Raw genomic sequence first — 56858 nt, forward strand, 5'->3', positions numbered from 1 at the left:
GGTCACCTACCCCGAGGTGAAAATGGTATATGTGGCGGGCGGTAACACCTTCCACCAGCATCAGGACACCAATAACCTGGTCAAAGCCTGGCAGCGGCCGGACACCATCGTGGTCAACGAGCCTTACTGGACCGCCACCGCCAAGCATGCCGACATCGTGCTGCCGGCCACCACCAGCTACGAGCGCAACGATCTGGAAATGGGCGGCGACTATTCGCAGCTCTACGTGTTCCCGATGCATCAATGCGTGCCGCCGCAGCACGAGTCGCGCAGCGACTTCGACATCTTCTCGGCGATGGCGGCCAGGCTGGGTGTGCTGGAGGCCTTTACCGAGGGCAAAGACGAAACCCAGTGGCTGAAAGGCATGTACGACGACATGAAGAACCAGGCGCGCGCCGCCCGGGTGGCGCTGCCGCCGTTCGACATGTTCTGGCAATCCAACAACTACGTGCGCTTCCCGGTGCCGGAGGCCAACAAGCAGTGGGTGCGCTTTGCCGATTATCGCGACAACCCGCTGCTGAACCCGCTGGGCACGCCGTCGGGCAAGATCGAGATCTACTCCGACGCCATCGCCAAAATGCATTACGAGGATTGCCCCGGCATCCCGACCTGGATGCCGCCGCACGAGTGGTATCGCGGGCCGGAAGCGGCCAAGTATCCGCTGTCGCTCAATACCGCGCACCCGACCAACCGGCTGCACTCTCAGCTCGACAACACGCCGCTGCGCGAGAAATACGCGGTAGCGGATCGTGAAGCGATCCTGATCCACCCGCAGGACGCGCAGCCGCGCGGCATCAGCGGCGGCGATCTGGTGCGGGCGTTCAACGATCGCGGCCAGATCCTGGTGGGGGCGGTGGTCAGCGAAGACGTGCGACCGGGCGTGGTGCGCATCAGCGAAGGCGCCTGGTTCGATCCGGCCGATCCGGCGCAGCCCGGCTCGCTGTGCAAGAACGGCAACGTCAACTGCCTGACCTTCGACATCGGCTCTTCCAGCCTGGCGCAGGGCAACTGCGGGCAGATGGCGCAGCTGCAGATCGAGAAGTATCGGGGGCCGGTATTGAAAAATACCGCGCACGCGGTGCCGCAAGGCGCCTGATCCCGCGATAACCCGCGATAAACTGGGGCGCGCAACGCGCCCCTTTTTTCTCGTCGCCGCGCGACATATCCGCTTACCCTTCGCCGCAAGGGAGCGGTTTGCGTTTCATTTCAACGGGCGTATGATGCGCGCGACCTCCCTTTTTCGACGAATTATCAACCGCCATGCCGACTTCATCCGCAGTAACGCGACGCGCGCCCGATCTCACTTCGCTGGCCTTTTTGGCGGTGGCGTTTCTGACCGGCATCGCCGGCGCGTTGCAAACCCCGACGCTGAGCCTGTTTCTGGAAACCGAGGTCAAGGTACGGCCGGCGCTGGTCGGGCTGTTCTTTACCGGCAGCGCGGTGATCGGCATTCTGGTCAGCCAGTTTCTCGCCGGCCGTTCGGATAAACAAGGCGACCGCAAATCACTGATCTTCCTCTGCTGCATGCTGGGTGCGCTGGGGTTCACGCTGTTCGCCTGGAGCCGCAACTATTACCTGCTGCTGCTCGTCGGCGTGCTGCTCACCAGCTTCGGCTCCACCGCCAATCCGCAGATGTTTGCGCTGGCGCGCGAGCATGCCGATCGCACCGGACGCGAGGCGGTGATGTTCACCTCCATCATGCGCGCCCAGGTTTCCCTTGCCTGGGTCATTGGCCCGCCGATCGCCTTCGCGCTGGCGCTGGGCTTCGGCTTTAAGGTCATGTATCTGGCGGGCGCGGCGGCCTTTGTGCTGTGCGGCCTGCTGGTGTGGAAGCGGCTGCCTTCGATGCCGAAAACCGCGGCGACGAACGCGCCCCTGACCGCACCGCGGCAGCATCGCCGCGATTCGCTGCTGCTGTTCGTCGCCTGCACCCTGATGTGGACCGCCAACAGCATGTACCTGATCAACATGCCGCTGTATGTGGTGCACGAGCTGCGGCTGCCGGAGCGGCTGGCCGGGATATTGATGGGCGCCGCCGCCGGGCTGGAGATCCCAATCATGCTGATCGCCGGCATGGTGGCGAAACGCTGCGGCAAGCGTTGTTTGATGCGCGGGGCGGTGGTCGCCGGCGTGCTGTTCTATTGCGGCCTGCTGTTTATCACCGGCAGTTGGCCGCTGATTGCCCTGCAGCTGCTGAATGCGGCGTTTATCGGCGTGCTGGCTGGCATCGGCATGCTCTACTTTCAGGATTTGATGCCCGGTCAGGCCGGCACGGCCACCACGCTGTTCACCAACACCATTCGGGTAGGCTGGGTCATCGCCGGCGCCATCGCCGGTGCAGTGACGGAAATCTGGAATTACCATGCGGTGTTTTACGCCGCGCTGGCGATGGCGGCAGGCGCGACGCTGTGTCTGTGGACGTTGAGGGAAGCTTAAGGCGCGGTGTCCGCTTCCAGCCTGGCGAGATAAATCAGCGCCTGATCGCGGTGATCGTGGCACATGTCGCGGCTCGGCTGCAGGCTGCCGCACACCTTCGGCCGCAGCGGCGAATGAAACAGGCCACAGCGCAGCCGTTCATCCAGATGAATGCAGCGGGTATTGGCGGGCTTGCCGTTCGGCATGCCGGGGATCGGGCTGGATATTGACGGCGCGATACAGCAGGCGCCGCAGTCGCTGCGACAGTCCATCAGCGCTACTCCTGGTGGGCTGGGGAAAAGAAGCGCGACAATAGCAGCCGCGCGCGGCCGCCGCCAGCAGAATCCCTGCGCCCCGGCGATCTTTACACTCATCGCCCTGCGCCGGCCGGCTGCATCCTATGGCGAAAAAACGCCCAACAAACCTTGATTTAAAGACAAAAACGCGTGAAGCGTGCAATTACCACGCTTTACATGCGCCATGCGCCCCTGTACCATTGAGCTAGTACAAAAGAACCCATCCCCCAGGAGCACGCATGTCTACGGACACCATCCAGAAGCTGGCCCGCCCTTCCGTCCTCGGCGGCGCGATGATCATTGCCGGAACCGCCGTTGGCGCCGGCATGTTTTCCATTCCGATCGTCACTTCCGGTGTCTGGTTCAGCGGCTCCGTCGCGCTGCTGGTGTATACCTGGGCCTGCATGTTGCTTTCCGGCCTGATGATCCTCGAAGCCACGCTGCACTACCCGAGCGGCGCCAGCTTCAATACCATGGTCAAGGATCTGCTGGGCAAAGGCTGGAACGCCGTGAACGGCCTGTCGGTGGCGTTCGTGCTGTACATCCTGACCTACGCCTATATCTCCGCCGGCGGCTCGATCATCGCCCACACGCTGGAGGGCATCGTCGGCGTCGGCCAGACCACCGCCGGCCTGGTGTTCGCGCTGGTCGTGGCGTTTATCGTCTGGCTCTCCACCCGCGCGGTCGACCGCCTGAGCACCATTTTGATCGGCGGTATGGTGATCACCTTCGTGATGTCGGTGGGCGACATGTTCACCCACGTGCAGCCCGCAGTGCTGTTCAACACCGGCGATGACCAGGCCAGCTATCTGCCTTACGCCCTGGCGGCGCTGCCTTACCTGCTGACCTCGTTCGGCTACCACGGCAACATTCCCGGGCTGGTGAAGTATTACCACAAGGACAGCGGCTCCGTGGTGCGCAGCCTGGTGTACGGCACCCTGCTGGCATTGGCTATCTACATCCTGTGGCAGTACGTGATCCAGGGCAATATCGCACGCGACGCCTTTAAGCAAGTGATCGCCGAGGGCGGTAACATCGGCAGCCTGCTCAAGCAAATGGGCAACGTCTCCAGCAGCCAAACCGTCAGCCAACTGCTGAACGCCTTCTCCTATATGGCGCTGGCCAGCTCGTTCCTCGGCGTGTCGCTAGGCCTGTTCGACTACCTGGCAGACTTCTGCAAGTTCAAGGACGACGCCGTCGGACGCAGCAAGACCGCGCTGGTGACCTTTGTGCCGCCGACCCTGGCCGCGCTGCTGTTCCCGAACGGTTTCCTGTACGCCATCGGTTTCGCCGGGCTGGCGGCCACCGTCTGGGCGGTGATCGTGCCGGCGCTGATGGCGCGCGCCAGCCGCCGCCGCCACCCGCAGGCCGGTTACCGTGCACCGGGCGGCAACGGCGTGATCCTGTTCGTTATCCTGTTCGGCCTGATCAACGCCGCCGCGCATATTCTTTCGCTGTTCGGCCTGCTGCCGGTCTTCCGCTAATCCCCGGCGGGAGGGCGATCGCCCTCCCTTTCCCGCACTGTTTTTACGCCGGGCTATTGCCTGAAATCGGCGGCACGAGTACCTTGTCGCAACTTCTCTAATACTCTTCATTGCGGATGAATTGAAATGGCAAGAGCTAACGAAATTAAGCGCGGCATGGCGATCAGCTACAACGGCAAGCTGCTGCTGGTAAAAGATATCGACGTACAGAGCCCAAGCGCCCGCGGCGCCAGCACCCTGTACAAAATGCGCTTCTCCGACGTGCGCACCGGCCTGAAAGTGGAAGAACGCTTCAAGGGCGACGATATCCTGGACACCATTTCCCTGTCGCGCCGCAAGGTGAACTTCTCCTATATCGACGGCGAAGAATACGTGTTCATGGATGACGAAGACTACACCCCGTACATCTTCAAGAAAGACCAGATCGAAGACGAGCTGCTGTTCATTCCGGAAGGCGGCCTGCCGGGCATGCAGGTGCTGACGCTGGACGGCCAGGTGCTGGCGCTGGAGCTGCCGCAGACCGTGGATATGGAAATCGTCGAGACCGCGCCGGGCATCAAAGGCGCTTCCGCCAGCGCCCGCAACAAACCGGCCACCATGGCGACCGGCCTGGTGATCCACGTGCCGGAATACCTCAGCGCCGGCGACAAAATTCGCATTCATATCGCCGAACGCCGCTACATGAGCCGCGCCGACTAGTCGACGCCAGCGGGGCCGAGTCTCGGCCCCGTTTCCTTTTCCGCTACGGCAACTCCGGGAAAAAACGCCGCTTGAGCGCCAGCTCGACGCCGCGCAGCTCCGCCAGCCCTTTCAACCGCCCGATGGCCGAATAGCCCGGATTGGTTTTCTTTTTCAAGTCGTCCAGCATCTGATGCCCATGATCGGGGCGCATCGGGATCGGCCGCCGATCGCCCGCCCGCTGCCGACGCAGCTCTTCGGTCAGGATCGCTTCGATCACCGCCACCATGTCCACATCGCCCTGCAGGTGCGCCCCTTCGTGGAAGCTTTTCGGGTTCTCCTCGCGGCAGGTGGCGCGCAGGTGGGTAAAGTGAATGCGATCGCCAAAGGTTTCAATCATCCGCACCAGATCGTTGTCGGCGCGCACGCCGTAGGAACCGGTGCATAGGGTGAAGCCGTTATAGATGCTGTCGACGGTCTGCTTCAGCCACTGCATGTCTTCAATCGTGGAGACGATGCGCGGCAGGCCGAGGATCGGCCGCGGCGGATCGTCGGGGTGCACCGCCAGCCTGATGCCGACCTCTTCCGCCACCGGTACGATGGCGCGCAGAAAGACCGCCATGTTCTCGCGCAGCCGCGCCTTGTCGATGCCGTCGTACTCCGCCAACCGGCGGCGGAACTGTTCCAGCGTGTAGCCCTCTTCCGCCCCCGGCAGCCCGGCGATGATGTTGCCGGTCAGCCGGTTTTTTTCCTCCTCGCTCATGGCGGCGAAATAGGCCGCCGCCTGACTGCGCTCTTGCGGCGTATAGTCGGCCTCGGCGCCGGCGCGCTGCAGGATATGCAGCTCGAACGCGGCGAAGGCGATCTGATCGAAGCGCAGCGCTTTGGAACCGTCCGGCAGCGGATAGGCCAGATCGGTGCGCGTCCAGTCGAGGATCGGCATGAAGTTGTAGCAGACGGTGTCGATGCCGCAGGCCGCCAGGTTACGCAGCGACTGTTGATAATTGGCGATGTACCGCCGCCAGTCGCCGCTGTGGGTTTTGATCTCCTCATGCACCGGCACGCTCTCCACCACCGACCACACCAGCCCCTTTTCCGCCAACAGCGCCTGTCGCGCGCGGATCTCATCGATCGGCCAGACGTCGCCGTTCGCGATATGATGCAGCGCCGTCACCACCCCGGTCGCCCCGGCCTGACGCACGTCATCCAAAGAGACCGGATCGTTCGGGCCATACCAACGCCATGTTTGTTCCATGTTTTGTCCTTATGCCTGTCTCGCACCGCGATGCTATTATACCAGTTTAATTTAGATGTCAGTTACCTTTAACTTACTCTTTCGCCCTGCGCTGTCAAAACCGAACCCCTCATTGGTTGATCCACTTCACGATTCTGGCTTATTTTGGACTGACCAATTCCTTTGGCTGGCCGACATCCTTACACTGGTCGCAGTTTTTTATCGCCGGCGCCACCCTGCCGATGTGGCAGAAAACTGGTCTGCTAACTTGGCGCAACTGGCCCGCCAGCTGTCTTACACGCTTTGGAGATGAGATGAAAACGATCGCCAACACCCCATTGCCGGGCGCCGTGCGGCAGCCGGGCTATGACCGCCGGGCTCTGCGCAGCCGCATCGTGCACCTTGGCTTCGGCGCGTTCCACCGCGCGCATCAGGCGCTGCTGACCGATCGGGTGCTGAACGCCCACGGCGGCGACTGGGGCATCTGCGAGATCAGCCTGTCCGGCGGCGTGCCGCTGTTTGAGGCGCTGCGGCAACAGGATCATCTGTACAGCGTGCTGGAGAAAGGCGCGGACGGCCATCAGGCCATCGTGATCGGCGCGGTACATGAGAGCCTGCACCGCAAGCTGGAAGGCATCGCCGCAGTGCTGGAGAAACTGGCCGAGCCGCAGGTGGCGATCGTCTCGATGACCATCACCGAAAAAGGCTACTGCATCGAGCCCGGCAGCGGGCGATTGGATCGGCAGCATCCGGGGATCGTCGCCGATCTGGCGACGCCGCATCAGCCGCAGACCGTGCCCGGCATTTTGGTGGAGGCGCTGCGGCTGCGGCGCGAACGCGGCCTGCCCGCCTTCTCCCTGCTCTCCTGCGACAATATTCCGGAGAACGGCCACGTGCTGCGCCGGGCGGTGCTCGATCTGGCGCAGGCGCGGGATCCGTCGCTCGCCGATTGGATCGCCACCGCCGCCACCTTCCCCTGCACCATGGTGGATCGCATCGTGCCGGCCGCCACGCCGGCCACGCTGGATGAGATTGCCGCCGCGCTGGGCGGCGTGCGCGACGACTGCGCCATCGCCTGCGAGCCCTTTATTCAATGGGTGGTGGAAGACAACTTCGCCGCCGGACGCCCGGCGTGGGAGCTGGCCGGCGCCCAGCTGGTCAGCGATGTGCTGCCGTTTGAGCACATGAAACTGCGCATGCTGAACGGCAGCCACTCGTTCCTGGCTTACCTCGGCTACCTGGGTGGCTACCGCTATATCAACGAGTGCATGGCGGATGAACACTACCGTCGCGCCGCCCTGCGGTTGATGCTGGACGAACAGGCGCCCACCCTGAGCGTTACCGGCATCAGTCTGACCGACTACGCCGCACAGCTTATCGCGCGCTTCAGCAACCCGGCGCTGCAACACCTCACCTGGCAGATCGCCATGGACGGTTCGCAGAAGCTGCCGCAGCGCATGCTGGACGCGGTGCGCTGGCATCTGCGGCACGGCGGCGACTATAGCGGGCTGGCGCTGGGCGTGGCGGGCTGGATGCGTTACGTCGGCGGCGTCGATGACGCCGGTCAGCCGATCGACATTCGCGATCCGCTGGCAGACGTGCTGCAACAGACTATTGCCGCTACGCCGGACGATCGGCGGCGCGTAACGGCGCTGCTGGCGCTGAAATCGGTGTTCGGCGAGACGCTGGCAACGCATGCGGCGTTTGCCGACGCGGTGACGCAAGCCTATTTGTCGCTGCGCGATCGCGGTGCGCGTGAAACGGTGAAGGAGTGGGTGCTGCGGTGAGAAGCCTGCAGGGCCGAGAATAACCATGCCGGCGTAACGTTACGCCGGCATGGCGGAACGACTTAACGATAAACGACCGTCATCACAGCGAGTTTCTTCTGTTGGTCTACCCACTTCATTTCGGTTGTGCCTAGATTTAGCGGAAGTTCTTTGCGTGTAGTATCAAAACCTGACAACGCTTGCTGGGCCTGATAACGCTGGCCGTTGCGGTAACATTGCGTATTCGCCTTAGAATCTGCAATATTGACCGTGCAAGGACTTTCAACGATAGAACCGACGAAGCGAATTACCCCGCCGGCCACTCCTGCATGACTCACTGCCGTCCATGAAAACAACATTCCTACGATCAAAAATAACCGAAAGGTATTCATGGCAACCTCATTTTTAGTTAAGCCAATTTAACCATAGAGGATCTTGTTAGGAATAATCGCAAGGAAAGGGACGAGATTTGATCGTTAATCGCGTCATTAACAATGTAAAAACAAGCTACTAACAAAAGTTAACCGCATCTAATACAGGGTTTTATCTAAGAATTTTCTTGTTATGAACGGTGGATTTTGTCGGTTGAAAAGCGCATGGTGACGTGCAAAATTTGCGAGATAGAGCACAAATTAAATCGCGGCGGTTTCACCGATAAGGCTGCGTAACTCATTTATTAAGCAGGTTAATTTTTGCTCCAGGAATTATTAATGACCAAAACCAATTTGATTACCGGTTTCCTCGGCAGCGGTAAAACCACCACTATCCGCCATTTGCTGGCTCATAAGCCCGAACATGAGCGCTGGGCGGTATTGGTCAATGAATTCGGCGAGATCGGCATCGACGGCGCGCTGCTGGCAGACAGCGGCGCGGTGCTCAAAGAGATCCCCGGTGGCTGCATGTGCTGCGTCAACGGCCTGCCGATGCAGGTGGGCTTGAATATGCTGTTACAGCAGGCCAAACCGGATCGGCTGCTGATCGAGCCGACCGGGCTCGGGCATCCGAAACAAATTCTGTCGCTGCTGACCCAGGAGAGCTATGCCGGCTGGATCGATCTGCAGGCCACCCTGTGCCTGCTGGATGCCCGCCAGCTCAGCCAGCCCCGCTACCGCGACAACGAAAACTTCCGCGATCAGCTGGCCGCGGCCGACGTTATTTTGGCCAGCAAAAGCGATACCTATCAGCCGGAAGACAGGCGGGCGCTGGAAGCCTGGAGGGCGCAAGATCCGCTGCGGCGGCCCTGTTATGCCATCGCTCAAGGCGAAGCGGATGTCGCGCTGTTGTCACTTCCGCGCACGAATCGTACAGAATTGCCGGACGCGCAGCATCATCATGGTCAGGCGAAAACGCAGGGGCTGGCGGCACTGCGGCTGCCGGAGCACGCCCGCTGGCGGCGAGCGTTGAACGAGGGGCAAGGCTTCACCAGCTGCGGCTGGATTTTTGACGGCGACACCCAATTCGACACCGTCGGCTTTATGGAATGGGTGCGACTCGCGCCGGTAGAACGCGCCAAAGGCGCGGTGCGCATCCCCGAAGGCACATTGCTGATCAATCGTCAGGGACAGGATCTCAACATCGAAACCCGCCCGGTCGCGCCGCTCGACAGCCGAATTGAGCTTATCCACAGCGAAAATGCCGATTGGAACGCCCTGCAATCCGCCTTGTTTAAGATTCGTTTAAGTTAGACCCCGTACCGTTGCCCCCCGGTTGCCGCAGGGCGGCCGGGTTTTATTTCGTTTTCATTTTGCCAACAGGTTATGTCATGACACGCCGCAATTTACCCCTCATTCTCCTCTTCAACTTACTGGGCGTTGCGCTGTTCCTGTCCTGGTTCCTGCCGGCCAATCACGGCGGCTGGTTTACCCTGGACTCGGCGATCTTTTTCTTCTTTAACCGCCATCTGGCCACCGACCCGGCGTTTTTGCACCTGGTCGCCATCACCAACAACCGCGCGTTTGACGTGATTTCGCTGCTCGCCATGGGCCTGCTGTATTTGTACTTCTACCTGAAGCAGGACGCCGCCGGCCGCCGCCGCCTGGTGATCACCGGCGTGGTGATGCTGCTGACCGCCGTGGTGCTGAACCAGCTTGGCCACCTGCTGCCGGTGAAGCATCCGAGCCCCACCCTGACCTTCGACAATATCTATCGCGTCAGCGAGCTGACCGGCATCCCCACCAAGGACGCTTCCAGCGACAGCTTCCCCGGCGACCACGGCATGATGCTGATTATTTTTTCCTGCTTTATGCTGCGCTATTTCGGCCGCCGCGCCTTCGCCGTCGCCCTGCTGATTACGCTGCTCTTCTCATTGCCACGCGTGATGATTGGCGCCCACTGGTTTACCGATATTGCCGTCGGCTCGCTGTCCGTGGTGCTGGTTGGCGCCAGCTGGGTGCTGATGACGCCTTGCAGCGACTGGATCGTCGATCGGTTGAATCGCCTGTTGCCCGGCAAGCATCGCCCCGGCCAACCATAACTTGCGTCTATGACTCATGCCGGGAGGCGCTCGCCTACCGGCCTTAATCCCTTCGCTGAGCGCAAAATATCGTCACCGCCCGTTAACGCTTTTGCAACCTGATTTCACGCCAGATTCATACATCGGACAATTGGCGTTTTTTATATGAAGATTTACATTATGTTACATCACAAATTCATATAAAAAAGACGGGAAAAAGGCTCGCAATCCCCTATTTGTTCCGGTAATCTCAGATGCGTTTGTGCCTGGTTTAAGTCGAATCAGTATGGAATCCGATAAAAATGTGCGTTCTCGCACGTTTTCAACGGTAACTGGTTGTCGATGCAACAGGTGCGGACTAGGCTCGTTTCGTTTGGCATTTTTCAGGTAGCGACTTTCGTCGTTAAGGACTTCAAGGGAAAACAACAACAATGGTCAAATCTCAACCGTTTCTGAGATATTTTTTGCGGGTAGTCCCTGCAATTGCCGCTGCGGTTATGCTCTCCGCATGCAGCTCGACTCACACTTCGAACTTGAATAACGCACAAACTGAGATGCGTGCAGTTAATGACAAAGACGGTCTTTTACTGCAAGCCTCTCAGGATGAATTCGAAGCGATGGTCCGCAACGTTGACGTCAAGTCAAAGATTATGGATCAGTACGCGGACTGGAAAGGCGTTCGCTACCGTTTAGGCGGTGACAGCAAGCGCGGCATCGATTGCTCGGCGTTTGTTCAACGCACCTTCCGCGAACAGTTCGGCATGGATTTACCGCGTTCTACCTATGAACAGGAAGATCTCGGCAAGAAAATCCAGCGCACCAAGCTGCGCGTCGGCGATTTGGTGCTGTTCCGCGCAGGTTCCACCGGGCGCCATGTCGGCATCTATTTAGGCAACGATCAGTTCGTTCACGCCTCCACCAGCAGTGGGGTCATGATTTCCAAGCTGACCGATAACTATTGGAATAAACGTTATCGAGAAGCGCGCCGGGTGTTGACCAACGGTTAACGGCGCAATGCCTTGAAGATCCTGAATACCAAACGAGCGATAAGCGCCGCCTACGGGCGGCGTTTTTTTTGGTTGTCTAACAGATATCATCAAGATTGCTCCCTGCCTTATCGCCATCTTTCTCCGCTTAACGCTGCCGCACGCCATTATTTTGATAAACTGTTGGCAGGAAATCGCGCCATCGAGGAAAAACTCGCCTATTATCGTCAGATGACGGCAACGGCGCCCCGGCGTTATTTAAAACGTTTCCGCTTAAAATAGGCGCATTATATTTCTGTCGGCGACGCCGCATATTTAAACAACGCCGCCGGTTGGTACGGGATAAAAAGGCAAAAATGAAAAAAAAGCCGTTGGCACAATCCATTAAATGGCTGCGCGACACCCCTGACGCCCTGTTGCAGAGGACTCGGTTATGGGCTTGAAAAGAGCTTTTGCCCGCAGCGTGTCTCACCGACAGCGCAGCCTGGCTAAAAGCGGCGTCGCCGCCCTGGTATTTTTTACGCTCTTCACCGCGGTCACGCTTTCTTTGATTAACCACCAGCGCACGCAATATCAACATAAGGTCGAAGCGCGCACGCAAAAGTTCACGCTGGGTTATATCTCGCACCTGAAGACGGTGATGCAGCAAATGATGCCGCTGCTGGCCAAGCCTTGCCTCTCAAGCCAGTCGGACATTACCTACCAAGCGGCCTTTACCAGTGGCGTGCGCACCTTCCTGTTGGTGAAAGACGGCTACGCCTATTGCTCTTCCGCCACCGGCGACATGATGTTGCCGATGAAAAATCTCTACCAGGATATCGACTGGAATCTGCCCCTGGATCTCAAGCTGCAGCAGGGCACGCCGATCGTGCCGAACAAACCGGCGGTTGCAGTTTGGCTGCGGCATCCCGACGAAAAGGCCACCGGCATCCTCGCTACGCTGGACATCGATCTGATGCCCTATCTGCTGTTCACCTCGCACGACGAACAGGCGCCGGGCATCGCCATCGTGATGGGCAACCGCGCGCTGACCACCTTCAGCCCGAACCTGATGCCGGTCGATCAGTTGCCGAAGGGCAAGGCGGATAAACTGACGCTGCCCAATCTGCCGCTGACCATCCTGTTCTACAACGAGAAACTGACCCCCAACGACATTCGCCTGACGCTGCTGGGCAGCCTGGTGCTGTCATTGATGATCGGCGTACTCTGCTATTACATGCTGCTGCTGCGGCAAAGCCCGGAACGCGCGCTGCTGCGCGGCATCAAGCGCAACGAGTTCTTTATCGAATACCAGCCGGTGTTCCATACCGACAGCAACAGCATCGGCGGGCTGGAAGCGCTGATCCGCTGGCAGCATCCGATCGAAGGCCGCATCCCGCCCGACGTCTTTATCCCCTACGCCGAAAGCAACGGGCTGATCGTGCCGCTCACCCGCCACCTGTTCAGGCTGATCGCCGAAGATGCGCCGCAGCTCGCCAAAGCGCTGCCGCGGGGAGGCAAGGTCGGGCTCAACATCTCCCCCGCCCACCTGAGCGCGCCGTCGTTCCACCAGGACGTGTATGAACTGTTGACGCAGCTGCCGGGCGATTACTTTACGCTGGTGTTTGAAATCACCGAGCGTGGCATGGTGGAAGAAGAGAGTGCGCTGGCGGAGTTTGACTGGCTGCACAAACAGGGCATCGAGATCGCGGTGGACGATTTTGGCACCGGGCACAGCGCGTTGATCTATCTTGAGCGCTTCACCATGGATTACCTGAAGATCGATCGTGGCTTCGTCAACACCATCGGCCAGGACACGGTCACCGCGCCGGTGCTGGATGCGGTGATCTCGTTGGCGAAAAAGCTGAAAATGCTGACGGTGGCCGAGGGCGTGGAAACCGCCGAGCAGATGCAGTTCCTGCAAGAACACGGCGTTAACTTCATGCAGGGCTACTACTTCAGCAAGCCGCTGAGCATCGACAATTTCGTCGCTTACTGCAATGCTCATCAGGTCTTTGATTATCAGGCAAAAAAATAGTTAATCTTTAAGCATCTTTACCCTGCGCTCACCCGAAGAATGTTATGCTGGGCGCAGGTTGTACTTTATTCCACAGCAGGAGCTTACCGTCCGATGTCCGTGCGCATTTTCGCTGCTCTGGTGCTCTCGGCACTGAGCTTCGGTCTGCAGGCCGAAGCCCTCAACGAAAGCTACGCTTTCGCCCTTCTCGGTGAACCGAAATACGCCACCGACTTCAGCCATTTCGACTACGTCAACCCGGCGGCGCCCAAGGGCGGCGACGTGCGGCTGGCGGCCATCGGTACCTACGACAACTTCAACCGCTTCGCCACCCGCGGCGTGCCCGGTGCCCGTACCGAACAACTGTACGATACCCTGTTCGCGACGTCCGACGACGAACCCGGCAGCTTTTATCCGCTGATTGCCGAATCGGCTCGTTATCCCAGCGATCTGCGGTGGGTCGAAGTGGATATCAACGCGCGCGCCCGCTTTCAGGACGGCAGCCCGATCACCGCCGCCGACGTGGCCTTCACCTTCAATAAATTCATGACCGAAGGCGTGCCGCAGTTTCGCTCTTATTACAAAGGCGTCACGGTCAAGGCTATCTCGCGTTTGACGGTGCGTATAGAGTTTCCGCAGCCGAACAAAGAGGCGATGCTGTCGCTATTCGGCAGTCTGCCGATCCTCCCGGCTGCTTTTTGGCAAGGGTATAAGCTCAATGAGCCGCTCAACATCCCGCCGCTCGCCAGCGGCCCGTATAAAATCGGCGATTACCGCCTCGGCCAGTACATCACCTACCAGCGAGTACGCGACTACTGGGCCGCCAACCTGCCGGTGAACCGCGGCCGCTATAACTTCGACAGCATTCGCTACGATTATTACCTGGACGACAAAGTGGCGCTGGAAGCCTTCAAGGCCGGCGCTTACGATTTCCGCATCGAGCCGTCGCCCAAAAGCTGGGCCACCCAGTATCAGGGCGGCAACTTCGCGCGCAACTACATCATCAAGCAGGACGAGACCAACCAGGCGGCACAGAATACCCGCTGGCTGGCATTCAACATCCAAAAACCGCTGTTCGCCGATCGTCGGGTACGGGAAGCGATTGGCCTGGCTTTCGACTTTAACTGGATGAACAAGGCGCTGTATTACAACGCCTATCAGCGCGCCGACAGCTATTTCCAAAACACCGCCTACGCCGCCCGTAGCTACCCGGACGCCGCCGAACTGGCCTTGCTGGCACCGCTCAAAGGCCAGGTGCCGCCGGAGGTGTTCACCAGCATCTACCAGCCGCCCTCCTCCGACGGCAGCGGCAACGATCGGCAAAACCTGCTGAAAGCGACCCAACTGCTGAAAGAAGCCGGTTGGGTGGTCAAAAATCAAAAGTTGGTCAACGCCAAAACCGGCCAGCCGTTCACTTTCGAGCTGATGCTGCTGAGCGGCAGCAACTTCCAATATGTGCTGCCATTCCGCCACAACCTGCAGCGATTGGGCATCGAGATGCAAATTCGCGAAGTTGACGCCTCACAGTACACCCGCCGCCTGCGCGAACGCGATTTCGACCTGATGCCGACGGTCTATCAGGCGATGCCGTTCCCCACCGCCAACTTGCAAATCATTTGGGATTCGGAGTACGTCAACTCCAGCTACAACACCCCTGGCGTCAAAGATCCGGCGGTCGATAGCCTGGTCAGACAAATCGCCGCCCATCAGGGCGACGAAAAGGCCCTGCTGCCGCTCGGCCGCGCACTGGACCGGGTGCTGACCTGGAACAACTACATGCTGCCGATGTGGTACTCCAACCACGATCGCTACGCCTATTGGGACAAGTTCTCCACGCCGCCGATCCGCCCGGCCTATGCGATCGGCTTCGATAACTGGTGGTACGACGTCAACAAGGCGGCGCGTTTACCGGCTCAACGGCAATAAGGAGTCGGAATGGCGGCCTATCTGATACGCAGACTGTTACTGGTGATCCCCACGCTGTGGGCGATCATCACCATCAACTTTTTTATCGTGCAAGTTGCCCCCGGCGGCCCGGTCGATCAGGCCATCGCCGCCATTGAGCTGGGGCATGGCAGCGGTTTTGGCAGCGGCGGTGTCGGCGAAGGCCTGGGCCATGTTCGAGCCGGCGTTCCCGCCGCAACCGAAGGACAATACCGCGGTTCACGCGGCCTGGATCCGGAGGTGATCGCCGAGATCACCCAACGTTACGGCTTCGATAAACCGCTGCACGAGCGCTACTTCACCATGCTGTGGAACTATATGCGCTTCGACTTCGGCGACAGCCTGTTTCGCGGCGCTTCGGTGATGCAGCTGATCGGCCAGAGCCTGCCGGTCTCCATCACGCTGGGCCTTTGGAGCACGCTGATCATCTACCTGGTGTCGATCCCGCTCGGCATCCGCAAGGCCGTCCACAACGGCAGCGCGTTCGATACCTGGAGCAGCACGCTGATCATCATCGGCTACGCCATTCCGGCTTTCCTGTTCGCCATCCTGATGATTGTGCTGTTCGCCGGCGGCAGCTACCTCGACTGGTTCCCGCTGCGCGGCCTGGTCTCCAGCAACTTCGACACCCTCTCGTGGCCGGCGAAGATCGCCGACTACCTGTGGCACATCACGTTGCCGGTGCTGGCGACGGTGATCGGCGGCTTCGCCACCCTGACCATGCTGACCAAAAACTCGTTCCTCGACGAGATCCGCAAGCAGTACGTCACCACCGCCCGCGCCAAGGGGCTGGATGAGAAAAAGATCCTGTACCGCCACGTGTTCCGCAACGCCATGCTGCTGGTGATCGCCGGTTTTCCGGCCACCTTTATCAGCATGTTCTTCACCGGCTCGCTGCTGATTGAGGTGATGTTCTCGCTCAACGGCCTGGGGCTGCTGGGCTACGACGCCACGCTGCAGCGTGACTACCCGGTGATGTTCGGCACGCTGTATATCTTCACCCTGATCGGCCTGCTGTTGAATATCCTCAGCGATATCACCTACACCCTGGTCGATCCGCGCATTGACTTCGAGGCCCGCCAATGAGCCGCCTTAGCCCGATCAACCAGGCGCGCTGGGCGCGCTTTCGCCGCAACCGCCGCGGCTACTGGTCGCTGTGGATCTTTTTGGTGCTGTTCACCCTGAGCCTGGCCGCCGATCTGATCGCCAATGACAAACCGCTGTTGGTGCGTTATGAAGGCCGGCTGTACCTGCCGTTTATGATTAGCTACAGCGAAACCGCCTTCGGCGGCGAACTGAATACCGAAGCCGACTATCAGGATCCGTTCGTGCAGCGGCAGATCGAACGGCACGGCTGGGCGGTGTGGGCGCCGATCCGCTTCAGTTACGACACCATCAACTTCGCCACCGAAGTGCCCTTCCCCTCGCCGCCTTCGCGTCACAACCTGCTGGGCACCGACAGCAACGGCGGCGACGTGCTGGCCCGGGTGCTGTACGGTTTTCGCATCTCGATGCTGTTCGGCCTGGCGCTGACGCTGTTTTCCAGCCTGATCGGCGTGTGCGTCGGCGCGACGCAAGGGTATTACGGCGGGCGTTTCGATCTGTGGGGGCAGCGCTTTATCGAAGTGTGGTCGGGCATGCCGACGCTGTTTCTGATCATTCTGCTGTCGAGCATCGTCCAGCCCAATTTCTGGTGGCTGCTCGGCATCACCATCCTGTTCGGCTGGATGAGCCTGGTGGGGGTGGTGCGCGCCGAATTCCTGCGCACCCGCAATTTTGACTACATCCGCGCCGCGCGCGCCATGGGCGTGCCGGATCGCGTTATCATGTCCCGCCATATGCTGCCCAACGCCATGGTGGCGACGCTGACCTTCCTGCCGTTTATCCTGTGCGGCTCGATCACCACCCTGACGTCGCTCGATTTCCTCGGTTTCGGTCTGCCGATCGGTTCGCCGTCGCTCGGTGAGTTGCTGCTGCAAGGCAAAAACAATCTGCAGGCGCCGTGGCTCGGCATCACCGCCTTCCTGGTCTTGGCGGTGCTGCTGTCGTTATTAATCTTTATCGGCGAAGCGGTGCGCGACGCCTTTGACCCCAGCAAGGCGCATTGATATGGCCACTCCTTTGCTCGCTATTCAGGATCTCAGCATCGCCTTCCGCCAGGGCGACACCGTCACGCCGGTGGTCAACGAACTCTCGCTGCAAATCGCGCCGGCGGAAACGCTGGCGCTGGTGGGGGAATCCGGCTCCGGCAAAAGCGTCACCGCCCTGTCGATACTGCGCCTGCTGCCCGCGCCGCCGGTGGTTTACCCTGCCGGCGACATTCTGTTCAACGGCGACTCGTTGCTGCATGCGCCGGAAACGGCGCTGCGCAAGGTGCGCGGCAATCAGATCGCGATGATCTTTCAGGAACCGATGGTGTCGCTTAACCCGCTGCACACCATCGAGAAACAGCTGGCGGAAGTGTTGATGCTGCACCGCGGCCTGCGGCGCGATGCCGCGCGCGCGGAGATCGTCGAATGCCTGGAGCGCGTCGGCATCCGTCAGGCCAAAAGCCGGCTGCAGGACTATCCGCATCAGCTGTCCGGCGGTGAACGCCAGCGGGTGATGATCGCCATGGCGGTGTTGACTCGACCGAAACTGCTGATCGCCGACGAACCCACCACCGCGCTCGACGTCACTATCCAGGCGCAGATCCTGACGCTGCTGCAAGAATTGAAACGAGAGATGGACATGGGGCTGCTGTTTATCACCCATAATCTGAATATCGTGCGCCGCCTGGCGGACAACGTGGCGGTGATGCGTCAGGGGCGCTGCGTGGAGCAAAACGCCCGCGCGCGGCTGTTCAGCCGGCCGCAGCATCCTTACACGCAGCAGCTGCTGGCCGCCGAAGACGTCGGTGAACCGCTGCCGTTGCCTGCCGCGGCCAACGGGCGCCCCGGCGACGAGCGGCCGCTGCTCAAGGTGGAGAACCTGCAGGTGCGCTTCCCCATTCGCCGCGGCCTGCTGCGCCGCACGGTGGATTATCACTATGCATTGAAATCATTGAGTTTCGAGCTGCGCGCCGGGGAAAGCGTGGGGCTGGTGGGGGAATCCGGCTCGGGCAAAAGCACCACCGGGCTGGCGCTGCTGCGCCTGTTGGCCTCGCAGGGCGCCATCTGGTTCGACGGCGAACCGCTGCACCCGCTCACGATGAAGCAGATGCTGCCCTACCGCAGCCGGATGCAAATCGTCTTCCAGGATCCCTATTCCGCCCTGAACCCGCGCCTGAACGTGCAGCAGATCATCGCCGAGGGGCTGGAAGTGCACCAGCAGCTTAGCGCCGAGCAGCGGGAACAGCGCGTGATCGAGGTGTTACAGGAGGTCGGCCTGGATCCGCAGCTGCGCCACCGCTATCCCACCGAGTTTTCCGGCGGGCAGCGCCAGCGTATCGCCATCGCGCGCGCGCTGATCCTGCAGCCGCAGCTGCTGATCCTCGACGAGCCGACCTCTTCGCTGGATAAATCGGTGCAGGCGCAGATCCTGACGCTGCTGAAATCGCTGCAGCAACGTCACCGGCTGGCTTATCTGTTCATCAGCCATGACCTGCAGGTGGTGCGTTCGCTATGCCACCAGGTCATCGTGCTGCGACAGGGAGAAGTGGTTGAACAGGGAGACTGTCGGGCGATTTTCGCGGCGCCCGCCGCCGACTATACCCGTCAACTGCTGCAGTTAGCGGATTAGCGGCGAATTCAGAAGGGGTACTGCGCGCTGAGCGGTTCGGCGATCGCGGCGCCGACGTTTTTGAGGCGGCACATGGTGGCGCTCTCGTCGCTGCGCTGCACGAACAGGCAAGGCTCTCCTTCCCATTCGACAATCGCGCAGTCGACCTGAATCTCCTGCAGCGACAGATTGAGCTGTTGCATTACCTGCCAGGCCTCGGCCCCTTCATGGCTGAGCAACTTCAGCCCAATCAGGTTGTTATCTTCGTCTATTCCGTTAAACGGAATCGGTTCGACCTTCACGCCGGTGAAACCGGATAGCCAACGATAACTTTGCGGCAAGCGATGCACTACCGAAAGTTGGATACTCTCCACATGAAATCCCTAGTTTGAAAAGGTGAAACACTTTTACCTGACAGGGTTACTAAGTTATAGCCGTTGACTCCCGACTCTGCCGCGCACAAATGTTATTTAAATGTAAATTTTGCCGCAAACCATTAACCTGACCCCGTGCTTGCCGATGCCGCGCCATTTTTTGGCGCGCCGTGCGGTGTTATTTCACGGCATTTTGCGACTCAGCTCGCATTTTTGCGTTATATGTAACCCTTTCCCGCAGCGATCTCAACTCTTTTTTCTTGCAATGCGACTACTTTTCCGTCGCCATATTTTTACATTGAAGAAACATTTCACCCGCCACGTTAGCGCAGCCTCTCCTGCTAATGCCTTGATTTACATCAATCCTAATACAAACCACTCGCGCGGCGCAGCCGACAGAACGCCGCACCTCCCGGGGAATATCGGGCGGCACGATGGCGGAGTTTTTTAACAAAAAGCACACAGATGGGAAAATGACCGATTAATTAGCAGGCATATATTTAGCAACAAATTATTCATTGCCGGTTGCACCCTGAAATGGCAGGGCGCAACCCCATGACGCTGCGGGGCGAAACGCCCCGAGTCGGGAGAACGTCAGGCTGCGCGATCGCGCGGCCGGCTGGCGTAAACGTAGAACAGCACCGCCACGATGCTGCACAGCGCCATCGAGGTGACCATTGGCCAGGCGCTTTTGCCCGGCGCCATCGACAGCACCGCCCCCACCAGCGCGCCGATGCTAAAGCGCAACGTGCCGGCCAGGGAAGACGCGGTGCCCGCCATATGCGGAAAATCATCCAGGATCACCGCCATGGCGTTGGAGGAAATCATCGCGATGCACCCCAGGTAGACCGCTACGCCGATCACCAGCGCCCAGAAGCCCAGGCCGACGGCGCTTACCGCCAGCAGCCACAGCCCCATCGCCAGCTGCACCAGCAGCCCCAGCTTGAACATCTTGACCGCGCCGAACCGCCGCACGTTGCGGCTGTTGATCAGCGTCGTCAGGAACAGGAAGACGATGTTCAGCGCAAAATAGTAGCCAAAGTGCTGCGGCGAAACGTGGTTCAGTTCGATGTAGACGAACGGCCCGGCGCTGAGGAACGAGAACATGCCCGCAAACGAGAAGGCGCTGGCCAACATGTAGCTCAGCACCCGCTTGTGGCGGAACAGCGAACCGAAGTTGCCCAGCGTGGTGCGCAGGTGGAACCGCTGACGCCGCTCTTTCGGCAGCGTCTCCTTGATGAACAAGGCCACCAGCAGTGAACCGATCAGCGCCGCGGCACCCATGGTCCAGAAGATGGCGTGCCAGCTGAACCACAACAGCAGCGCACCGCCGATCATCGGCGCCAGCAGCGGCGCGATGGTCATCACCAGAATGACGAACGACATCATGCGCGAGAACTCATCCTTGGTGAACATGTCGCGCATCAGGGCGTTAATCACCACGCTGGCGGCGGCGGCGGCCAGACCGTGCAGGAAACGCAGCCCGATCAGCTGATCGATAGACTGCGCCATGGCGCAGGCGCAGCCGGCGATGGCGAAGATCAGCGTTCCCCACAGGATCACCGGCTTGCGGCCGATGCTGTCCGACATCGGCCCATAGAACAGCTGCCCGAAGGCAAAGCCGAGCATATAGGCGCTGAGCGTCATCTGCACGCTGCCGGACTCGACGCCAAACTGGGCGGCGATCACCGGCATACTGGGCAGGTACATGTCGATCGCCAACGGCATCAACATGGACAACAGGCCCAGAATGAAAATCAAACCGAGATGAGAGGTTCGGTTCTGTTGCACGTTCCACGACTCCTTAATCGGCCGCAATCAATGATCGGTTATCAGTCCTGCAGGTGCGGCGCGCCCACGCTGGCGATCTCTTCTTCGGTCAGTGGGCGGTATTCGCCCGGCGCCAGATCGTCATCCAGCACGATGGCGCCGATGCGCTCACGGTGCAACTCGATCACCCGGTTGCCGACGGCGGCGAACATCCGCTTCACCTGGTGGTAGCGCCCTTCGCTGATGGTCAGGCGCACCACGCGCTCGTCGACCTGCTCCAACGTCGCCGGCCGCGTCAGATCTTTCTCGTTGTGCAGTTGCACCCCTTCGGCGAAACGCTGCGCGGTGTCTTCCGCCAACGGGTGCTCCAGCGTGACCAAATAGGTTTTCTCGCAGTGGTGGCGCGGCGACGTGACGCGGTGCGACCACTGGCCGTCGTCGGTCATCAGCACCAGCCCGGTGGTGTCGATATCCAACCGCCCGGCGGCGTGCAGCTTGTACGCGACCGGCTCATCGAGGAAATACAGCACCGTCGGATGATCGGGATCGTCGGTGGAGCAGACGTAGCCCTGCGGTTTGTTGAGCATGAAATAGCGCGGGCCGTTCTGCTGCTGCAGCGGATTGCCGTCGAACGCCACTTCTTGCTCCGGGGTCAGTTTGATCGCCCCGCTCTTCACCACCTCACCGTCAACGGTGACGCGTTTAGCCCGAAGTTCGCGCGCGACCAGCGCACGGCTGATGCCTAACTGCTGAGATAAAAACTTGTCCAATCGCATGGGATCTGCTTTGCCTGTCGTTGTTATGATCGCATTGATCGTATTGCCAAAATATGACGCCCGCCGTTGCACCGGGTGCAAATGGCAGGTTCAGGGGGGAAATCGCGTGGGGGAACAGCGATTGCTGTCACACGAGTATAACGGCACAACGCGTTGCCCGACAGGGGTAATTTTCACGCTTCTCGCACCGCGCGCGCGCAGAAGGCATAATAATGGAAATTTTTCGGCCGCCCGGGCGTAAAATGTCACGCTTTCTGTGGGAACAGAGGTGACAAAACCGCTTCCCGGCGGCCCATTCCAACCTACGGCGTTCACTTATGGCCTTTACCCTACGCCCCTACCAACTGGAAGCGGTCGAAGCCACCATCAATCATTTTCGGCGGCACCCCGAACCGGCGCTGATCGTGCTGCCGACCGGCGCCGGCAAAAGCCTGGTGATCGCCGAACTGGCGAAGCGCGCCCGCGGGCGGGTGCTGGTGCTGGCGCACGTCAAGGAACTGGTGGCGCAAAACCACGCCAAATACTGCGCCTACGGCCTGGAAGCGGACATCTTCGCCGCCGGCCTGCAACAAAAAGAGAGCGCCGGCAAGGTGGTGTTCGGCAGCGTGCAGTCGGTGGCGCGCAACCTGCCGCTGTTCGACGGAGCCTTCTCGCTGCTGATCGTCGATGAATGCCACCGCATCAGCGACGACGACGACAGCCAGTACCAGCAAATCATCCAGCATTTGCAGAAAACCAACCCGCAGCTGCGGCTGCTGGGGCTGACCGCCACGCCCTATCGCCTGGGCAAGGGCTGGATTTACCAGTATCACTACCACGGCTTCACCCGCGGCGACGGCGCCAGCCTGTTTCGCGACTGCATCTACGAGCTGCCGCTGCGCTACATGATTAAGAACGGCTTCCTGGTGCCGCCTGAGCGGCTGGACATGCCGATCGTGCAGTACGATTTCAGCCGGCTGGAGGCCAGAAGCAACGGCCTGTTCAGCGAAGCGGATCTGAACCGCGAGCTGAAGCGGCAAAACCGCGTCACGCCGCATATCATCAGCCAGATTGTAGAGTACGCCCAAGATCGCAAAGGGGTGATGATCTTCGCCGCCACCGTCGAGCACGCCCGCGAGATCCACGGCCTGCTGCCGAACGGCGAGGCCGCGCTGGTCAGCGCCGAAACGCCGCCCGCCGAGCGCGATGCGCTGATCGAGGCGTTCAAACAGCAGCAGCTGCGCTATCTGGTCAACGTAGCGGTATTGACCACCGGCTTCGACGCGCCGCACGTCGATCTGATCGCTATTCTGCGCCCGACCGAGTCCGTCAGCCTGTATCAGCAGATCGTCGGCCGCGGTCTGCGGCTGGCGCCCGGCAAGGAGGATTGCCTGATCCTCGACTACGCCGGCAACCCGCACGATCTGTTCACGCCGGAGGTCGGCGTCAGCAAGCCGCACGGCGACAGCCAGCCGGTGCAGGTGTTCTGCCCGGCCTGCGGCTTCGCCAACCTGTTCTGGGGCAAGTGCACCGAGAATGGCGACATCATCGAGCACTACGGCCGCCGCTGTCAGGGCTGGCTGGAAGACGACGACGGCCACCGCGAACAGTGCGATTACCGCTTCCGGTTCAAGAGCTGCCCGCACTGCGGCGCGGAGAACGACATCGCCGCGCGCCGCTGCCATCAGTGCCAGGAGGTGCTGGTCGATCCCGATGACATGCTGAAGGCGGCGCTGAAGCTGAAAGACGCGCTGGTGCTGCGCTGCGGCGGCATGGAATTGCAGAGCGGCCGCGACGACAAGGGCGAATGGCTGAAGGCCACCTATTACGACGAGGACGGCACCAGCACCAGCGAGCGTTTCCGCCTGCAAACGCCGGCGCAGCGCAAAGCGTTCGAAATGCTGTTCCTGCGCCCGCACCAGCGCGCGCCGGGCGTGCCGTTCGCCTGGCACACCGCCGCCGACGTGCTGGCGCAACAGCAGGCGCTGCGCCATCCGGATTTCGTGGTGGCGCGCAAGCGCGGGCAGTTTTGGCAGGTGCGCGAGAAAGTGTTCGATTATCAAGGCCGTTTCCGCCGCGCCAATCAGTTGGCCTGAGCGAACGGCCCTCAATCTGGGCAGGTTTTCGTTGCCCTGCAGGCGGCTTTCCGTTAAAATGCCGCGCGCTTTACCTGGGCCTGCCCAGCGTTAAAGCGGAATTCCGAACTTGCTACTTGGGTCGCCTGTAGCAGGGTAAATTTTCTTTTAAGAGAAAAAACAATGTTCACTATCAATGCAGAAGTACGTAAAGACCAGGGTAAAGGTGCGAGCCGCCGCCTGCGTGCAGCAAACAAATTCCCAGCTATCGTTTACGGTGGCAAAGAAGCTGCAGTTTCCATCGAATTGGACCATGATTCTGTCAAGAACATGGAAGCTAAACCAGAATTCTACAGCGAAGCAGTAACTCTGGTTATCGACGGTAAAGAAACCAAAGTTAAGGTTCAGGCTGTACAGCGTCACCCGTTCAAGCCAAAACTGGCTCACATCGACTTCGTTCGCGTTTAATCGCTACGTTTTCGAACCTTTCGGGACGCCGAAATAAAGAACGCCGCAATTGCGGCGTTTTTTATTGTCTGCGATTCGGCGCGCTTACTTGCCGCTGCCGGTCCGGCGCTGCAGCTGATCGCGCAGATTCGGCGGCGTGCCTCTGATGGTCAGGGTGTCGGTGGCCGCATCCCAGAAAATGCGCTCGCCCAGCAGCATGGCGTCGAAGTTCAGGCTGATGCCGCCGCCGCTGCCGGCGAATTTGGTTAGTTGGCGCAGCGTGCCGCGATCCGCCGGGAAGCTTTCTTCCAGCTCATACCCTTGCTCGCTTGAGAACTGCATGAAGTCTTTCTCGCCGACCGGCGACAGCTCCTGCGACAGCGCCTGCAGCTCAATCTCTTCGCCCGCCTGCAGCTGTTCGTTGCAGTAGCTGTACACCTGCTGGCGCACTGACTGGCGCTCGTTCTTGTCCAGCTGCGCATCGGCGCAGTAGTCGTCTACCGCCTGCAGCAGCCCGCGGTTTTGCGCCTTGGCGTCCAACCCTTCGGACGCCGCCAGGAAATCCATGAAGAAGTCGGCGACCTTGCGGCCCACGCGCCCGCGCAGGAAGGTCAGGTAGCGGGTCGATTCCGGGTTGGTTTCCCATTCGGTCAGATCGATGCGCGCGACGATATCGGCGTTGTTGATGTCCAGATAGTGCGTGGTGTTGATATCCAGCTCTTCGTTGACGCGCATGCTGTTACGGCTGTTCAACACCGCGATCAGCAGATACTCCACCGCCAGATAACGGTATTGGCCAAACAGCACCACGCCGCCTTCGGCGAACGGATACTTCGCCAGTTCGTCGCGCAGGCGGCCGGTCGCCGCGCGGCTGAAGGCCAGAAAGTCCTTATCGTCCTTGCGGCAGGTGCGCAGCGCTTCCGCCAGCTCGCTGCCTTCGTTGAACAGGCCCAAGGCCTTGCTCTTGGCGCTATAGACGCGATGCAGTTCCGTCATCATTTCTTCCACCGCCGCGTTGGTGGGAAGCAAGGAATCGCGCAGCACCACGTCCAGCGTTTGCTCGTCGCGTTTCACCAACTGGTGCAGAGCGATCTGGTCGATATCCAGACTCATGGTAAATCCTCCTGTTCTTTAGGCGCGTATTCAAACACTGAAGGCCCCGCCCTGCAATACTAAAAACCGCGGCAAACCGGAAAGGTGCTGCAAGGGGCAGCCCCGGCGCGGGCGAACAATTTCCCAAATGACAGGAAGTGATAAAAGAGCGGAAAATCACTGCCCTATACGGTAAGATAGGGCACTTTGCAGATTACTAAGCGCAATTTTATGCCACAATCATCCCGTTACAGTGACGAACACGTTGAACAACTGCTCTCAGAGCTGGTCAATGTTCTGGAAAAACACCATACCCCCACCGATCTTTCCCTGATGGTGCTGGGCAATATGGTCACTAATTTGATCAACACCAGCGTTGCCCCCGCGCAGCGGAAAACCCTGGCGAGATCGTTCGCGGAAGCCCTGCAGGCTTCTGTCCGTGAAGATAAAGCACATTAATATTGACTTATGGTGACAAACCGTCAGCGTTATCGTGAAAAAGTCTCCCAGATGATCAGCTGGGGGCACTGGTTCGCCTTATTCAACATTTTGCTCGCCCTTGGGCTGGGCAGCCGTTACCTGTTTGTCACCGACTGGCCCGCATCCCTGCTGGGCCGGGTTTATGCCTTTGTCAGCCTGCTGGGGCATTTCAGCTTTATCGTGTTCGCCGGCTATTTGCTGGTGATCTTCCCGCTCACCTTCGTGGTGATGTCGCAGCGGCTGCTGCGATTTATTTCCGCCGCGCTGGCCACCATCGGGCTCACGCTGTTGCTGGTCGACAGCGAAGTGTTCTCCCATTTCCACCTGCACCTCAATCCGGTGGTGTGGGATCTGGTGGTCAACCCGGACCAAAGCGAGCTTTCGCGCGACTGGCAACTGATGTTCATCTGCGTGCCGGCGATCTTCCTGGTGGAGATGCTGTTCGCCACCTGGAGCTGGCAGAAGCTGCGCAGCCTGAACCGCCGCCGCTTCGGCAAACCGCTGGCGGCGCTGTTTATCAGCGCCTTTTTCGCGTCGCACCTGATTTACATCTGGGCCGACGCCAACTTCTATCGCCCGATCACCATGCAGCGAGCCAACCTGCCGCTCTCGTACCCGATGACCGCGCGCAAGTTCCTCGAAAAACACGGCCTGCTCGACCAGCAAGAGTATGAGCGCCGCCTAATGCAACAGGGCAATCCGGAAGCGGTGGCGGTAGAGTATCCGCTCAGCGATCTCAGCTACGGCGATAAAGGCAGCGGCTATAACCTGCTGATGATCGTGGTGGACGGCATTCGCGCCAAAGACGTGACGCAGGACATGCCGGCGCTGACGCGCTTCGCCCAGGAAAACGTGCGTTTCAGCGATCATTACAGTTCGGGCAACCATGCCGATACCGGGCTGTTCGGCCTGTTCTACGGCATTTCCCCGACCTATCTGGACAGCGTGCTCGCCGGCCGCAAGCCGTCGGCGCTGATCGCTGCGCTCGGCGATCGGGGCTACCAGCTGGGGCTGTTCTCCTCCGATGGCTTCAACGCCAGCCTGTACCGTCAGGCGCTGTTGACCGACTTCTCGCTGCCGACGCCGGCGCCGCAAAGCGACGCGCAAACCACGCAGCAATGGCAGCGTTGGCTGGCGGATCAGGGTAGCAAAGAGCCGTGGTTCTCCTATATCAGCTTCAGCGGCGCCGAGACTGTCGAAGGCGACAAAACCCCGGCGCCGGCCGACTTTATTCGGCGCTATCGCACCGGCGCGCAAGATGTGGACGCCCAGATAGCCCAGGTGCTGGACACCCTGAAACAGCGCGGCCTGCTGGATAAAACCGTGGTGGTGATCACCGCCGAGCACGGCGTCGAGTTCAACGACAGCGGCAAAGGCCAATGGGGCGCCGGCACCGGCTTCAACCAGGCGCAGCTGCAGGTGCCGTTGGTGATCCACTGGCCGGGCACCCCGGCGCAGACCATCAGCAAGCTGACCGGCCATAACGACGTGATGCGCACCCTGATGCAACGATTGCTGCACGTGAAGACCGCGCCGAAAGACTATTCGCAGGGCGAAGATCTGTTCACCGCCCAGCGCCGCAACGACTGGATCGCTACCGGCGATGGCAATCAGCTGGTGATCATCACGCCGACGCAGACGCTGATGCTGGACAACAGCGGCAACTATCGCGTCTACGATCAGAACGGCGATGAAATAAAAGACGAGAAACCGCAGCTTGCTCTGCTGTTGCAGGTACTGACCGATGTAAAACGCTTTATCGCCAACTAACTGCTTAAAACTAAAGCAATCAAGTGGTGAGGCGCTTGCATTAACATCGGGAATCGGTAGTATGATTTTTCATAGCGTCGGCATGTAGCGCAGCCTGGTAGCGCACCGTCATGGGGTGTCGGGGGTCGGAGGTTCGAATCCTCTCATGCCGACCAAATTTAAGAAAACCTGCTGTTACAGCAGGTTTTTTTTCGTCTGCCGTTTACGCGGAAAGTTTGACGATCGCCGCTGGAATCCCCTGGCGCACTGCCGCACCGGTCACCCAGTCCAGCCAGGTGTTCGGCACTTCGCGCGTCGGATCGGCAAACCCCAGATCGTTGAGATTGATGCCGGCGGCAATGCGCTTATCCATCGCCAGCGGCTCGCCGTCCAGGTAGTGCTGGCTAGCGCCCATCTCCCGGTGGCCGTAGCCGTGTTCCACCGCGATCACGCCGGGCATCACCCCCGCCAGCAGACTGATCTGCGCCTCCCGGCTGCCGCCCGGGGTGCTGATGCTCACCCAATCACCGTGTTGAATGCCGAAACGCGCCCCGTCCGCCGGGTTCAGCGCCACCAGGTTCACCGGCTTCACGTCATGCAGGCGCCGGATCACCGCGGTGGAGCTGCTCATCACATTGGATTTGAAGGACATCAGCCGCAGCGGCCACTGCCGCTCAGGGTAGAGTTCTTCCACCGCACGGCCGTCAGACAAACGCGCCGGGTAGCAGGTTGGGCAGCCGCTGAAACGCTCGCCGGTAATCGCATGCCGGTGCTTCGCCACTTCCGCATTCCAGATCTGCAGCGGCTTCTCCCAGCGGTTGCCCACGCTGCCGTCGCGGCGGCCGCTGTCATGACCGGCGAAGCGGCCGCCGCGGCTGTAGATAAACGCCACGCGGCCGATCTCATCGGCGCGCAGCGTCTGCGCAAGCTGCGGCAACAAGCGATCGACGCCGCTCAGCGCCAGCTCTTCCTCCCTCACGGCCGGCACCGGCGCCTTGCCGGCAAACGCCACGTTGGCGGCGGCGCGCAGATAATAATCCTCGGCGCGGTTGAGCGGCAGCAGCCCGCCCCGGCCGTCGCCGATAGCGCGATCGCCGAACCCCGGCAGCGCCAGGCGTTTGGCGACGGCGATGCAAAACGCCTCCATGGAAATCGGCTGCCCTTGCGCCGTTTTCGCGGTCGCCGGCGTCACTATCGGCCAGCGCGCAGTGGTGGCCTTGCTGGCGACGCCGCCCCAGGGGGCGCTGAATCCCCAGCTCTCAAAGTTATGGGTGTCCGGGACGATATAGTCGGCCAATGCCGTCGTTTCGTTGATAAACGCATCGATGGCGATAAACAACGGCAAACGCGCCGGATCTTTCAGCCGCTCTTCCGCCACGCCGCGCAACCCGGCGATACCGTACAGGGGGTTGGTCATGTTCGAGATCCAGGCTTTCAGCCCGTACGGATATCCCGCCAGCGCCGACGTCAGCAGCTCGGTCAACTGCCCGGCGACGAACGGATACCAGGGCGCCCTGGCCGGCCAGGGCGAAACGCCCGCCGCCACTTTTTCGCGGTATTCGTCGGAGGTTTCATAGGCGGCCTTGCTGCGCGCGATATTCAACCCCTTCGGTTTTACCAGGCCGGGAAACTCGACCAGGTTATAGCGCGGCCCCTCGGCGAAACCGTTGAATTTGCCGCCGCCGACGAACACCCCGCCCGCCAGGCTCAGGTTACCGATCAACACATTGAGCATCATCACCGACCAGGTATTGTAAAACCCGTTCGCCGCCATCATCCCACCATGGGCGATCACCGCCGCCTTGCGCCCGTGGGCGGTAAAGGCCTCGGCCAGCGCCGCGATGCGCGCCACCGGTACGCCGCATTCCCGGCTGTAGGCTTCCGGCGACAACTTGTCGGCCGCCTCTTTCAGACACTGAAAGCCGCTCTTCACCGCCACCTGCGCGCCGTCGTGCAGCGTCACCGTGCGGATTACCCACAGCTCGGCGCTGTCACACGTCTCGGCCGCCACCAGTTCCCCCGCGCCGTTGACCACCAGCGGCGACGCCGACTCGGCGCCGTTCAGATGGGCCAGCGTCAGATGCTGCCCCGCCAACGGGTGCTCGCTCTCGGCGATCACCAGATGCGTGGCGTTGGTCCAGCTCTTCTCGCCGGCGCGTTGCATGGCCGCCTCCGACGGGATGGCGAGATAACCGGCCTGATAACGCCGATTGTCGAGGATCCAACGGATCATCGCCATCGCCAGCGCCGAGTCGGTGCCCGGCAGTATCGGGATCCAATGGCCATGATCGTCCGCCAGCGTGGTGGTCAACGGCAGCGCCGGCGCCACTACCGCGTAGCGGAATTCGCTGCGCAATCTGGCGCTGGCCAACTGCCGGGCCTGACGCTTGAACGGGTTGCCGGACTGCGCCGGCGAGGTGCCCATAAACAGCGCGAATTCGACCTTTTCCCAGTCCGGTTTCACGTGCGGATTCTTGTCCAGATCGTTCATCAACGCGCCGGAACCGGCGCGGTAGGCCAGCCCGCAGTAAGCGCCGTGCGCGCCGAAGTTTTTGCTGCCGAAGCTGTTCTGGGCGAAGCGCCGCAGGAAGCTGTCGCGCCCGTCATCACCGGCGTTGGTCACCAGCAGCTGGTTGGCTTTCGGCCCCAGCCCCGGCTGTCGGGCATCGATCGGCGTTTCCAGATCGCGGATCGCCCGCAGGCCGTCCACATGCCCCTCGCCGAACAGATCGCCGCCCTCCACCACTTCGGCGATCATCTGCTCGAAGCTGATGCGCTGCCACTTGCCCTCGCCGCGCTTGCCGACGCGCTTCATCGGCTCCAGCACGCGCAGCGGGCTGTAAAGCCCCTCCAGCAGCGTAGCGCCCCGCGCGCAGGCGGTGGAACGGGCGTCGAGGCCGCTCTCCCCGCCCAGCTGCGCCAACGCGTCCTGCAGCGGCAACGCAGAATCGAGGTGCCGCTCCTGAGACAGCGGATGATACGGGTTGCCGGCGATACGCAGTACCCGGTCGGTCTGCCTGTCCACCCGCACCCGCACGCCGCATTGCGTCCAGCAACCGAAGCACTGGGTCATCGAGATGGCCTGCTGCGGATTGCCTTGCCATTCCGGCATAGCCCGCCCTTCGGGCTGCAGAGAGTTGCCGTTGATGCGATCCAGAGTCACGCGCCCTGAGGTGCCGTGAATCAAGCCGTCGATCGCCCGTTTGGCGACCTCGCGATAGCTCAGGCCGAAAGCGGACAGCCCGCCGAAGGCCAGGCCCACTTTCAACCACTGACGCCGGGTGAGTTTAGCCATGTTGTTTTCTCCGCAGTAAAAACGCCTGTGCTTCACGCACCATGATCATTAACGCCAGCCACAGCCCGAAAGTGCCGACGATCGCCAGCAAGCCATCGGTACCAAGCGGCAGGCTATAGGGGGAATAAGACGCGTTGTATTTCGGGATGGTTTGCACTTCGATCAACAGCGTCCAGCGCATCAGCCAGCTCAGCCCCAGCGCGCCGGCCACCAGCAGCGGCGCGCCGCCGCGCGGCAAACGTCGATAGGCCGCCCAGGCGGCCCACGCCAGCGCCAGCCCCCACAGCGCGATCCAGCCGGCAGCATACTGGCGCGCCGTCGCCTGCGTCTGCAGCCAGTGGCGTACCGCCGCGCCGGATAGCGTATCGCCGCATACCCACAGCAGGATCGCCCCGCCGAGCGGCAGCAGCGTCAGCAGCATCCCGCGCGCCAGCGGCGCCTGCAGGCCGGGCCGTTTGCGCATCGCCAACAGCAACAGAGCCAAGAGCGCCTGCAGCGCGCTGAGGAACATCACGATCGGAAATGCGTAGCTGAACCAGATTGGGCGCGCACGCACGACGGAAACCTCGCGCCCGGTGTACAACAGCAGGCCGATAGCCACCAGCGCGCAGGCGGGCGCGATCCCACGCAACAGCGCAACCGGTCTGCCCGTCAGCCGTGTAAATTCAATCGCGATAAACCACAGGCCGATCAGCAAGGTAAACAACGGCAAGAACAGCGCGCCCCACGGCATCCACGACCAGGGCGTCGGGTAGGCGTAAAAATGCCAGAAACGGGCGGTTTGATGCAGATCGGCGGTCAACGCCAGCGGCGCGGTGATGGCGCACGTCAGCCCGATAAACAGCGCCGCGCGCTCCAAATGTGCGGCGTTGTCTCCACCGCGCCAGCGCCACACGCAGGCCAGCAGCGCGGCGCAGGCGGCAATGCCGATAAAGAAGAAATATTGCACGGCCCACGGCAGCCAGCTCACCGCCTGCGGCTGGCTCAAAACCTCTGCGATCATCAGTTGGCGGCTCATCGTCCCTCTCCCCATAAGGCGACCTGCGCCCGCCCCGGCAGTGGCGTGACGAAGGCATCATCCAGCCCCAGATAAAACACGTGGGGCGCGGTTTGGTTCTCCGGCTTGAGGACTTTGATCTCGGCCTCGTGACGCCGCAGCAGCTTGCTCAGCGTGCTGTGCGGATCGCGCATATCGCCGATGATCCGCGCCCCACCCACGCACGACTCCACGCATGCCGGCAGCAATCCCGCCTCCAGCCGGTGTACGCAGAAGGTGCATTTGTCCGCCGTTTGGGTGGCGTGATTGATAAAACGGGCATCGTACGGGCAGGCCTGCACGCAATAGGCGCAACCCACGCAGCGTTTGTTGTCGACCACCACGATCCCGTCCTCGCGCTGGAAGGTGGCCTGCACCGGGCACACCGGTACGCAGGGCGGGTTGTCGCAGTGGTTGCACAGCCTGGGCAGCAGCACGTTGGTCGCCACCGCTTCGCATTCGAGGCTGACCTGGTACTGGTTTACCGTAGTGCGAAACTCCCCGTGCGGGGTCTGGTTTTCAATGGCGCAACTGACGGTACAGGCCTGGCACCCGACGCAGCGCCGCAGATCGATCAGCATCGCGTAGCGGCGGCTGGCATCCCCCTCGCGCCGCGTCGGCGCTAACGTCAGCCCGGCCTCCGCCACGGGGATCAGCGAAGCCCCCGCCGTCAACACGCCCAGCCGCTGCAAAAACTGCCGTTTACCGAAATCCATGCGCCTCTCCCATGCCCTGGGCATCATCCCGATCACGCTATTGATGCCCGCTAGATGAATAAACAATGTCGATGATTTACAGTGTAAAAATGACATTGGGCTCAGCTCTATTGTGGTTAACCACATACCGAACCCAACGTTGATCTAAAACAAGTGGCGGCAGGCAAATTGCCCATCAGGAGGGGCCGTGAGGGTCGTGTTATTACTGCTGTTCAGTCTCGGCTGGGGGATGGCGGCACAGGCGGGCGAGTGGTCGATCGGCGTGCTGGCGATGCGCGGCGATGCGGCGACCGAGCGTGACTGGCAGCCGCTGATCGACAGGCTCAACGGCAGCGTCGGCGGAGAACGCTTCCGCCTGCGGCCGCTCGATCTGGCGCAGATGCGCGAAGCGGTCAATCGGGGCAGCGTGCAGTTCGTGGTCACTAATCCGGCGCAGTTTGTGCAGCTGAACAGCCACTATCATCTGCGCTGGCTGGCGTCGTTGCGCGCCGCCAACGGCGATCGGGCAACGGGCAACATCATCGGCAGCGTGATTCTGGTGCGGCGCGACAGCGGCATTACGACGCCGCAGGCGCTGATGGGAAAAACGGTGGGCGCCATCGATCCGCAGGCCTTCGGCGGCTATCTGACCGGCTATAAGGCGCTCAGCGACGCCGGCATACGGCCCGAGCGCGATTTTCACCTGCGCTTTACCGGTTTCCCTGCCGACGCCCTGCTCTATCTGTTGCGCGAGCGCGCCATTCAGGCCGCCATCGTCCCGGTCTGCCTGCTGGAGAAAATGGGCAAGGAAGGCCTGATCAACCCGGCGGATTTTCGCCCGCTGCTGCAACAGGCCACGTCGGCTCCCTGCGTCACCAGCACGCCGCTTTACCCCAACTGGTCGTTCGCCGCCCTGCCCGGCCTGGATAACTCACTGGTGGATGCGGTGGCGAGAGCCTTGCTGACCGCACCGCCCCAGTCTCCCTTCCTGTGGGGCGCACCGGCCTCGACCAGCGAGGTGGAAGCGCTGCTGCGCGCCGTCAATCAGCACCCGGAACAGCGGCGGCTATGGCTGGATATCAAGAGCTGGCTGATCCAGCATCAGACGGCCGTCGGCCTGTCGCTGGCGCTGCTGGCGCTGTTGATCGTCAACCATATCTGGATCGCGCTGCTGGTGCGCCGACGCGGGCGACAGCTGCTCCGCGCCGACGAGCAACTGCGGCGGCAGGAACGGGCGCTGGAAAACGCCAGGCAGCTGAACGTGCTGGGGGAGATGGCCTCCGGCTTCGCGCACGAGCTCAACCAGCCGCTGGCGGCCATTCGCCACTATGCGCAGGGGTGCCTGATCCAACTGCGCAACACGGACGCCGGGCATCCGCTGCTGGGGCCGCTGGAAAATATCGACCGGCAGGCGCAGCGCGGCGGCGAGACGATTCATAACCTGCGCCAGTGGGTGCAGCCCACCGCGGAGGCGATAGACCAAACGCGCTGGCGCCCCACCGCGGTAAGCAAAACCGCCGAGCGGGTGTGGACGCTGCTGCGCCTGACGCAGCGCTATCCCGACCTGACGTTGTTCAATAACGTGGCGCCTTCGCTGACGCTAACCCTGCCGCCGGCGCTGCTGGAACAGTTGCTGGCGAACCTGCTGCTGAATGCGGCGCAGGCCGGGGCCAATGCCGTCTGGCTTTCCGCCGCCAAGAGCGAACGGGCGATGGAGTTGCATCTGCAGGACAACGCGGGCGGCATGACAACGGCCGGGCTGGAACAGGCTTTTCGCCCCTTCAACACCACCAAGGCCGGCGGCATGGGGCTGGGGTTAGCCATTTGCCGGCGCCTGGCCCGCTATGGCGGCGGCGAAATCCGCCTGGCTAACCGCCCGGCTCCCGACAGCCGCAACGGGCTGTGCGTAACGCTGCATTTCATATTGGATAACGAGGAAAACCATGTCGCTAATTTATCTGGTGGACGATGACGTCGCCGTCACCGACGCCTGCCATTTTTTGCTGACCAGCCTCGGCCACGGCGTGCAATGCTGGAATGACAGCGCCGATTTTCTGGCGCAGGCGGACCTGTTTCAGACCGGGATCGTCTTGCTGGACATGCGGATGCCGAAGCTCGATGGTCACCAGGTTTACGGGGAGCTGCGCCGCCGCGGCAGCACGCTGGCGGTGGTGTTCCTGTCCGGCCATGGCGACGTGCCGATGGCGGTGGAGCAGATGAAGTACGGCGCGGTGGACTTCCTGCAAAAACCGATCGCCGCTGAACCGCTGAGCGCCGCCCTCGAACGGGCGCAGCAGGTCTCCGCCGAGGCCTGGCAACGCCATGAAACTTGCGGCCGCTACCGCACGCTCACGCCGAAAGAACGCGACATTGCGCAGCTGGTGGTGCGGGGCATGATGAACAGGGAAATGGCTGAGCGGTTGAATATCGCCCTGCGCACCGTGGAGGTTCACCGGGCAAAAGTGATGGAGAAAATGCAGGCCGCCAGCCTGGCGGAATTGGTGATTCAGCTGCAGGATTTACCGCACGCCGCGCAAGAATGAACGCATCATGCAAAATTCCGCGCCCCCTCTTGCCAACCGGTCTTCCTCAGGCCAGAATACTGTACATTAAATCAGTACTTACAGGTGAGTCATGTTTGTAGAATTGGTGTACGACAAACGCAACGTCGCTGGGTTACCCAACGCCGCCGAGATTATTCGCAACGAGCTGGAAAAACGCGTGCATGCACTGTTCCCGGAAGCTGACGTGCGCGTGAAGCCGATGCAGGCCAACAGCCTGAACTCCGACGCCAGCAAAAGCGATCGTGAGAAGCTGAACCGAATGTTGGAAGAGATGTTCGAAGAAGCGGATCAGTGGCTGGTCACGGATATTTGAACCCTATCTGATAGCCGGCTCGTCCACCGGCTATATTTCTGCCAGAATAAGCCACATCCCCCCCAATCCCTCAGTGATAAATGCCCTAGGTTCCAAGCTCCGTGCGGCTGATAAAACCCCGGCTATAGGTTAATACCTATACTGTTTGTTCCTGCGGCAAGTGTAAAGATCATAACAAAAAGCCCCAGCATCGCTGCTGGGGCCTCTGTCATGGTGCCGGCTACCGGAATCGAACTGGTGACCTACTGATTACAAGTCAGTTGCTCTACCTACTGAGCTAAGCCGGCTGAATTTGGCGGAAGGACAGAGATTCGAACTCTGGGAGCTGTTACACTCGACGGTTTTCAAGACCGTTGCCTTAAACCACTCGGCCATCCTTCCAATGGGCGCTGATATTAGCGATACCGTTATGAAATGTCTATCGTTTTGATGCAAAAAAATGGCATGGGCGGCGCAGTTGCCTAAACTTCAGGCCTTAAACGCCTAAAAAATGAAAAGCCCCGCGCAAGCGAGGCTTTTTTGGTCGGCCGAAACGCGATTATTTCGGCTGAGAATCGTAGTCTGAACAGGTTTGATAGCCCTTGTTCATGACATGGCCCGTGTCGTTGTAGCTGACAAAGTACGTCTGCACCTTGCCGTCGCGCGGCGCCACCGCATAGGTGTCGCAGGTGCCCTGCGCATGGATCAGCGTGGCGGACGTCGACGGCGGACCGGCGATAGCCCGCACCTGCTGCTTGGTCATCCCTACTTTGACATCGCTGACCACCGGCTCATTGACATAACTGGCTGCGCGATCATAGGTGGTGCAACCGGCAAGAATGGAAAATACCGCCGCGGTGCCGACGGCCAAAACCAACTTCTTCGTCATAGCTTGTCCTCTTGGAGTGCATTTGTTGTTCCCTAAGTCTAGAAGCGGGAAGGCTTTTCTACAAATTCCCCTTTGTCGATCGGTGCGCTTTTGCACTCAAGAGGCCATCGCCGGCGTGCCAGCAGATTCAAAAACCGAAATCGCTCAGCGCTGGAACATCGTCCGGGCGCCGGCCGAGCGGCCAATGAAAACGCCGATCCTGTTCGCGAATCGGCATGTCGTTGATGCAGGCATGGCGGTTGATCATCAGCCCCTCCTGATTGAACTCCCAGTTTTCATTGCCGAAGCTGCGATACCAGTTGCCGGAATCGTCGCGCCATTCATAGGCGAAACGCACCGCGATGCGCGCGCCGTCAAACGCCCACAGCTCCTTAATCAGCCGATACTCCAGTTCTTTCGCCCATTTGCGTTGCAAAAAGCCGACCACCGCCGCGCGGCCGTCTACAAACTCCGCGCGGTTACGCCAGTGGGTATCGAGGGAATACACCTGCGATACGCGTTCGGGATCGCGACTGTTCCAGGCATCCTCCGCCAGCCGCACCTTCTCGATGGCGGATTCGCGGGTAAAAGGCGGCAATGGGGGTTTAATGCTCATGTTCATCTCCTGAGTGAAGGCATGTAGACAACTCTGTCTACACCTTTACGCTAGCGCAAGTAGACAGAGTTGTCTACAATCACTCGAAAATAGCCCCGGAGAAAATGATGACCGCCGATCTCAACGCCTTGCCCGCCCGCCAGCGCATCCTGCTGACGGCGCACGATCTGTTTTATCAAGAAGGGATCCGCGCCACCGGTATCGATCGCATCATCAAGGAATCGGGCGTGACCAAAGTGACCTTCTACCGCCACTTTCCCAGCAAGAACGATTTGATTACGGCGTTTTTGACCTATCGCCATCAGCAGTGGCTCAGCTGGTTCAGCACATCACTGGCCCGCCATGTGGCGCAGACCGGCGGGTTGCTGCCGGCGCTGGCGCCCTGCCTGGCGGAATGGTTCGACGATCCGCGCTTTCGCGGCTGCGCGTTTATCAATACTGCGGTGGAGATAGCCGATCTGCTGCCGGAAAGCCTGCACATCGCCGGCCGGCATAAGCGGCAGATGGCGGATGAACTGGCGCGCCACCTGCCCGCCGGGCCGCAGCGGGTACAGCGGGCGGCAATGCTGGCGATGCTGATCGACGGCGCCATCGTCAGAGTGCAGATAGAGCGGCAACCGCAGGCCGCGCTGCAGGTGCTGAATGCCGCGTTGGACATGTTGGCGCAAGGCGGGTTCGATCAGTAATTGGCCCAGATGCCCGGCGTCACCAGTTCCAGCAGGTGGGCGTCGGGATCGCGAAAATAAATGCTCTCCCCGCCGTGTTCCCAACGCATTCGCCCCTCAATCTCCACGCCGTTGGCCACCAGATGCCGTTCCCAGTGCGGCAGTTGCTCTTTCGCCACCGCCAGCCCGATATGCGCCGGCCCCACGCCATCGTGCGCGGGAATAAACCCGGTCGGATACTGCGCCCCGCGCAGCGAATCGCCCTCGATAAACAGCAACAGTACGCTCCGATCGCCGACGTTATAGGCGCGAAACCGTTCATTGGCGACCATTGCCGGCAGCTTCAGCACCTGCCGGTAAAAAGCGTCCGCGCGTTCAATGTCGCTGACGTACAGCACCGTTTCGATCACCTTATCGATCTTGAGTTCCATATCACCTCCGTTCTGTTTGCTGTACTCACAGCGTAGGCCGAACGGAGGCGATCCGAAGCGCTTCCCATGCCGACAACGGATCAATCCGTGCTTTTTACCGGCAAAAAAAAACGCGGCCCGAAGGCCGCGCTGTGTCATTCACACGCTGGTGCTTAGAACTGGTAAACCAGGCCCACGGCAACCACGTTGTCGGTGTTGATGCCGGCAGCGTCGGTGAAATCGTTGTTGTCCACCAGGTTGATTTTGTAATCAACATAGGTAGACATGTTTTTGTTGAAGAAGTAGGTCGCACCCAGGTCGACGAATTTGACCAGATCTTGATCGCCGTAGTCCTTGCCGTTGCCGGCGCGGCCCAGGTCTTTACCTTTGGTCTGGTTATAGCCCACGAACGGACGCAGACCGAAGTCGAACTGGTAGTGCGCGTAGGCTTCGAAGCTCTGCGCCTTGTTGGCGTAGCCATAAACGCTGCTGTCGGAACTGCCGAAACGCGCCGCGTTGTAGGACTGGGTGAACATCACCGCCAGGTAGACGTCGTTGGCGTCATATTTCAGACCGCCGGAGTAACCTTCCGCCTTGTCGCCGCGGCCCATAATATTGCGGTACGCGCCGGCGCCGTTCTGCTCGCTGGTGCGGCGAGAGTTGAAGAAGGCGCCCGCGGCGCTGATGCCGTAGCCCATGTCATAGCTCATGGACATACCGTAGCCTTCGCCGTTTTGGCCCAGGACGTCACGACCGTTGTTGGTCTCTTCGCCGTTGCCGTTTTTACCCTGGTACTGCAGGGCGAAGTTCAGGCCGTCAACCAGACCGAAGAAGTCGTTGTTACGGTAGGTCGCCAGGCCGCTGGAACGCTGGAACATGAACTGGTCGGCGCCGTAGGTCATACCGTCGAACTCAGGCTGCAAGTCGGTATACGCCGCGACGTCGTACAGCACGCCGGTGTTACGGCCGTAGTCGAAGGAGCCGTAGTCGCCGAATTTCAGACCGGCGAAGCCGTAACGGGTGAAGTTCTTGTTGTCCTGGTTTTCAGCGTGGTTCAGGTTCGCCTGATATTCCCACTGGCCGTACCCGGTCAGCTGATCGCTGATTTGCGTTTCGCCGCGCAGGCCAAAACGCATATAAGACTGATCGCCGTCCACGCCGTTGTTGCTGGAGAAATAGTGAAGACCGTCGACTTTACCGTACAAATCCAGTTTATTACCGTCTTTGTTGTAGATTTCCGCCGCGCCTGCTGTGCCTGCAACCAGCAGTGCGGGTACCATCAGAGAGAGTACTCGAAGTTTCATCGTTATTATCCTCGTTAATTATGTCGAGCTACGGCCACTGCCCTTTTCGAGCATTATTAGCACGACTGTGCATTACCATTCTGGTAACAAGGGTTATATTAATCCAGAAAGAAAATGATACCAAGTATCCGATAGTGTTTCAGTGTAATTAATAAAGGTTTCAAAATGTAAACACGCGCGAACTTTCACAAAACCTTACAGACAAACAAAATAAAGCACTTAAAGACAAAGAATAGATTAATTGATAAAAAATCATGTAGTTATACATATCTTTAAGAAAAAAAAGCCAACCATACAATTGAGACGGGCAATAAGCACATTGTGCCAAAACTCTCCCCACACGCAGCCGCTATAATCACTTCGCTATCATCATTATTTTCATTATTACCTTCATTATCGGAAGATAATTTCTGCATTCCTTTTAACCGGCTTCTGGCCGGTTTTTTATTTCCCTCCATACTCCCCTCACAATTTCGACTCGCACAAATAGCAAGCAAATAAATAACCCAATGATATAGTTTCACTAATTTACCGCCGCACTAATTGCTAATCTTTTCCCTTATTTTAGCCTACAAATTGAGCTTGCTTTTCATTTCGTGCTTTATCTTGCCGATTATTTCCCGCCGCAGGCACAATTAGCCGCAGAGTTTCAGTTCTGGTAATCTGAAAAAAGCGCACCTTCAGCGAGTAAAATTCATGATGCCCTTTCAACCCGACGTGCTGTGGCGGCGGCTGCAAAGTTCCCCCTTCCGCGCTCGCTTCCGTTTAAATGCCAAAGACCAGGCTTATCTCGAGGGCAAGGGATTACCCCTTATCCTCAGCCATGCCCGCGATTTTATCGATCGCCGCCTGGCCGCCGCCCACCCTAAAAACGACGGCAAGCAAACGCCGATGCGTGGCCACCCGGTGTTCGTCGCCCAGCACGCCACCGCCACCTGCTGCCGCGGCTGTCTGGAAAAGTGGCACGGCATACCGCAGGGCGTCGCACTGGACGAGCGGCAAAAGGACTATATTATCCAGGCTATCGCGCTGTGGCTGGTGCGCAGAGGCGGCGCCAGGGATGTGTCAGGCACGAATATTTTCGACCCGGATCGCGGATTGTGATAAAAACTGTCAGTAACTTTCACCATTCTTTTGACCCAAGATCCTGACGCTTACATGACAGCCACCTTGTGCAATGAACAGCAAACGCCCGGCGTTCCTCAACAGATCGCCACCCGTCTGGCCTTTTTCGTCGCCGGTCTCGGCATGGCCGCCTGGGCGCCGCTGGTCCCCTTCGCCAAAGCGCGCATCGGCATCGACGACGGCTCGCTCGGCCTGTTGCTGCTCTGTATCGGCGCCGGCTCCATGCTGGCGATGCCGCTGACCGGTTTCCTGACCGGCAAATTGGGCTGCCGCGCGGTGATTTTGATGGCGGGGCTGGGATTGTGCATCGATCTGCCGCTGCTGGCGCTGATGGACTCTCTCGGCGGCATGGCCGTGGCGCTGCTGCTGTTCGGTGCGGCGATCGGCATGATCGACGTAGCGATGAACGTTCAGGCGGTGATCGTCGAACGCGCCAGCGGCAAGGCGATGATGTCCGGCTTTCACGGTTTCTTCAGCATCGGCGGCATTGCCGGCGCCGGCGGCGTCAGCGCGCTGTTGTGGCTGGGGCTGACGCCGCTGCAATCCACCCTGCTTACCGTACTGGCGGTGATAGTGCTGCTGGCGCTCGCCAGCCGCCATCTGCTGCGTGAGAGCGGCGCCGACGACGGCGGGCCGATGTTCGTCTTGCCGCGCGGTTGGGTGATGTTCATCGGCATTCTTTGCTTCATCATGTTCCTGGCGGAAGGATCGATGCTCGACTGGAGCGCGCTGTTCCTCACCACATTGCGCGGCGTCGAACACAGCCAGGCCGGTCTGGGTTATGCGCTGTTTTCCATCACCATGACGCTCGGCCGGCTCAATGGCGATCGGGTGGTGAACTCGCTGGGCCGCTACCGGGTGTTGCTGCTGGGCAGCCTGTGCGCCGCTCTCGGCCTGAGTCTGGCCATCGCCTTCAATCACGCCACCGTGTCGCTGGTCGGTTTCATGCTGGTCGGCCTGGGCGCCTCGAACGTGGTGCCGATCCTGTTCAGCGCTGCAGGCAACCAGCGCGACATGCCGGCCAATTTGGCGATCGCCTCCGTCACCACCGTGGGCTATGCCGGTATTCTGGCCGGCCCGGCGCTGATCGGCTTCATCGCTCAGTTTTCCAGCCTGACGGTGGCCTTCGCCTGCGTAGCCGCTCTGCTGTTGGCGGTGACCGCCAGCGCCAGGGCCGTCACTCGCTGATTCAGGAATGCGCAGCCACTATGCAAAATAAACAATTGACCATCAGCTCCAGCAACATTACCCGCTGCTTCCTGCTGTTTATCGTGCTGCTGACGATCGGCATCGGCCTGTATGGCTACAACTACACCAACGCCTGGCTGGCGGAAAAAAAGTACGCGCTGAACAGCATTGCCGGTTCGCTGCAAAAGCGCATCGATACCTACCGCTATATGACCTATCAGGTCTATGACAAATTTGGCAATGCGCCGGCGCAGAATGTCGATCCCGGTTTGCAGGAAACCCGCCTGCGGCCCGACGTCTATTATATCGAGAAACCGCACAAGAAAACCGACGCGGTGATCTTCGGCAGCCATGACGAGAGCACGCTGGCGATGATCGCCAACATCTCGGACTACCTGGACACCCGCTGGGGCGCCAAGACCGAAAACTACGCCATGTATTACCTCAATGGTCAGGACAACAGCCTCAGTCTGATCACCACCCAGCCGCTCAAAGAGCTGGCTTCGCGCTTTCGGGAAAGCTACCTGACCACCTCGGCGGACGAACGCCGCGCCGAGATGCTGCAGCAGGCCAATATGCTCGACGAGCGCGAGAGCTTTTCCGATCTGCGCAAGCAGCGCTTCCAGAACGCCTATTCGTTCTCGATTCGCACCACTTTCAATCAGCCAGGGCATCTGGCGACGGTGATCGCCTTCGACTTGCCGATCAACGACATCATTCCGGCCAATCTGGCCCGCGCCAATTTCCTGCTGCAGCCGGACGATGTCGATCTCGACGACAGCACCATCCCGGCGGAAACCGTCCTCGGCACCCATGCGACGATGAGCGGCGGCTGGGTAGAGTTCAGCGCCGCCCTGCCCAATGCGCCGCTGAAGGTGGTGTATCGCGTTTCGGCCATCAATCTGGCCATCGACCTGCTGCGCAACAACATCTGGCTGATCGCGGTCAACTTGCTGCTGCTGGCGCTGTCGATGCTGAGCATCTACTTTATCCGCCGCCAGTACATTCGCCCGAGCGAAAACATGGCGGTGGAACTGGAGGCCGAGCGCGCGCTGAATCAGGAAATCGTCTCCAGCCTGCCCTCCGGCCTGCTGGTCTACAGCTTCGCCAACAATGCGGTGATCGCCAGCAATAAAATCGCCGAGCACCTGTTGCCGCACCTCAGTCTGCAAAAGATCGCCCATATGGCCGAACAGCATCACGGGGTGATCCAGGCGACGGTCAACAACGAGGTGTATGAAATCCGCATCTTCCGCAGCCAGCTGTCGCCGGACACCTACCTGTTCCTGATGCACGATCAGGATAAAGAGGTGATGGTGAACAAGCGGCTGCAGCAGGCACGGCGCGAATACGACAAAAACGTTCAGGCGCGCAAGCTGATGCTGCACAACCTGGGCATTGAGCTGAATCAGCCGGTACGCCAGATGCACGATCTGGTCGATCGTCTGCACGGCCGGCCGGATGAGGAACAGCAGCAGGCGCTGCTGGGCCAGCTGACGGCGGCGTCGGCTTCGGTGCTGGAATTGATCGATAACATCACCCTGCTGACCCGGCTGGAAACCCAGGACTGGCAACCCTCGCGCGAGCCGTTTAGCCCGACGGCGATGATCGACGAGTTGCTGTTGGAGGCCCTGCCCGCCCTTAATCAGAAGGGGCTGGCGCTGTTCAAGCATTTCCAGCTGGACGTCGAGCAGAACTATATCGGCGACGCCAACGCGCTGCGCAAGGTGATCTCGCTGCTGGTGCATTACGCCATTATCACCACCGCCTGCGGCAAGATTTCCCTGGTTGTCGACCATGAGCCAGAGCACCCGGATCGCCTGATTTTCCAAATCAACGACACCGGCTCCGGCATCTCCAACGAAGAGATCAGCAACCTCAACTATCCGTTCCTCAGCCAGACGCTGGTGGATCGCTTCAACCACGGTTCCGGCCTCACCTTCTTCCTGTGCAATCAGCTGTGCAAGAAGCTTAACGGCCAATTGGACATTCGCAGCAAGGTGGATATCGGCACTCGCTACACCATTCGCGTCGCCATGGAGATGGAGAAAAAAGAGCCGCAGGAACAGGAAAAACTGCTCGACGGCGTCACCGCCCTGCTGGACGTCACGTCGGATGAAGTGCGCGGCATCGTGACCCGTCTGCTGCAGGCCTACGGCGCCGACTGCCTCGTCGCCGACGATCGCGCGGTCAATCGCGATTATGACGTGCTGCTGACCGATAACCCGCAGCGAGCCGATGATTACACCCTGCTGCTGGCGACCGATGAGCCGGGTTGGCAAGCGCTGGATAAACGCTACATTCGGGTGAACTACAACCTGAACGGCGCATTAATCGACGCCGTGCTGATACTGATCGAACAGCAAATGGCCGCGCTGGAACAGGAAGAAAGCCCGCTTTCATTGAGTTCAGAAGATATCCAACTCTATGAAAAACAATTGAAATCAAGTGATTACTATGGGCTGTTTGTCGATACAGTACCCGACGATGTCAAAAAACTGTATACTGAGGCGGGCAGCAGTGATTTCAATGCGCTGTCACAAACCGCACATCGCCTGAAAGGCGTGTTTGCCATGTTAAATCTGCTTCCCGGCAAGCAGCTGTGCGAATCGTTAGAACAGCGCATCGCAGAAGGTGATGCGCCCGAGATCGAGAATAACATCAGTCAGATTGATTTTTTCGTCAGCAGACTGCTGAAGCAAGGTAGCCAACAACATGAATAACCTGAACGTAATTATTGCTGATGACCATCCTATCGTACTGTTTGGCATCCGGAAGTCACTTGAGCAAATTGAATGGGTGAATGTCGTTGGGGAGTTCGAAGACTCAACCGCACTGATCAACAATCTGTCCAAGCTGGACGCCAACGTGCTGATCACCGATCTGTCGATGCCGGGTGACAAGTATGGCGACGGCATCACGCTGATTAAGTACATCAAGCGTCACTATCCGCAGTTGTCGATCATCGTGCTGACCATGAACAACAACCCGGCGATCCTGAGCGCGGTATTGGATCTGGATATCGAAGGCATCGTGCTGAAACAAGGCGCGCCGACCGATCTGCCGAAGGCGCTGGCCGCCCTGCAGAAAGGCAAGAAGTTCACGCCGGAAAGCGTCTCTAAACTGCTGGAGAAGATCAGCGCCAGCGGCTATGGCGACAAACGCCTGTCGCCGAAAGAGAGCGAAGTGCTGCGCCTGTTCGCCGAAGGTTTCCTGGTGACCGAAATCGCCAAGAAGCTCAACCGCAGCATCAAAACCATCAGCAGCCAGAAGAAATCGGCGATGATGAAGCTGGGCGTCGAGAACGACATCGCCCTGCTCAACTACCTCTCCTCCGTCAGCATGACGCCGTTGGACAAAGACTAAAGCCTGACTCACGGCAGGTTAACACCAAACAGGCACGGCATTCGCCGAGCCTGTTTGCTTTTCAAACCTCGCTGCGGCTGTAGCGCACCTGCTGGCTGTAGTAAGCCAACGTCTGTTCCAGCGTCTCCAGCGTGACCGGTTTCGACAGGCAATTATCCATACCCGCCTCAAGGCAACGCTGCTTCTCTTCCGCCAGCGCGTTCGCCGTCACGCCAATCACCGGCGCGCTGAACTGCATCTGCCGCAGCGCCTGCGTCAGACGATAACCGTCCATATTCGGCATATTGACGTCGGTCAGCACAATATCGACGCGATGCTGTTTCAGCACGCCGAGCGCGTCGACGCCGTCGTTGGCGGTCACCACCTGATATCCCAGCGATCCCAGCTGATCGGACAACAGGCGACGGTTGATCGGATGATCGTCGACCACCAGCAGATGAATATCGCCGTTGTCCGCCGCGCTGGCCTTGGCGGGCACCGGCAGCTGCACCAGCGCCTCTGCCGCGCCGCTACCGACGCCGAACAACCGGTTGAGCAAGGTCAGCGTTTCACGCGGCGTGGAGGTACTGTGCATCCAATAGCCCGGCCGGGTTTCCTGTGATGGGCCAATATGCTCGGTGGAGAATTGGATCTGAGCCAGCAGCGGCGCATCCAGCATCAGCGGATGATCGCTGAGCAGCACCTCTCCCGCGGCGGTCTCCTGCCCGTCATAGCGCTGGATATCGGCGCCGTAGCCGCCCAGGATCGCCATCAGGTAGCTTTCCAGCCGCTGATTGCGGATATCCAGCCACAGCCGACGCCCCTGCCAGGTATCGCTGGCCTGCGGGATCGGGAACTGGGCGTTAAACAATGGAATGCGAATGCTGAACAAGCTGCCCAGGCCCGGCTCGGACTCGACGGAGACGTCGCCGTCCATCAGGTTGACCAATTTCTCGCAGATCGCCAATCCCAGGCCGGTGCCCTGGAAATGACGCTGCACGCCGGTCCCCACCTGGAAGAACGGATCGAACAGGCGCGAAATCTCCTTCTCCGGGATGCCGACGCCGGTATCGCGCACGCTGAACTCCAGGTAGCTGCCGCGGGTGCAGACCTGCAGCACGATACAGCCGGTATCGGTGAACTTGATGGCGTTGTTCACCAGGTTGGAGAGCACCTGCTGCAGCCGCACCGGATCGCCGAAGATGCGCTCCGGCACGTTCTGTTCGATAAAGCAGTACAGCCCCAGACGTTTCTTGACCACCAGCGGCAAATAGTTGCCGGCGATATGGGTGATCACCTCCAGACAGGAGAACTCGCGCGGTTCAATCTTCAACTGCTCGGACTCGATTTTGGAGAAATCGAGGATATCGCTGATGATTTTCAGCAGCAGGCCGGAAGAGTTGTTCATCGCATTGACCAGCCGATCGACCCCTTGCGGCAACGCCTTGGTTTGCAGCAGATCAAGGTTGCCGATAATGCCGTACAGCGGCGTGCGCAGCTCATGGCTGACGGTGGCCAGGAACATCGATTTCGACTGGCTGGCCTGCTCCGCCGCCGCCGCCATCTCCTGCAGCGACTCTTCCATCTTCACGCGCGCGCTGACGTCCACCAACACGCAAATCGCCACCTCTTCGTTACGGTAGCGCGAATGGACAAAGCTGATCTGCAGGTTGTTGTTGTTGCTGGTCATCACATCGACGAAATTCGCCTGCTGTTCGCAAATGATGCGCGTTATGCGATCGCGGTCTTCGTGGGTCAACAGGTTGATGTAGTTATGCGCCAGCTCGTTACTCAAAATATTGGTGCCGTCGCTGATGCGCAGGATACAGATGCCCACCGGCGCCGAAGCGACGATCTTGCGGTTGAACTGCTCGTGCTCTTCCAGGCGAAACGCGTTGTCCTCCGCCGGCAGGAACATTTTGCGCTCAAACAGCCACGCCAGCGTGAACAGCACGATGGCCGACAGCAGGTTCAGCAACAGCGCGTTGAGGATCAGCATTTTGAAGCGTTCCACCACGCTTTTCACCGGCAGCGCATAGACGATGCTCAGCGAAGAAGGCGGCAGCGCTTTCTTCAGGATCAGGTCGCGGTAATTGTCGACATAACCGAAGTAGGCATGCTCTTCGGGGTAGCTGTTGAGCGCAGCGGCATAGCGTTCGCCATCCGCCAGGCGCAGCACCGGCTCGTTGTTCTCATCCAGCAGCGTGACGCCGATCGGCAGGTTGCCGGCGGTAACGAAATCTTCCAGCCGAACGGTTTGCTCGATGCCCAGCAACGCTTCCAGCTTGTTGCCGATATAGAGAGGCGTCAGCACGTACAGATAACCGACGTCCGGCCGCTGCGCGCTGGGGCTGATCCAATACAGGTTGTTGTCTTTGTCGAGATTCTTGGCGTTGCGGTATTTCAGAATGCGCTCGTGCAGCAACTTCAGCATGTTTTCCCGATTGGCGCTCGCGTTGCCGCCGCCGAATTCCGCCATACACAGGCTGTCGCCGCCGATGAAGAACACCCGGTTGAGATCGTAGGCCGCCACGAAGTTCTCTTTCCAATACTGGATCAGGCCGCTCAGCGAATCGAGCGAACTGCGATAGGTGGTGCTCAGCGCGCAGTTGGACTCCGGGTACAGCGGAAAGAATTGCGGCGGGCTGCCCTTGCCGGGGATCACGCCGCTGAACATGTCCAGGCCGCTGACCGAACCGTTGAGGCGGTTTTCCGCCATATACTTGATGTCGCGAATGATGTCAGCGGAGTGGCGGATGTAACCCTGCGCCTGGTCGAAGTTGAGGTTGTACTCCTGCCGGATGTCCGATTCTTTCTGATGCAGGATATTCAGAATATAAAAGGTGGTGAGCAGCGCACCCAACGACCACAGCAAAATCGCCAGTACCCGGAACAGATAGCGGGATATCTTCAGCGTAGTTCGGAAAGAGGCTAAGTATTTCAATCGGATACCATACGAAAGTCAGTGGCGGCGCACGCTGTCGCCGGCGCGGCGGCCGGCGGCTCGGTGCGCCAATTAAACCATATAACTGAAAAAGGGCCTAGCATCGCTGCCAGACCCTTTTGTCTCAGTGCATCATGGTGCCGGCATGCCGACGCCCTTTGCTTTAAACGTTGTCGTCATCCATCGGCTCAGCCGCGTCGTCGCCATCGTCCAGCGGCGTGGTGTCTTCTTCCACCGCTTCCGCGCCCGGCTCCAGGCTGTCCAGCTCTTCGTCTTCCACCGGCTCGGCCACGCGCTGCAGACCGACGACGTTTTCGTCTTCCGCCGTGCGGATCAGCGTCACGCCCTGGGTGTTACGGCCCACCACGCTGACTTCCGAAACGCGGGTACGCACCAGCGTGCCGGCATCGGTGATCATCATGATCTGGTCGCTGGTTTCCACCTGCACGGCGCCGACCACCTGGCCATTACGCTCGCTCACCTTGATGGAGATAACCCCCTGGGTGGCGCGTGACTTGGTCGGATATTCGGTCACGGCGGTACGTTTACCGAAGCCGTTTTGCGTGACGGTCAGGATGTCGCCTTCGCCGCGCGGCACAATCAGCGAGATCACGCTGTCGCCTTCGCCGAGGTTGATGCCGCGCACGCCGGTCGCGGTACGGCCCATCGAACGCACCTGCGTTTCCGGGAAGCGCACCACTTTACCGTTGGCGGAGAACAGCATCACTTCGTTGCTGCCGTCGGTCAGATCGACACCGATCAGCTCGTCGCCCTCGTTGAGGTTGACGGCGATGATGCCGGCGCTGCGTGGGCGGCTGAACTCGGTCAGCGCGGTTTTCTTCACGGTACCGCTGGCGGTGGCCATGAACACGTGGCGCCCTTCTTCATACTCGCGCACCGGCAGAATGGCGGTGATACGCTCATCGGCTTCCAGCGGCAGCAGGTTGACGATTGGGCGACCGCGCGCGCCGCGGCTGGCTTCAGGCAGTTGGTACACCTTCATCCAGTACAGGCGGCCACGGCTGGAGAAGCACAGGATCGTATCGTGGGTGTTGGCCACCAGCAGGCGATCGATAAAGTCTTCTTCTTTGATACGCGCCGCAGACTTGCCTTTGCCGCCGCGGCGCTGCGCTTCATAGTCGGACAGCGGCTGATACTTCACGTAGCCCTGGTGAGACAGGGTCACCACCACGTCTTCCTGGTTGATCAGGTCTTCGATGTTGATGTCGGAAGTATTGGCGGTGATCTCGGTGCGGCGGCCGTCGTTGTACAGCTCTTTGACTGCCACCAGCTCTTCGCGGATCACTTCCATCAGGCGCTCTGGGCTTTCCAGGATAAAGATCAGCTCGGCGATAAAGTTGAGCAGCTCTTTATATTCGTCCAGCAGCTTCTCGTGCTCCAGGCCGGTCAGTTTCTGCAGGCGCAGATCCAGAATCGCCTGAGCCTGCTGCTCGGTCAGGTAGTATTTGCCGTCGCGGATGCCGAACTCCGGCTCCAGCCACTCAGGGCGGGCGGCGTCGTCACCGGCGCGCTCCAGCATGGCGCTGACGTTGCCCAGATCCCACGGCTGCGCCACCAGCGCGACTTTCGCTTCGGCCGGGGTCGGCGCACGGCGAATCAGCTCGATGATCGGATCGATGTTGGCCAGCGCGATAGCCAGCGCTTCCAGGATATGGGCGCGGTCGCGGGCCTTGCGCAGTTCGAAGATGGTGCGACGCGTAACCACTTCGCGGCGATGACGCACGAAGGCTTCGAGGATGTCTTTCAGGTTCAGCAGCTTAGGCTGGCCCTGATGCAGCGCGACCATGTTGATGCCGAAGGTGACCTGCAGTTGCGTCAGCGCATACAGGTTGTTCAGCACCACTTCGCCGACCGCGTCGCGTTTGACTTCGATCACGATGCGCATGCCGTCTTTATCGGACTCGTCGCGCAGCGCGCTGATGCCTTCCACGCGCTTTTCTTTCACCAGCTCGGCGATCTTCTCGATCAGACGCGCCTTGTTCACCTGATACGGGATCTCGTGAACGATGATGGTTTCGCGCCCGGTCTTGGCGTCGGCTTCCACTTCCGCGCGCGCGCGCAGGTAGACTTTGCCGCGCCCGGTGCGGTAGGCCTCTTCAATGCCGCGACGGCCGTTGATGATCGCCGCCGTCGGGAAGTCCGGCCCCGGGATGTGTTCCATCAGCCCTTCGATGCTGATGTTTTCATCGTCGATATAGGCCAGGCAGCCGTTGACGACTTCCGCCAGGTTGTGCGGCGGGATATTGGTGGCCATGCCCACGGCGATGCCCGACGAACCGTTGACCAGCAGGTTCGGGATCTTGGTCGGCATGACGGCCGGGATCTGCTCGGTGCCATCATAGTTAGGCACGAAGTCGACGGTTTCTTTTTCCAGATCCGCCAACAGTTCGTGAGCAATCTTGGACATGCGCACTTCGGTATAACGCATCGCCGCGGCGGAGTCGCCGTCGACGGAGCCGAAGTTACCCTGACCGTCCACCAGCATGTAGCGCAGTGAAAACGGCTGAGCCATACGCACGATAGTGTCGTAAACCGCGCTGTCACCGTGCGGGTGATATTTACCGATCACGTCCCCGACGACACGGGCCGATTTCTTGTATGGTTTATTCCAGTCGTTACCCAATACGCTCATCGCGTACAGAACGCGGCGGTGAACCGGCTTCAGTCCATCACGAACATCTGGCAGCGCACGTCCGACAATAACGGACATCGCATAGTCCAGATACGAGTTTTTCAACTCGTCTTCGATGTTTACCGGTGTGATTTCTCTGGCAAGGTCGCTCATGGAGCTGCTATCCCTCTACTAATGATTCATCTGCCCGCTGCCATAGTGGCAAAGGTGTAAAACTATATCACAAAGCACGCTTTACGGGAAAATAACCGCCGCTGTTTCACGGAAATTGTGCAGATAAGTGCGCTAAAAACGCATCGGCACAGACGATGCCGCGCCGGAACATGTATAATCCGCGCAACGAGAACAAGGAGCCAGACAAGCCCATGAACGCAGAATCATCCAGCCGAGTGCAAAACGTTGACCACCAGGAAATCGCCAAGTTCGAGGCCGTCGCCTCCCGCTGGTGGGATCTGGAAGGCGAGTTCAAACCGCTGCACCGCATCAACCCGCTGCGCCTGAACTACATCATGCAACGCGCCGGCGGCATTTTTGACAAGCAGGTGCTCGACGTGGGCTGCGGCGGCGGCATTCTGGCGGAAAGCATGGCGCGCGAAGGCGCCAAGGTGACCGGGCTGGACATGGGCGCGGAGCCGCTGCAGGTCGCGCGGCTGCACGCGCTGGAAAGCGGCATGGACGTCACCTATGTGCAGGAGACGGTGGAAAGCCACGCTCAGGCCAACCCGCAACGCTACGACGTGGTCACCTGCATGGAGATGCTGGAGCACGTGCCGGATCCGGCCTCGGTGGTGCGCGCCTGCGCCCAGCTGGTGAAACCGGGCGGCCACGTGTTCTTCTCCACCATCAACCGCAACACCAAAGCCTGGCTGATGGCGGTGATCGGCGCGGAGTACGTGCTGAAGATGGTGCCGCAGGGCACCCACGATCATAAGAAGTTCATTCGCCCTTCCGAACTGATCGGCTGGGTCGACGGCACGCCGCTGCGCGAAAAGCACATGATCGGCCTGCATTACAACCCGATCACCGATCATTTCAAGCTTGGGCGCAACGTTGACGTGAACTACATGGTGCACACCCAGCACGAAGGTTAAGCGCTGTAAACCGCGCCGGCCCTGCATTACCGGGGGGCGGCGCCGTTGGCGTATTCGGAAAAATACCTAATTTCCGCGATTTCGCTCAAAATACCCGTTGTAAACAGTTTTTTAGAATATTAAATCAGATCAATATGCCGTTTTTTTCTAACGTTTAATAAAGCGCCAAACGATCGATTTTTTCAGTTTTTCAGTAAAATCTGATCGCGCTTATTGACAAGCTTGTCGCGCCAGTCACGGCGCGCACTGCGAACGGCAAGTTACATTTCACCCCCAAGTTATCCACAAATTAGGCCGGTTTTGTTCACTTGCAAACGCCGTTTTTTCTCACTATCTTGTTACCTCACCGACATACAACCCCTATATATAGTGTTTACATACTGAGCAGAGCGACTACACTTCTGCTTAGGGGCACCATACGGACAGGTAAAACACCACATGAACCAAAGTCTGCTTGTAACTAAACGCGATGGCCGTAAAGAGCGCATCAATCTCGACAAAATCCACCGGGTCATCGATTGGGCCGCAGAGGGATTACACAACGTCTCGGTTTCTCAAGTAGAGTTGCGTTCACACATTCAGTTTTATGACGGCATCAAAACCGCCGACATTCACGAAACCATCATCAAAGCCGCAGCCGATCTGATCTCCCGCGATGCGCCGGACTATCAGTACCTGGCCGCTCGCCTGGCGATCTTCCACCTGCGTAAAAAGGCTTATGGCCAGTTCGAGCCGCCGAAGCTGCACGCTCACGTGACGCGCATGGTCGAGATGGGCAAATACGATAAGCATCTGCTGGAAGACTACAGCGCTGAAGAGTTCGAGCAGATGGATTCCTTTATCGATCACTGGCGCGACATGAACTTCTCTTATGCCGCCGTCAAGCAGCTGGAAGGCAAGTATCTGGTGCAGAACCGCGTCAGCGGCGAGATCTACGAAAGCGCCCAGTTCCTGTACATGCTGGTGTCCGCCTGCCTGTTCTCCAACTACCCGCGTGAAACCCGTCTGGACTACGTCAAACGTTTCTACGACGCGATTTCCACCTTCAAGATTTCGCTGCCTACGCCGATCATGTCCGGCGTGCGCACCCCAACCCGCCAGTTCAGCTCCTGCGTGCTGATCGAGTGCGGCGACAGCCTGGATTCCATCAACGCCACCTCCAGCGCCATTGTGAAATACGTTTCGCAGCGCGCCGGCATCGGCATCAACGCCGGCCGCATCCGCGCGCTGGGCAGCCCGATCCGCGGCGGTGAAGCCTTCCATACCGGCTGTATTCCGTTCTACAAACACTTCCAGACCGCCGTCAAATCCTGCTCGCAGGGCGGCGTGCGCGGTGGCGCAGCAACGCTGTTCTACCCGATGTGGCACCTGGAAGTGGAAAGCCTGCTGGTGTTGAAAAACAACCGTGGCGTTGAAGGCAACCGCGTGCGTCACATGGACTACGGCGTGCAGCTGAACCGCCTGATGTACCAGCGTCTGATCAAGGGCGAAGACATCACCCTGTTCAGCCCGTCCGACGTGCCGGGGCTGTATGACGCGTTCTTCGCCGATCAGGACGAATTCGAACGCCTGTACACCCAGTACGAGAAAGACGACAGCATTCGCCAGAAGCGCGTGAAAGCGGTTGAGCTGTTCTCGCTGATGATGCAAGAGCGCGCCTCTACCGGCCGCATCTACATCCAGAACGTCGACCACTGCAACACCCACAGCCCGTTCGATCCGCAGATCGCGCCGGTGCGTCAGTCCAACCTGTGCCTGGAAATCGCCCTGCCGACCAAGCCGCTGGAAGACGTCAACGACGAAAACGGCGAGATCGCGCTGTGCACCCTGTCGGCCTTCAACCTGGGCGCGATCGACAGCCTGGACGATCTGGAAGAGCTGGCGACCCTGGCGGTGCGCTCACTCGACGCCCTGCTGGATTACCAGGATTATCCGATCAAGGCCGCGCACCGTGGCGCGATGGGCCGCCGCACCCTGGGCATCGGCGTTATCAACTTCGCCTATTACCTGGCGAAGAACGGCGTGCGCTACTCCGACGGCAGCGCCAACAACCTGACGCACAAAACGTTCGAAGCCATTCAGTACTACCTGCTGAAAGCCTCCAACCGCCTGGCTCAGGAACAAGGCGCTTGCCCGTGGTTCAAAGAGACTACCTATTCGCAGGGCATCCTGCCTATCGACACTTACAAGAAAGACCTGGATGCGGTCTGCAGCGAGCCGCTGCACTACGACTGGGAAACCCTGCGTAAAGAGATCCAGGAAACCGGCCTGCGCAACTCGACCCTGTCTGCGCTGATGCCATCGGAAACCTCTTCGCAGATTTCCAACGCCACCAACGGCATCGAGCCGCCGCGCGGCCACATCAGCATCAAGGCGTCGAAAGACGGCATCCTGCGCCAGGTGGTGCCGGAGTATGAGCGTCTGAAAGACAACTACGAGCTGCTGTGGGAAATGCCGAGCAACGACGGCTATCTGCAGCTGGTGGGGCTGATGCAGAAATTCATCGACCAGTCGATTTCGGCCAACACCAACTACGATCCGACCCGCTTCCCGGGCGGCAAGGTGCCGATGAAGCAGCTGTTGAAAGACCTGCTCACCACCTACAAGTTCGGCGTGAAAACGCTGTACTACCAAAACACCCGCGACGGTGCGGAAGACGCCCAGGAAGATTTGCAGCCTGCCAAGGCCGGCGATGACGACTGCGAAAGCGGCGCCTGCAAGATCTAAAGTTTGACCTAGCGGGCCGGAATTTTCCGGCCCCTTCATTTAGCCACGTTACGATGGATTCAGGCTTATGGCTTACACCACTTTTTCTCAGACCAAAAACGACCAGCTGCAAGAGCCGATGTTCTTCGGCCAGTCGGTAAACGTTGCGCGTTTCGACCAGCAAAAGCATGAAATCTTCGAAAAGCTGATCGAAAAACAGCTCTCCTTCTTCTGGCGCCCGGAAGAAGTTGACGTCTCCCGCGATCGCATCGATTACCAGGCGCTGCCGGAGCACGAGAAGCATATCTTCATCAGCAACCTGAAGTATCAGACGCTGCTGGATTCCATCCAGGGCCGCAGCCCGAACGTCGCTCTGCTGCCGCTGATCTCGATCCCTGAGCTGGAAACCTGGGTGGAAACCTGGTCGTTCTCCGAGACCATCCACTCCCGTTCCTACACTCACATTATCCGCAACATCGTCAACGATCCGGCGCTGGTGTTCGACGACATCGTCACCAACGAAGAGATCAAGAAGCGCGCGAAAGACATCTCCGGCTACTACGACGATCTGATCGAGATGACCAGCTACTATCACCTGCTGGGTGAGGGCACCCACCAGGTGAACGGTAAAACCGTCACCGTCAATCTGCGCGCGCTCAAGAAACAGCTGTACCTGTGCCTGATGAGCGTGAACGCGCTGGAAGCGATCCGCTTCTACGTCAGCTTCGCCTGCTCCTTCGCGTTCGCCGAGCGCGAACTGATGGAAGGCAACGCCAAAATCATCAAGCTGATCGCCCGCGACGAAGCGCTGCACCTGACCGGCACCCAGCACATGCTGAACCTGATGCGTTCCGGCGCCGACGATCCGGAAATGGCGGAGATCGCCGAGGAATGCCAACAGCAGTGCTACGATCTGTTCGTGCTGGCTGCCCAGCAGGAAAAAGAGTGGGCGGAATACCTGTTCCGCGACGGCTCGATGATTGGCCTGAACAAAGACATCCTGTGCCAGTATGTGGAGTACATCACCAATATCCGCATGCAGGCGGTCGGCCTCGGTCTGCCGTTCGAAACCCGCTCCAACCCGATCCCATGGATCAACGCCTGGCTGGTGTCCGACAACGTGCAGGTGGCGCCGCAGGAAGTGGAAGTGAGCTCCTACCTGGTTGGCCAGATCGACTCGGAGATCAACGCCGACGACCTGAGCGACTTCGAACTGTAAGCGATGGCGACGCCAATCGTAACGCTGCGCGCCGCCGGCACGCAGCTCTCCTGCCCCAACAGTGAAAACTGCCTGCTCGACGTGCTGGAGTTGCACGACGTGCAGGTAGAGTACCAATGCCGCTCCGGCTATTGCGGCGCCTGCCGCCTGAAGCTGGTGAAAGGCGAAGTGGCCTACCGCCAACAGCCGCTGGCGTTTATCAACGCCGGCGAGATCCTGCCCTGTTGCTGCATGCCGCTGACGGATATCGAGCTGGAAATGTAAAGTCGGGTGCCGGAAACCGCGCCTGGAGACCAGAAGGCGGGGTTGCCCCCGCCCTATGATTACCGCTTCACCTCACACGCCAACCTGATCAGGATAGTGATATTTTCCTGGTAGATTTTCAGCTCGCACAGCGAGTCTCTTATCATCCAGATAAATAACAAAACCGTAATACATACAACGGTTAGCGAATGAAACACATGCCTTAAGCGCATGCTTGCCTCCTTGCTGTGAAGGGGCTACCATACCGGTGTCTAGGCGGTATGTGCAGCCCCATTCTGATTGAGAGTCAGTCTGGGGCTTTCATCTATCCGCCTTGTCACACAATGCCCAAGACGAACAGTCTCAAGCACCCGCCAAAAGAGTAACAGCATTCCCTCGCCGCGAATATCCCCTATAAGATCATGATTAATCAGGGATATATAACTATCCTCAAAGTATTTCGCTTAACGCCCCTTTCCTGCCGACGCGGAAAAATAACGCGCCGGGGGATCGCCAAAGGCTTTGCGAAACATGGAGATAAAATTACTCGGCGAGGCATATCCCAGCGTTTCCGCGATCTGCAGCACGGTTTCGCCGCGCAGGCACTCAGGAACTACGGTACAGAACTGCAAACGCGGGGCGCGGCGGCGATACACCTTTCACGTCTGGCGTCCGAACGGCTGCAGCAAAGCCGTGACGCCGGCAACTCGGCGCCATGACCGTCACTCGATAATTTCCACCACCTCCAGCCAGGCGTTTTTACCGCACGCCTGGCCCCCATTCAGCCAGCGGCGCAGCATATCCAGCGCCAGCATCGCCACCGACTCCTGCCGCAGCCGCAGGCCGTGGCGCGACGCACGATAACGAACGGTCTGGCCAATGCCGCCGCGCGGCGTATGCAGCGCAA

50 protein-coding genes and 3 tRNA genes (2 of these 53 running past the window's edge) are annotated in these 56858 nt (G+C 59.8%); 31 read left to right on the plus strand and 22 right to left on the minus strand.

The window, feature by feature from the left end; genetic code table 11:
- Together torA and ACJ8IM_RS03250 are read left to right on the plus strand one after the other, a co-directional pair.
- On the plus strand, nucleotides 1–1096 hold the end of the coding sequence (torA, locus tag ACJ8IM_RS03245; RefSeq protein WP_101455534.1) for a trimethylamine-N-oxide reductase TorA. It extends 1379 nt beyond the left edge of the window; only the last 1096 of its 2475 coding nucleotides appear in the window; the start codon falls outside the window, past its left edge; it ends in the stop codon at nucleotides 1094–1096.
- A gap of 164 nt (nucleotides 1097–1260) precedes the next feature.
- The gene (locus ACJ8IM_RS03250; RefSeq protein WP_101455535.1) at nucleotides 1261–2436 is read left to right on the plus strand and encodes a sugar efflux transporter; all 1176 of its coding nucleotides are present in this window, start codon (nucleotides 1261–1263) and stop codon (nucleotides 2434–2436) included.
- Here ACJ8IM_RS03250 and ACJ8IM_RS03255 read toward each other — a convergent pair.
- Nucleotides 2433–2687 carry a YkgJ family cysteine cluster protein gene (locus ACJ8IM_RS03255; protein WP_015378527.1) on the minus strand — a complete coding sequence of 85 codons (255 nt, stop codon included), beginning with the start codon at nucleotides 2685–2687 and terminating at the stop codon, nucleotides 2433–2435. The genes ACJ8IM_RS03250 and ACJ8IM_RS03255 overlap by 4 nt on opposite strands.
- Before the next feature lie 263 nt (nucleotides 2688–2950).
- Here ACJ8IM_RS03255 and mtr point away from each other — a divergent pair, with 263 nt between their 5' ends.
- Both mtr and yeiP read left to right on the plus strand, forming a co-directional pair.
- The gene (gene mtr, locus ACJ8IM_RS03260; RefSeq protein ID WP_033648004.1) at nucleotides 2951–4195 is read left to right on the plus strand and encodes a tryptophan permease; all 1245 of its coding nucleotides are present in this window, start codon (nucleotides 2951–2953) and stop codon (nucleotides 4193–4195) included.
- Between the two features lie 126 nt (nucleotides 4196–4321).
- Nucleotides 4322–4894: an elongation factor P-like protein YeiP gene (yeiP, locus tag ACJ8IM_RS03265; RefSeq protein ID WP_004935725.1), complete on the plus strand. Its 573-nt coding sequence runs from the start codon at nucleotides 4322–4324 to the stop codon at nucleotides 4892–4894.
- Nucleotides 4895–4937: 43 nt separating this feature from the next.
- On the opposite strand, the gene uxuA is transcribed toward yeiP, so the two are convergent.
- Nucleotides 4938–6128, minus strand: a complete 1191-nt coding sequence (gene uxuA / locus ACJ8IM_RS03270; protein WP_033635272.1) for a mannonate dehydratase — start codon at nucleotides 6126–6128, stop codon at nucleotides 4938–4940.
- Between the two features lie 293 nt (nucleotides 6129–6421).
- On the opposite strand from uxuA, the gene ACJ8IM_RS03275 reads away from it, so the two are divergent.
- A complete protein-coding gene (locus tag ACJ8IM_RS03275) occupies nucleotides 6422–7894 on the plus strand; it encodes a mannitol dehydrogenase family protein (RefSeq protein WP_033653796.1) in 1473 nt (490 codons plus the stop codon).
- 62 nt (nucleotides 7895–7956) lie between these two features.
- On the opposite strand, the gene ACJ8IM_RS03280 is transcribed toward ACJ8IM_RS03275, so the two are convergent.
- A complete protein-coding gene (locus ACJ8IM_RS03280) occupies nucleotides 7957–8265 on the minus strand; it encodes a type 1 fimbrial protein (RefSeq protein ID WP_033635274.1) in 309 nt (102 codons plus the stop codon).
- A 318-nt stretch (nucleotides 8266–8583) separates the two neighbouring features.
- On the opposite strand from ACJ8IM_RS03280, the gene ACJ8IM_RS03285 reads away from it, so the two are divergent.
- The 9 genes from ACJ8IM_RS03285 to yejF all read left to right on the plus strand — a co-directional run bounded on the left by ACJ8IM_RS03285 (nucleotide 8584) and on the right by yejF (nucleotide 18971).
- Nucleotides 8584–9558 carry a CobW family GTP-binding protein gene (locus ACJ8IM_RS03285; protein WP_033648007.1) on the plus strand — a complete coding sequence of 325 codons (975 nt, stop codon included), beginning with the start codon at nucleotides 8584–8586 and terminating at the stop codon, nucleotides 9556–9558.
- 77 nt (nucleotides 9559–9635) lie between these two features.
- The gene (locus tag ACJ8IM_RS03290; RefSeq protein ID WP_033653795.1) at nucleotides 9636–10346 is read left to right on the plus strand and encodes a phosphatase PAP2 family protein; all 711 of its coding nucleotides are present in this window, start codon (nucleotides 9636–9638) and stop codon (nucleotides 10344–10346) included.
- A gap of 410 nt (nucleotides 10347–10756) precedes the next feature.
- Nucleotides 10757–11332 carry a bifunctional murein DD-endopeptidase/murein LD-carboxypeptidase gene (gene mepS / locus ACJ8IM_RS03295; protein ID WP_033635277.1) on the plus strand — a complete coding sequence of 192 codons (576 nt, stop codon included), beginning with the start codon at nucleotides 10757–10759 and terminating at the stop codon, nucleotides 11330–11332.
- A 12-nt stretch (nucleotides 11333–11344) separates the two neighbouring features.
- Complete coding sequence (locus tag ACJ8IM_RS03300; protein ID WP_125460721.1) at nucleotides 11345–11593, plus strand: hypothetical protein; 249 nt, start codon at nucleotides 11345–11347, stop codon at nucleotides 11591–11593.
- Between the two features lie 151 nt (nucleotides 11594–11744).
- Entirely contained in the window at nucleotides 11745–13328 is a 1584-nt protein-coding gene (locus ACJ8IM_RS03305) for a cyclic di-GMP phosphodiesterase (protein WP_033648009.1), read from the plus strand.
- Between the two features lie 93 nt (nucleotides 13329–13421).
- A complete protein-coding gene (locus ACJ8IM_RS03310) occupies nucleotides 13422–15233 on the plus strand; it encodes an extracellular solute-binding protein (protein ID WP_033653794.1) in 1812 nt (603 codons plus the stop codon).
- A 9-nt stretch (nucleotides 15234–15242) separates the two neighbouring features.
- Entirely contained in the window at nucleotides 15243–16337 is a 1095-nt protein-coding gene (locus ACJ8IM_RS03315) for a microcin C ABC transporter permease YejB (RefSeq protein WP_033653793.1), read from the plus strand.
- Nucleotides 16334–17359, plus strand: coding sequence for an ABC transporter permease (locus tag ACJ8IM_RS03320; RefSeq protein ID WP_015378535.1), 1026 nt, complete (start codon nucleotides 16334–16336; stop codon nucleotides 17357–17359). Before ACJ8IM_RS03315 ends, ACJ8IM_RS03320 begins: the two co-directional genes overlap by 4 nt.
- A gap of 1 nt (nucleotide 17360) precedes the next feature.
- Nucleotides 17361–18971 carry a microcin C ABC transporter ATP-binding protein YejF gene (gene yejF / locus ACJ8IM_RS03325; protein WP_033653792.1) on the plus strand — a complete coding sequence of 537 codons (1611 nt, stop codon included), beginning with the start codon at nucleotides 17361–17363 and terminating at the stop codon, nucleotides 18969–18971.
- Between the two features lie 8 nt (nucleotides 18972–18979).
- Here yejF and ACJ8IM_RS03330 read toward each other — a convergent pair whose 3' ends face one another.
- From ACJ8IM_RS03330 to rsuA, 3 genes are all read right to left on the minus strand, one after another.
- A complete protein-coding gene (locus tag ACJ8IM_RS03330; protein WP_004935763.1) occupies nucleotides 18980–19324 on the minus strand; it encodes a YejG family protein in 345 nt (114 codons plus the stop codon).
- A 594-nt stretch (nucleotides 19325–19918) separates the two neighbouring features.
- Nucleotides 19919–21115 (minus strand): Bcr/CflA family multidrug efflux MFS transporter, encoded by a 1197-nt coding sequence (locus ACJ8IM_RS03335; protein WP_025303559.1) that lies wholly within the window; start codon nucleotides 21113–21115, stop codon nucleotides 19919–19921.
- 41 nt (nucleotides 21116–21156) lie between these two features.
- A complete protein-coding gene (gene rsuA / locus ACJ8IM_RS03340; RefSeq protein WP_033648013.1) occupies nucleotides 21157–21870 on the minus strand; it encodes a 16S rRNA pseudouridine(516) synthase RsuA in 714 nt (237 codons plus the stop codon).
- Nucleotides 21871–22187: 317 nt separating this feature from the next.
- On the opposite strand from rsuA, the gene ACJ8IM_RS03345 reads away from it, so the two are divergent.
- Both ACJ8IM_RS03345 and rplY read left to right on the plus strand, forming a co-directional pair.
- Nucleotides 22188–23945, plus strand: a complete 1758-nt coding sequence (locus ACJ8IM_RS03345) for a DEAD/DEAH box helicase (RefSeq protein ID WP_033635283.1) — start codon at nucleotides 22188–22190, stop codon at nucleotides 23943–23945.
- A gap of 162 nt (nucleotides 23946–24107) precedes the next feature.
- Entirely contained in the window at nucleotides 24108–24392 is a 285-nt protein-coding gene (gene rplY, locus ACJ8IM_RS03350; protein WP_004935776.1) for a 50S ribosomal protein L25, read from the plus strand.
- 84 nt (nucleotides 24393–24476) lie between these two features.
- Here the strand turns inward: rplY and yejK are convergent, their stop codons facing one another.
- Nucleotides 24477–25484 (minus strand): nucleoid-associated protein YejK, encoded by a 1008-nt coding sequence (gene yejK, locus ACJ8IM_RS03355; protein WP_033635284.1) that lies wholly within the window; start codon nucleotides 25482–25484, stop codon nucleotides 24477–24479.
- 210 nt (nucleotides 25485–25694) lie between these two features.
- Here yejK and ACJ8IM_RS03360 point away from each other — a divergent pair, with 210 nt between their 5' ends.
- From ACJ8IM_RS03360 to ACJ8IM_RS03370, 3 genes are all read left to right on the plus strand, one after another.
- Nucleotides 25695–25922, plus strand: a complete 228-nt coding sequence (locus tag ACJ8IM_RS03360; protein WP_004935782.1) for a YejL family protein — start codon at nucleotides 25695–25697, stop codon at nucleotides 25920–25922.
- 9 nt (nucleotides 25923–25931) lie between these two features.
- Nucleotides 25932–27713 carry an LPS biosynthesis-modulating metalloenzyme YejM gene (gene yejM / locus ACJ8IM_RS03365; RefSeq protein ID WP_033653791.1) on the plus strand — a complete coding sequence of 594 codons (1782 nt, stop codon included), beginning with the start codon at nucleotides 25932–25934 and terminating at the stop codon, nucleotides 27711–27713.
- Between the two features lie 78 nt (nucleotides 27714–27791).
- Nucleotides 27792–27868 (plus strand) — tRNA-Pro (locus tag ACJ8IM_RS03370).
- A gap of 47 nt (nucleotides 27869–27915) precedes the next feature.
- Here the strand turns inward: ACJ8IM_RS03370 and ttrA are convergent.
- Genes ttrA through ttrB form a run of 3 tightly spaced genes read right to left on the minus strand, consistent with a single transcriptional unit; the run spans nucleotide 27916 to nucleotide 32739 of the window.
- Nucleotides 27916–30987, minus strand: a complete 3072-nt coding sequence (gene ttrA, locus ACJ8IM_RS03375) for a tetrathionate reductase subunit TtrA (protein ID WP_033653790.1) — start codon at nucleotides 30985–30987, stop codon at nucleotides 27916–27918.
- Nucleotides 30980–32005, minus strand: a complete 1026-nt coding sequence (ttrC, locus tag ACJ8IM_RS03380) for a tetrathionate reductase subunit TtrC (RefSeq protein WP_033653789.1) — start codon at nucleotides 32003–32005, stop codon at nucleotides 30980–30982. The genes ttrA and ttrC overlap by 8 nt, the downstream gene beginning before the upstream one ends.
- Complete coding sequence (gene ttrB, locus ACJ8IM_RS03385) at nucleotides 32002–32739, minus strand: tetrathionate reductase subunit TtrB (protein ID WP_033653788.1); 738 nt, start codon at nucleotides 32737–32739, stop codon at nucleotides 32002–32004. The genes ttrC and ttrB overlap by 4 nt, the downstream gene beginning before the upstream one ends.
- Nucleotides 32740–32968: 229 nt before the next feature.
- On the opposite strand from ttrB, the gene ttrS reads away from it, so the two are divergent.
- The 3 genes from ttrS (at nucleotide 32969) to ACJ8IM_RS03400 (ending at nucleotide 35595) form a co-directional block, all read left to right on the plus strand.
- On the plus strand, nucleotides 32969–34690 hold the full coding sequence (ttrS, locus tag ACJ8IM_RS03390) for a tetrathionate respiration histidine kinase TtrS (protein ID WP_229601703.1): 1722 nt from the start codon (nucleotides 32969–32971) through the stop codon (nucleotides 34688–34690).
- Nucleotides 34662–35261, plus strand: a complete 600-nt coding sequence (gene ttrR / locus ACJ8IM_RS03395) for a tetrathionate respiration response regulator TtrR (RefSeq protein WP_033653786.1) — start codon at nucleotides 34662–34664, stop codon at nucleotides 35259–35261. Before ttrS ends, ttrR begins: the two co-directional genes overlap by 29 nt.
- A 91-nt stretch (nucleotides 35262–35352) precedes the next feature.
- Entirely contained in the window at nucleotides 35353–35595 is a 243-nt protein-coding gene (locus ACJ8IM_RS03400) for a DinI family protein (protein ID WP_033653785.1), read from the plus strand.
- A 211-nt stretch (nucleotides 35596–35806) separates the two neighbouring features.
- On the opposite strand, the gene ACJ8IM_RS03405 is transcribed toward ACJ8IM_RS03400, so the two are convergent.
- The 4 genes from ACJ8IM_RS03405 to ACJ8IM_RS03420 form a co-directional block, all read right to left on the minus strand.
- Nucleotides 35807–35882: transfer RNA gene (locus ACJ8IM_RS03405), tRNA-Thr, on the minus strand.
- Between the two features lie 6 nt (nucleotides 35883–35888).
- Nucleotides 35889–35976, minus strand: a tRNA-Ser gene (locus ACJ8IM_RS03410).
- Nucleotides 35977–36133: 157 nt separating this feature from the next.
- Nucleotides 36134–36463 carry an osmotically-inducible lipoprotein OsmE gene (osmE, locus tag ACJ8IM_RS03415; RefSeq protein WP_033635291.1) on the minus strand — a complete coding sequence of 110 codons (330 nt, stop codon included), beginning with the start codon at nucleotides 36461–36463 and terminating at the stop codon, nucleotides 36134–36136.
- A 127-nt stretch (nucleotides 36464–36590) separates the two neighbouring features.
- A complete protein-coding gene (locus tag ACJ8IM_RS03420; RefSeq protein WP_025303631.1) occupies nucleotides 36591–37058 on the minus strand; it encodes a nuclear transport factor 2 family protein in 468 nt (155 codons plus the stop codon).
- A gap of 107 nt (nucleotides 37059–37165) precedes the next feature.
- Between ACJ8IM_RS03420 and ACJ8IM_RS03425 the strand changes: the two genes are divergently transcribed.
- The gene (locus ACJ8IM_RS03425; RefSeq protein ID WP_033653784.1) at nucleotides 37166–37744 is read left to right on the plus strand and encodes a TetR/AcrR family transcriptional regulator; all 579 of its coding nucleotides are present in this window, start codon (nucleotides 37166–37168) and stop codon (nucleotides 37742–37744) included.
- Here the strand turns inward: ACJ8IM_RS03425 and ACJ8IM_RS03430 are convergent.
- From ACJ8IM_RS03430 to ACJ8IM_RS03440, 3 genes are all read right to left on the minus strand, one after another.
- Entirely contained in the window at nucleotides 37738–38154 is a 417-nt protein-coding gene (locus ACJ8IM_RS03430) for a VOC family protein (protein ID WP_033635296.1), read from the minus strand. The genes ACJ8IM_RS03425 and ACJ8IM_RS03430 overlap by 7 nt on opposite strands.
- Nucleotides 38155–38306: 152 nt before the next feature.
- Nucleotides 38307–39437, minus strand: coding sequence for a porin OmpC (ompC, locus tag ACJ8IM_RS03435; RefSeq protein ID WP_033635297.1), 1131 nt, complete (start codon nucleotides 39435–39437; stop codon nucleotides 38307–38309).
- Nucleotides 39438–39709: 272 nt separating this feature from the next.
- Nucleotides 39710–39895: a hypothetical protein gene (locus ACJ8IM_RS03440; RefSeq protein ID WP_140367559.1), complete on the minus strand. Its 186-nt coding sequence runs from the start codon at nucleotides 39893–39895 to the stop codon at nucleotides 39710–39712.
- 238 nt (nucleotides 39896–40133) lie between these two features.
- On the opposite strand from ACJ8IM_RS03440, the gene ACJ8IM_RS03445 reads away from it, so the two are divergent.
- From ACJ8IM_RS03445 to rcsB, 4 genes are read left to right on the plus strand one after another with little or no spacing between them, the layout of a single operon-like run.
- Nucleotides 40134–40541, plus strand: coding sequence for a DUF4186 domain-containing protein (locus tag ACJ8IM_RS03445; protein WP_101455537.1), 408 nt, complete (start codon nucleotides 40134–40136; stop codon nucleotides 40539–40541).
- A 54-nt stretch (nucleotides 40542–40595) separates the two neighbouring features.
- On the plus strand, nucleotides 40596–41750 hold the full coding sequence (locus ACJ8IM_RS03450; RefSeq protein WP_033653783.1) for an MFS transporter: 1155 nt from the start codon (nucleotides 40596–40598) through the stop codon (nucleotides 41748–41750).
- Between the two features lie 20 nt (nucleotides 41751–41770).
- Complete coding sequence (rcsD, locus tag ACJ8IM_RS03455; RefSeq protein WP_033653782.1) at nucleotides 41771–44473, plus strand: phosphotransferase RcsD; 2703 nt, start codon at nucleotides 41771–41773, stop codon at nucleotides 44471–44473.
- Nucleotides 44466–45116 (plus strand): response regulator transcription factor RcsB, encoded by a 651-nt coding sequence (gene rcsB, locus ACJ8IM_RS03460; RefSeq protein WP_004935900.1) that lies wholly within the window; start codon nucleotides 44466–44468, stop codon nucleotides 45114–45116. Before rcsD ends, rcsB begins: the two co-directional genes overlap by 8 nt.
- A 61-nt stretch (nucleotides 45117–45177) precedes the next feature.
- On the opposite strand, the gene rcsC is transcribed toward rcsB, so the two are convergent.
- Both rcsC and gyrA read right to left on the minus strand, forming a co-directional pair.
- The gene (gene rcsC, locus ACJ8IM_RS03465; RefSeq protein WP_033653781.1) at nucleotides 45178–48039 is read right to left on the minus strand and encodes a two-component system sensor histidine kinase RcsC; all 2862 of its coding nucleotides are present in this window, start codon (nucleotides 48037–48039) and stop codon (nucleotides 45178–45180) included.
- Nucleotides 48040–48202: 163 nt separating this feature from the next.
- The gene (gyrA, locus tag ACJ8IM_RS03470) at nucleotides 48203–50845 is read right to left on the minus strand and encodes a DNA topoisomerase (ATP-hydrolyzing) subunit A (RefSeq protein WP_004935906.1); all 2643 of its coding nucleotides are present in this window, start codon (nucleotides 50843–50845) and stop codon (nucleotides 48203–48205) included.
- A gap of 212 nt (nucleotides 50846–51057) precedes the next feature.
- Here gyrA and ubiG point away from each other — a divergent pair, with 212 nt between their 5' ends.
- The 4 genes from ubiG (at nucleotide 51058) to yfaE (ending at nucleotide 55972) form a co-directional block, all read left to right on the plus strand.
- Nucleotides 51058–51783, plus strand: coding sequence for a bifunctional 2-polyprenyl-6-hydroxyphenol methylase/3-demethylubiquinol 3-O-methyltransferase UbiG (gene ubiG / locus ACJ8IM_RS03475; protein ID WP_004935909.1), 726 nt, complete (start codon nucleotides 51058–51060; stop codon nucleotides 51781–51783).
- A 438-nt stretch (nucleotides 51784–52221) separates the two neighbouring features.
- The gene (gene nrdA / locus ACJ8IM_RS03480) at nucleotides 52222–54510 is read left to right on the plus strand and encodes a class 1a ribonucleoside-diphosphate reductase subunit alpha (RefSeq protein WP_033635301.1); all 2289 of its coding nucleotides are present in this window, start codon (nucleotides 52222–52224) and stop codon (nucleotides 54508–54510) included.
- Nucleotides 54511–54577: 67 nt separating this feature from the next.
- Complete coding sequence (gene nrdB, locus ACJ8IM_RS03485; RefSeq protein ID WP_019453694.1) at nucleotides 54578–55708, plus strand: class Ia ribonucleoside-diphosphate reductase subunit beta; 1131 nt, start codon at nucleotides 54578–54580, stop codon at nucleotides 55706–55708.
- Between the two features lie 3 nt (nucleotides 55709–55711).
- Nucleotides 55712–55972, plus strand: a complete 261-nt coding sequence (gene yfaE / locus ACJ8IM_RS03490) for a class I ribonucleotide reductase maintenance protein YfaE (RefSeq protein WP_033653779.1) — start codon at nucleotides 55712–55714, stop codon at nucleotides 55970–55972.
- 59 nt (nucleotides 55973–56031) lie between these two features.
- Here the strand turns inward: yfaE and ACJ8IM_RS03495 are convergent, their stop codons facing one another.
- From ACJ8IM_RS03495 to ACJ8IM_RS03505, 3 genes are all read right to left on the minus strand, one after another.
- Nucleotides 56032–56184, minus strand: a complete 153-nt coding sequence (locus tag ACJ8IM_RS03495; RefSeq protein WP_004935921.1) for a Hok/Gef family protein — start codon at nucleotides 56182–56184, stop codon at nucleotides 56032–56034.
- A 231-nt stretch (nucleotides 56185–56415) separates the two neighbouring features.
- Nucleotides 56416–56607 carry a helix-turn-helix domain-containing protein gene (locus ACJ8IM_RS03500; RefSeq protein ID WP_033653778.1) on the minus strand — a complete coding sequence of 64 codons (192 nt, stop codon included), beginning with the start codon at nucleotides 56605–56607 and terminating at the stop codon, nucleotides 56416–56418.
- A gap of 66 nt (nucleotides 56608–56673) precedes the next feature.
- A protein-coding gene (locus ACJ8IM_RS03505) for a nicotinamide mononucleotide deamidase-related protein YfaY (RefSeq protein ID WP_033653777.1) crosses the window boundary here: on the minus strand, nucleotides 56674–56858 show its end. The gene runs 1012 nt beyond the window's last position; the window shows 185 of its 1197 coding nt (coding positions 1013–1197); the start codon falls outside the window, past its right edge; it ends in the stop codon at nucleotides 56674–56676.

It is taken from the genome of Serratia sp. CY33525 (assembly GCF_052169115.1).
Lineage (GTDB): Bacteria > Pseudomonadota > Gammaproteobacteria > Enterobacterales > Enterobacteriaceae > Serratia > Serratia sarumanii.

What these genes read in the sequence shown, in the direction of transcription:
- ACJ8IM_RS03250 (WP_101455535.1), top strand. Translation starts at nt 1,261, where the DNA reads ATGCCGACTTCATCCGCAGTAACGCGACGCGCGCCCGATCTCACTTCG.
- ACJ8IM_RS03255 (WP_015378527.1), bottom strand. Translation starts at nt 2,687, where the DNA reads ATGGACTGTCGCAGCGACTGCGGCGCCTGCTGTATCGCGCCGTCAATA.
- mtr (WP_033648004.1), top strand. Translation starts at nt 2,951, where the DNA reads ATGTCTACGGACACCATCCAGAAGCTGGCCCGCCCTTCCGTCCTCGGC.
- yeiP (WP_004935725.1), top strand. Translation starts at nt 4,322, where the DNA reads ATGGCAAGAGCTAACGAAATTAAGCGCGGCATGGCGATCAGCTACAAC.
- uxuA (WP_033635272.1), bottom strand. Translation starts at nt 6,128, where the DNA reads ATGGAACAAACATGGCGTTGGTATGGCCCGAACGATCCGGTCTCTTTG.
- ACJ8IM_RS03275 (WP_033653796.1), top strand. Translation starts at nt 6,422, where the DNA reads ATGAAAACGATCGCCAACACCCCATTGCCGGGCGCCGTGCGGCAGCCG.
- ACJ8IM_RS03280 (WP_033635274.1), bottom strand. Translation starts at nt 8,265, where the DNA reads ATGAATACCTTTCGGTTATTTTTGATCGTAGGAATGTTGTTTTCATGG.
- ACJ8IM_RS03285 (WP_033648007.1), top strand. Translation starts at nt 8,584, where the DNA reads ATGACCAAAACCAATTTGATTACCGGTTTCCTCGGCAGCGGTAAAACC.
- ACJ8IM_RS03290 (WP_033653795.1), top strand. Translation starts at nt 9,636, where the DNA reads ATGACACGCCGCAATTTACCCCTCATTCTCCTCTTCAACTTACTGGGC.
- mepS (WP_033635277.1), top strand. Translation starts at nt 10,757, where the DNA reads ATGGTCAAATCTCAACCGTTTCTGAGATATTTTTTGCGGGTAGTCCCT.
- ACJ8IM_RS03305 (WP_033648009.1), top strand. Translation starts at nt 11,745, where the DNA reads ATGGGCTTGAAAAGAGCTTTTGCCCGCAGCGTGTCTCACCGACAGCGC.
- ACJ8IM_RS03310 (WP_033653794.1), top strand. Translation starts at nt 13,422, where the DNA reads ATGTCCGTGCGCATTTTCGCTGCTCTGGTGCTCTCGGCACTGAGCTTC.
- ACJ8IM_RS03315 (WP_033653793.1), top strand. Translation starts at nt 15,243, where the DNA reads ATGGCGGCCTATCTGATACGCAGACTGTTACTGGTGATCCCCACGCTG.
- ACJ8IM_RS03320 (WP_015378535.1), top strand. Translation starts at nt 16,334, where the DNA reads ATGAGCCGCCTTAGCCCGATCAACCAGGCGCGCTGGGCGCGCTTTCGC.
- yejF (WP_033653792.1), top strand. Translation starts at nt 17,361, where the DNA reads ATGGCCACTCCTTTGCTCGCTATTCAGGATCTCAGCATCGCCTTCCGC.
- rsuA (WP_033648013.1), bottom strand. Translation starts at nt 21,870, where the DNA reads ATGCGATTGGACAAGTTTTTATCTCAGCAGTTAGGCATCAGCCGTGCG.
- ACJ8IM_RS03345 (WP_033635283.1), top strand. Translation starts at nt 22,188, where the DNA reads ATGGCCTTTACCCTACGCCCCTACCAACTGGAAGCGGTCGAAGCCACC.
- rplY (WP_004935776.1), top strand. Translation starts at nt 24,108, where the DNA reads ATGTTCACTATCAATGCAGAAGTACGTAAAGACCAGGGTAAAGGTGCG.
- yejK (WP_033635284.1), bottom strand. Translation starts at nt 25,484, where the DNA reads ATGAGTCTGGATATCGACCAGATCGCTCTGCACCAGTTGGTGAAACGC.
- ACJ8IM_RS03360 (WP_004935782.1), top strand. Translation starts at nt 25,695, where the DNA reads ATGCCACAATCATCCCGTTACAGTGACGAACACGTTGAACAACTGCTC.
- yejM (WP_033653791.1), top strand. Translation starts at nt 25,932, where the DNA reads ATGGTGACAAACCGTCAGCGTTATCGTGAAAAAGTCTCCCAGATGATC.
- ttrA (WP_033653790.1), bottom strand. Translation starts at nt 30,987, where the DNA reads ATGGCTAAACTCACCCGGCGTCAGTGGTTGAAAGTGGGCCTGGCCTTC.
- ttrC (WP_033653789.1), bottom strand. Translation starts at nt 32,005, where the DNA reads ATGAGCCGCCAACTGATGATCGCAGAGGTTTTGAGCCAGCCGCAGGCG.
- ttrB (WP_033653788.1), bottom strand. Translation starts at nt 32,739, where the DNA reads ATGGATTTCGGTAAACGGCAGTTTTTGCAGCGGCTGGGCGTGTTGACG.
- ttrS (WP_229601703.1), top strand. Translation starts at nt 32,969, where the DNA reads ATGGCGGCACAGGCGGGCGAGTGGTCGATCGGCGTGCTGGCGATGCGC.
- ttrR (WP_033653786.1), top strand. Translation starts at nt 34,662, where the DNA reads ATGTCGCTAATTTATCTGGTGGACGATGACGTCGCCGTCACCGACGCC.
- ACJ8IM_RS03400 (WP_033653785.1), top strand. Translation starts at nt 35,353, where the DNA reads ATGTTTGTAGAATTGGTGTACGACAAACGCAACGTCGCTGGGTTACCC.
- osmE (WP_033635291.1), bottom strand. Translation starts at nt 36,463, where the DNA reads ATGACGAAGAAGTTGGTTTTGGCCGTCGGCACCGCGGCGGTATTTTCC.
- ACJ8IM_RS03420 (WP_025303631.1), bottom strand. Translation starts at nt 37,058, where the DNA reads ATGAGCATTAAACCCCCATTGCCGCCTTTTACCCGCGAATCCGCCATC.
- ACJ8IM_RS03425 (WP_033653784.1), top strand. Translation starts at nt 37,166, where the DNA reads ATGACCGCCGATCTCAACGCCTTGCCCGCCCGCCAGCGCATCCTGCTG.
- ACJ8IM_RS03430 (WP_033635296.1), bottom strand. Translation starts at nt 38,154, where the DNA reads ATGGAACTCAAGATCGATAAGGTGATCGAAACGGTGCTGTACGTCAGC.
- ompC (WP_033635297.1), bottom strand. Translation starts at nt 39,437, where the DNA reads ATGAAACTTCGAGTACTCTCTCTGATGGTACCCGCACTGCTGGTTGCA.
- ACJ8IM_RS03440 (WP_140367559.1), bottom strand. Translation starts at nt 39,895, where the DNA reads ATGGAGGGAAATAAAAAACCGGCCAGAAGCCGGTTAAAAGGAATGCAG.
- ACJ8IM_RS03445 (WP_101455537.1), top strand. Translation starts at nt 40,134, where the DNA reads ATGATGCCCTTTCAACCCGACGTGCTGTGGCGGCGGCTGCAAAGTTCC.
- ACJ8IM_RS03450 (WP_033653783.1), top strand. Translation starts at nt 40,596, where the DNA reads ATGACAGCCACCTTGTGCAATGAACAGCAAACGCCCGGCGTTCCTCAA.
- rcsD (WP_033653782.1), top strand. Translation starts at nt 41,771, where the DNA reads ATGCAAAATAAACAATTGACCATCAGCTCCAGCAACATTACCCGCTGC.
- rcsB (WP_004935900.1), top strand. Translation starts at nt 44,466, where the DNA reads ATGAATAACCTGAACGTAATTATTGCTGATGACCATCCTATCGTACTG.
- gyrA (WP_004935906.1), bottom strand. Translation starts at nt 50,845, where the DNA reads ATGAGCGACCTTGCCAGAGAAATCACACCGGTAAACATCGAAGACGAG.
- ubiG (WP_004935909.1), top strand. Translation starts at nt 51,058, where the DNA reads ATGAACGCAGAATCATCCAGCCGAGTGCAAAACGTTGACCACCAGGAA.
- nrdA (WP_033635301.1), top strand. Translation starts at nt 52,222, where the DNA reads ATGAACCAAAGTCTGCTTGTAACTAAACGCGATGGCCGTAAAGAGCGC.
- nrdB (WP_019453694.1), top strand. Translation starts at nt 54,578, where the DNA reads ATGGCTTACACCACTTTTTCTCAGACCAAAAACGACCAGCTGCAAGAG.
- yfaE (WP_033653779.1), top strand. Translation starts at nt 55,712, where the DNA reads ATGGCGACGCCAATCGTAACGCTGCGCGCCGCCGGCACGCAGCTCTCC.
- ACJ8IM_RS03495 (WP_004935921.1), bottom strand. Translation starts at nt 56,184, where the DNA reads ATGCGCTTAAGGCATGTGTTTCATTCGCTAACCGTTGTATGTATTACG.